A 56,416-nucleotide genomic window follows, 5' to 3' on the forward strand; every position below is an offset into this window, starting at 1 on the left:
TCTTACGTTGATTTGCCCCATGAATGACGCGCACCTGTGCGCCTGCCTGACGCAAACGTATGAGAGTTCCCATGAGTGTTTTTGCCAGCCTGCAAGAAGCCCAGTCTTTTCTTGAACAGCACTCGGACATCGAAATGTTCGAGCTGTTTATCCTCGACAACAACGGCGTGCCACGCGGCAAGTTGCTGCACCGCGATGAGCTGCTGGCGGTGTATGAAAGTGGCCGCCCGTTGCCCAGCACCATCCTGGGCCTGACGATTAACGGCGATGACGTGGAAAACTCCGGGCTGGTGTGGGAAGTCGGCGATATCGACTGCCGCGCCTACCCGGTCAGCGGCAGCTTGCAGCGTATGCCGTGGCGCCTGATCCCGACAGCCGCCGTGCAAGTCAGCATGCACCCCACCGAAGGCTTGCCGGCCACCGTGGCTGACCCTCGACATTTGCTGGCCAAGGTGATCGACGACCTCAAGGCCGACGGTTATTACCCGGTGATGGCGGCGGAGTTGGAGTTTTACCTGCTCGACCAGAAACCCGACAGCAACGGCCGCCCACAACCGGCACGGGATGTGGACGGCAATCGCCCGCGCTCGACCCAGGTGTACGGCCTGCGTGAGCTGGAGCAAATCGAGCCGTTCCTGGCCGACCTCTACAGCGCTTGCAAGCTGCAAGGCATTCCGGCGCGCACGGCGATTTCCGAGTATGCGCCGGGCCAGGTGGAAATCACCCTGGAACATCGCGCCGATGCCCTGCAAGCCATGGACGAAGCGGTGCGCTACAAGCGTCTGGTCAAGGGCGTGGCGCATAAGCACGCAATGACCGCCTGCTTTATGGCCAAGCCATTCGATGACTTGGCGGGCACCGGCATGCACATGCATGTGAGCCTGGCGGATGCCCAGGGCAATAACCTGTTCGCCAGCGAGGCCGCCGATGGCACGCCGCTGCTGCGCCAGGCGGTGGGCGGCATGCTCAGCACCTTGCTCGATTCGCTGCTGATGTTTTGCCCGAATGCCAACTCTTATCGGCGCTTCCAGACCAACAGCTATGCGCCGCTGGCGGCCACCTGGGGCGTGGATAACCGTACCGTCAGCTTGCGCGTACCGGGCGGGCCGGCTCATTCGCGGCATATCGAACACCGGATTTGCGGGGCCGACGCCAACCCATACCTGGCGGCTGCTGCCATCCTGGCGGGTATTCACCGAGGCATTCGCGAGCAGCGCGACCCCGGTGCGCCGGTGGAAGGTAACGGATACGCCCAGGCCAAGGAGTTGCTGCCCACTGACTGGCTGACCACCTTGCGTGCGCTGGAGGGTTCAAGCTGGGCACGGGAGGCGTTCGGCAGTGAATTCCTCGGCGTCTATTTGGCGGTGAAACGTGAGGAATATCGTCAGTTCATGGGGGAGGTGGGCGAGCAGGATTGGCGCTGGTATCTGCATCAGGCGTGATCCGCTGGCAGCAGATTTGGATACACCGAAGAGCTGCTTTTCTGTGGGCGCTGGCTTGCCTGCGAAGGCATCAACTCGGTGTACCCGATGTACCGAGGTGCCAGCATCGCAGGCAAGCCAGCTCCCACAGTCGAACGTCGGTGTTTTACAGGCGTCACGGTTTCAACCTTTTTTTCACGTTGCAGTGGTTAAGCTGCGGATCAAGGTCGTTCACCACCGTTCCACCCACATGAGCCCGCGATGTCGCCACAACCTCCATCCTCTATCGAGATCGAATTCACCGAGCGCTGTGACCGCGAGCATGCGCAGGTCTGCGGCGACACGCGTCCGCCCGCGCTGCTCAAGCGTCTGGCGGCCTGGCGCGATGAACGGCTGGTGCGCCAAGCGTTGAAAGTGGCCGGTGAGCCTGGGTTGATTCTCGACCTGGCGTGTGGCTCCGGCCGGTTTTGGCCCGTGTTGGCCGAACACGTCAACCGGGTGATCCTGGCATCCGACAACTCCCAGGACATGCTCGACCATGCGCGCACCCATCACCCGGCGGCGTTGCTCAAACGGGTCAAAACGTTCCAGGGTTCGGCGTTTTCCATCGGTCTGTCGGCCAACGCCGTGGACTGTATTTTCTGTTTGGAACTGTTTCGTCATGTGCCCAGCAGCGACGTACGCATGGCGCTGTTGCGCGAATTCCACCGTGTCAGTCGCGACACAGTGATTGTCGCGGTGAGCTCGCGCACACCGGTGGAGGACGAATTCCGCCAGGCCGGTTTCAAGGTCCTCCATCAGCAGGAGTTCCTGCCGGGCTCCAAGCTGTGGCGTGTCTACGTCTTGCGTAAGAGAGGCTAAGTCCCGCCTGTCGGACTATTCTTCCTCTCTTGTCAGAGTTTTCATGATGGTGTGTGCACTGCGGATGCTCGCAAGTCCCTTTCGCGATATATACTGCGCGCCATTCTTCAAGGGAGAGCCGTGTGGCCATCGATATTCACTGGATCTGCGACAACGATAGCCTCGGCCAGCATTGCGCCGAATGGCAGCAGTTGCCATTCGTCGCCCTCGACACCGAATTCATGCGGGTCGACACCTTTTATCCCATTGCCGGGCTGATCCAGATCGGTGATGGCGTTCGCGCTTACCTGATCGACCCCCTGACCATCGATAACTGGCAACCCTTGGCCGCCTTGCTGGAGAACCCGGCGGTGATCAAGGTGGTGCACGCCTGCAGCGAAGACCTGGAAGTGTTGTTGCGCCTGACCGGCAGCCTGCCGGTGCCGTTGTTCGACACTCAATTGGCAGCGGCTTACCTGAACCTCGGTTTCTCCATGGGCTACTCGCGCCTGGTGCAGGCTGTACTCGACATCGAGCTGCCAAAGGGCGAAACCCGCTCGGACTGGCTGCAGCGGCCGTTGTCCGAGACCCAGGTGAGCTACGCCGCCGAAGACGCGGTGCACCTGGCCGAAGTCTATGTGCGCTTGCGCCCGCAGCTGTCGGATGACAAATATGTCTGGGTACTGGAAGACGGCGCCGAACTGGTGGCCAACCTGCGCCGCGAAGTCGACCCGTATGAGGTGTACCGTGACGCCAAGCTGGCGTGGAAACTCTCGCGTGCCCAGCTCGCCGTATTGCGTGAGCTGTGCGCCTGGCGCGAGCAGCAGGCCCGTGCCCGTGACCTGCCGCGCAACCGCATCATTCGCGAACACTCATTGTGGCCCTTGGCCAAATCCCAGCCGGATAACCTCGCTGCGCTGGGCAAGATCGAAGACATGCACCCGCGCACTGTGCGTCAGGACGGCCAGTTTCTGCTGGACCTGATCAAGCGCGCCGGCAGCGTGTCGATGGACCAGTGGCCGCCCGCCGTGGCTGAGCCGCTGCCGGTGGACGCTGCTGTGCTGATCAAGCAACTGCGCGCCCTCGGCCAGGCCGAGGCCGAGCGCCTGGAGATGGCGCCGGAACTGATGCTGCGCAAGAAAACCCTCGAAGCCCTGGTCAAGAGCGGCTACCCCGATGGGCCTTATACATTGCCAGACTCGCTGCGTGGCTGGCGCCGCGAGTTGATGGGCCAGGCGCTGCTCGACAGCCTGGCCACTGCCGGAGAACAGCCTTGAAACGTATTTGCTCCATTTATCGCAGCTTGAAAAAAGACGGGATGTACCTCTACGTGCTCAAAAGCGATGCGCTGGAGCGTGTGCCGGAACCCTTGATGACTGCCTTCGGCAAAGCCCATCTTGCATTCGAGATGATACTCACGCCCGAGCGCAAGTTGTCGCGCGAGGACATTACCGTGGTCCTGGAAAACCTCGACAAGCAGGGCTACCACCTGCAAATGCCACCGGCCGAGGACGAGTACATCGAGCACTTGCCCGAAGAGCTGCTGCGCCGCAACGACCCGATGTAATCGGTCAGTGCCCTGTCCAGGGCACATTCTTTTATGGACTCGTATTCGTTTGGCGGTGGCCGTAAGGAAGCGGGCGGCCGTCTGCACTGTTTTTGAAAGGTTTGAACCATGCGTGTTCTGATTGCTGAACAGGATCACCCGCTCTACGCCCAATTGCTGAGCGAAGCGGCCCCGGACCTTGAGGTGCTGACCAGCGGCGACTCGGCCGAACTGTCGCGCCTGGCCGCCGATTGCCCGGTTTGGCTGGGCCAGCCGGACCTGCTCGCCACCTTGCTGCGCCAGGGCCATAAGCCGCAATGGCTGCAATCGACCTGGGCGGGTATTACGCCACTGCTGGCCGATGGCTTGCCGCGCGACTATCGCCTGACCCGCGCGGTCGGCATCTTTGGCCAGGTCATGGCCGAGTTCGTGCTCACCTATATGCTCGGCCATGAGCGCGAAGTGCTGGCGCGACTGGTCAGCCAGGTCGAGCGCAAGTGGGACAACCGCATGGGCCAAAGCCTGGCGGGACGCAAGGTGCTGGTGGTTGGCACCGGCGATATCGGCCAGAGCGTTGCTGATTTTTTGCTGCCGTTTGGCGTCAAGCTCTACGGGATTGCCAGCAGCGCGCGGGAACAGGCACCGTTTATCGAAGTGGCCGGGTTGGACCAACTGAGCCGGCTGGTGGGCGAGGTGGACTACGTGATCAACCTGCTGCCGAACACGCCTGATACCCATGATCTGTACAACGCGGCGCTGTTCAAGCAATTCAAGCCGACGGGGTTGTTTATCAACGTCGGGCGCGGCGTGGCGGTGGTCGATGCCGATTTGGTCGAGGCGCTTAAAGAGGGGCACTTGGCCGGTGCGGTGATCGACGTGTGCCGTCAGGAGCCTTTGCCGCAACGCCATCCGTTCTGGACTGCCTGGGGCTTGCTGTTGACCGGGCACAGTTCCGCGCCGACGTCGCCGGGGATGATGGTGGAATTGTTTGTGCAGAACCTGCGGGCTTATCAGGCCAAGGATGCACTGCGCGGGGAAGTCAGCTTCGAACGCGGCTATTAAACGTGTGAGCTGGGCTTATGTGGGAGCTGGCTTGCCTGCGATAGCATCACCTCGGTCTACCTGATTCACCGAGGTGCCTTCATCGCAGGCAAGCCAGCTCCCACACAAACCAGCTCCCACACAAGCCCGCACATATTGGATCTATGCAAGGCTTACAGGCTGAAATCACCCTCGGACACCAGTTCGCTCAGCGGCCGACGCGGGCTTGGCGCTTCACGACCTTGCAGGTACTCCGGCAAGCTCGACTTATCCCCCAGCTTGCCCACGGCCACAGCCGCGTGCAGGGCATAACCTTCTGGAATCTTCAGCTCTTTGCGGGTCAGCTCCTGATCGAAACCGGCCATGCCGTGGGTGTACCAGCCGCTGAGGCTGGCTTGCAGCGCCAGGTGGCCCCATGCCGAACCGGTGTCGAAGGTGTGCCACAGCGCCGGGGTTTCTTCGCTGGCGCCGGGGGCGGTAAAGTCGGTTTTTGAAGCGATGATCACCAGGGCTGACGCGTGTTGCGCCCAACCACGGTTGAATTCATTGAGCAACCCCAGGAAACGCTCCCAGTTCGGCGTGTCGCGGCGCGCGTAGAGAAAGCGCCATGGCTGCGAGTTGTAGGCCGACGGCGCCCAGCGTGCGGCTTCGAAGAAGCTCAGCAGCGTCTCCTGCGGGATGCTTTCGCCGGTAAAGGCGCGGGGCGACCAACGTTCGGTGAATTGGGTGTGGATCGGGTAATCGGCAACGCGTGTCATGGGCAGTTCCTGATCGTCAATTCGGCCTTCAAAGCTACTGCGCGCCCACTAGACTGACAAGTGTTGTTACACCGCCAGTCGTAAGCGCTTGGCCCCAGGCGCCTTGGGCACTAGACTGGCGGCCTTTTCACCTTCCGATACTGATGTAGAGCCATGGCCGCCAAAGTCGAACCTTTCTGGATACGCAAAACCCTTGAACACCTCGACCAGGAGGAGTGGGAGTCGTTGTGCGACGGCTGTGGCCTGTGCTGCCTGCAAAAGCTTGAGGATGAAGAAGACAACAGCGTCTATTACACGCGCATCGCCTGCAAATTGCTCGACCTGAAAACCTGTCAGTGCAGCGACTACACCAACCGCCGCGCCTCGGTGCCCGATTGCATCCAGCTCACGCCGGGCCAGGCCGACCAGTTCAAATGGCTGCCGCCGACCTGCGGCTACCGCCTGGTCAGCGAACGCAAGGACTTGCCGCTGTGGCATCACCTGGTGTGTGGCGACCGCGATGCTGTGCACCATGAACGCATTTCCCAGTCCGGGCGCATGCTCGCCGAAGGCAGCGTGCCCGAAGATGACTGGGAGGATTACCTGATCTTCCGCGCAGGCTGAAAAAGGAGTGTGTATGAGGGTGGCAACCCGGCTGGCGGCATCCTTGGTGCTGCTGGCACTGAGCCTGCCTGCGTGGTGCGCGACGAAAGTCGACCTCGATTATCACGTCAAGCTGCTGCCCCAGAGTGATCAGGCCGAGGTCCGCGTGAGCCTGTCCCAGGGTTCGGCTGTGCGCAGCCTGAACTTCGACCTGGGCCGTGACGGCGACTACAGTGACTTCAAGGCCGACGGCCAATGGCAGGTCACCGGCAGCCGTGGCCTGTGGCAACCCAGCGCCGACAAAGCCAGCCTGACTTACCGCGTGCGCCTCGCCCATGCGCGCAAGGCGGGCGTGTATGAGGCGCGGATGACGCCGAGCTGGGCGCTGTTTCGCGGCGAAGAGCTGGTGCCGGTTGCGCGGCTGGACCAGCAGGACGGTACCGAGTTGGTGTCGCGCCTGATGTTTGAATTGCCGGCCGGCTGGAAGAGCGTCGAAACCGCCTGGCCGCGTATCGGCAAGCACAAATTCCGTATCGACAATGTGTCCCGCCTGTTCGACCGGCCTACCGGCTGGATGCTCGCTGGCAGCCTCGGCAGTCGTCGCGTGCGCCTGGGTGAAACTGACGTCACCGTGGCCTCGCCCAAGGGTCAGGCCATGCGCCGGATGGACGTGCTGACGCTGCTGACGTTCGTCTGGCCGCAAGTCGAAGCCGCACTGCCACGCCATCCTGCCAAGCTGTTGATCGTCGGCGCCAGCGACCCGATGCGCCGTGGCGCTTTCTCATCGCGCGATTCGATCTACCTCAACAGCCGCACGCCGCTGATCAGCGAAAACGGCAGCAGCCCGTTGCTGCGCGAAGTGGTGCAAGCCATTGGCCGTTTTAACGACCACGATACCAGTGACTGGATCAGCGAAGGGTTGGGCGAGTATTACGCCATTGAACTGCTGCGGCGTGCCGGCGGCATTACCGATGAGCGGTATGCGGCGATACAGACGCGGTTGGCCAAGGAAGGCAAGGGCGTGATCAGCCTGCGCGGCAATCAAGTCAACGCTGCGACCGTGGCGCGGGCGGTGCTGGTGTTGCAGGAGCTGGACCGCGAGATCCGCGTAAAGACCCACAACAAACGTTCGCTGGATGATCTGGCGCAGGCGGTGATGCGGGCGAACAGTGTTAATACGGCGCAGTTTGTGCAGTTGGCTGAAAGTGTGATCGGCGAGTCGTCGGTGGTGCTGGACAACAAATTATTGCGTTGACCCAAAACAACTGTGGGAGCTCCCACAGTTGATTGGGGTTGGCCGGGCTATTTAGTGGCTTTCTCTGCCGCCACTTCAGCCTTGGTCTTCAAGTTCTTCAACTCTTCGCCCGCGCGTTCGATCTTGGTGCGCACACTGTTCATTTCCTGGCGGCCTTGCTCCAGCTTGTCCTTGAGCGAGCTGTGCCCGGTCACGCCGCGCACCAGCGCCACGCCACCAATCGCCACCTGGATCAGCCCGAAGATGCCGCCACGGCGCAGGCCTTTGCCGACCATCATCACACCGCCGGCCACCGAAAGAATGCGTTCCGACCCGTGTACGTTTTGCTCGCTTTTGGGGGCTGGCTGCAGGTGTTCGATGATAGGTCGCAGGGTTTTGCTGTCGCTCATGGTTTGTCTCCAACAAAGGCAAGTGTAAGTAGCTGACTGTTTGCAGGCGCCGGATGTTCCCAAAATATCAGTACTTGGGGCCTGAGCGGGTGTTGTTGCCCTTGGCCAGACGGTCGTACAGCACCACATTGACGGTGGCGGCAAGGTTCATGCAGCCGGTGGTCGGGATGTACACCACGTCTTCACACCAGTCGCGGATCTCTTTGTCCAGCGAGCCGTCTTCGGGGCCGAAGATGTACAGCGCGCGGTCCGGGTGCGTGTATTCGGGCAGAGGGCGGGCGCCTTCCACCAGCTCCACGGCGACCGGGATACAGCCCAGCGGCAGGATCTTTTTCAGGTCATCGATGCCGATCAACGGAATGTCGTGGTGGACCTTCTTGGTGTCGGTGATGAAGTCCCGGGCGCGCTCGTAACGCACGCCGGTGTAAAACACCGAGGCCACGCCGTAGCAGCCGGCGGCGCGCATCACCGAGCCGACGTTTTCGGGGGATTTGGGGTTATACAGACCGATGCAGCTGTAGCGTTTATTGCCCACGGGGAAGGGTGCCTTGGAGGAAAACCGCGATTATACGGCCTTGGAGGCATGTGTTGCTTGGGCGATCGCTATCGCGGGCAAGCCCGGCTCCCACACTTGGAATGCATTCCCCTGTGGGAGCTGGCTTGCCTGCGATGAGGCCCGCACAGACAAAGAAGGGCTTCAGTCGTCCTTTTTCATCAACCCCGCCAACGCCGCAAACGGGTTGTGCGTCGCCTTGGCAATCGTCGGGCTGCTGGTGGAGCCTTCGCCGAAATACTGCTGGTCGGTGTAGCGCGAGTGTTCGTTGTCGTGGCAGTACAGGCACAGCAACTCCCAGTTGGAACCGTCCTGGGGGTTGTCATCATGATTGTGGTTGCGATGGTGTACGGTCAGTTCGCTCAAGCGTTTGCCGGCAAACTCACGGGCACAGCGGCCGCACACGTGCGGGTACATCTTCAAGGCTTTGTCGCGGTAGCCCATTTCCCGGTCGCGCTGGGCATCGGCGAGGATGCGGTCCAGCTTGGCGGTGTGGGAGGGCGGGTTGGTCGAGCTCATCATGGCTCCTGGCTATTTGGGGGTTCACGGATAGGGTTGATTCTAGCCGCTCGCGAGGCAAATGACCGCTGGCTTTTTCAGCCGCGGTACAGCTGCGCTTGAGCGAACGTTTGTAGTATCGGCATATTCACTTCACAAGGATCTGAAACCTATGCGTGTGTACACATGGACCGCAGCCCTGCTGCTCAGCGCCCTGGCCGCTCAAGCCCAGGCGTTCTCCACACCCAAGCCCGGCCAGGTGATCGAGGTGGCCCTTGAGCAACTGCACCCGACCCAGGCCGTGGTGGGCTTTGACCAGATCTACTACAGCCTGGGGCTGTTCGCCGACAAACCGGCCAAGGTGTTCGACGAATACTGCGAAACCAACGGCCAGGGCGCCGCCGACAACGTGCCGAAGAAAGCCGACCTGCACCAACCCGATAGTTTCACCTGCAAAGACCCGGTGGGCACCCACCCCGACGACATGAAAACCGTGGTGGTCGGCCCCGGTGGCCAGTTGTACCTGACCGACGGTCACCACAGTTTCACTACCTTGTGGGAAGTGCCCGGCGGCGGCCCGCAACTGAAAATGTGGGTCAAGGTAACCGATGACTTCAGCAACAGTGCCGACATGAACACCTTCTGGCAGCGCATGGAAGCGGCCCGCAAGGTCTGGCTCAAGGACAATCAAGGCCAGACCCTGCCGCCGCAACAGCTGCCTGCGCACCTGGGCTTCAAGAACCTGCAGGACGACACGTTTCGCAGCCTGGTGTATTTCACCCGTAAGGCCGCCTACGGCAAGCCGGACGATGGCGCGATTGCGCCGGAATTCCTGGAGTTCTACTGGGGCAACTGGCTGCGTACGCAGATTGATTTGAAGGCGTACAACTTGAACAAAAAGGGCGGCTATAAGGACGCGATTGAGGCGGTTGCCAAGCGCATGGTCAGCCTGGTGCCGGGTTCGCAGGTGGGCAGCAGCGGTTTTACTGCCAGGCAACTGGGCGGTATGACCCAACTGGACCAGGGCGAGCTGGACAAGACCTTTGAGAAAAAAGTGCCGTATGTGATCGACTATCGAAAATCCCGGGGCTGACACGGGACCAAAATGTGGGAGCTGGCTTGCCTGCGATGCTGGCACCTCGGTGATTCAGGTAGACCGCGGTGATGCTATCGCAGGCAAGCCAGCTCCCACACAAGCCAGCTCCCACACAAGCCAGCTCCCACACAAGCCAGCTCCCACACAAGCCAGCTCCCACACCAGCGGGCTCCTACAGGTTTTTTTTTGTGTCAGCGGGACTCAGCCCTTGAGCTTCTCGGCAATCCAGATGGTATGCCGGGTGCCCTTGTTGCCATGGGCGAACACCTGCACTTCCTCGGCCTTGAACCCGGCCTTGCGCAGTTTGTCGCTGAACAGCTTGTCGGCGCTGGCTGACCACACCGCCAGCACGCCTTTAGGCCGCAGCGCTTTGGCACACGCGGCCAGGCCACCGGCCGAATACAGCCAACTGTTGGCTTTTTGCGTCAGGCCTTCGGGGCCGTTGTCCACATCCAGCATGATCGCGTCAAAGCCTTGCGGCTCGGCCTGCAGCACCTTGGCCACGTCTTCCATGCGGATCACCGTGCGTGGGTCCAGCAGCGGGCGGCCGGATTTTTCCCCCAGTGGGCCACGGTTCCATTCCACTACGCCAGGCACCAATTCCGCCACCACCACTTCAGCGCTCTTGCCCAAATGCTTGAGTGCCGAGGCCAGGGTAAAGCCCATGCCCAGGCCGCCGATCAGCACCCGCGAACCCGGCCGACCGGCGACTTTACGGCAAGGAATCTCCGCCAGCGCGTCTTCGGAGCCATGCATGCGCGTGTTCATCAACTGGCCGCCGTCACCGCCCTGGATCTTGATGACAAAATCCTCGCCGTATTCGAACAGGCACAAGGCACCGCCGTTGTCGGGGATTGGGGTGGTGTCGAGCAGAACGAAACGTTTCATGGAAATCTCATTGGGAAGGGCATTCTTGCGCGGTTGGGAGTAGCCTTACGACATTCCGGTCAGGCCATGGAGCCATCGATGAAGTGCAGCATTCTAACGGTCATTGCGTTGAGCGCGCTCACATTGGGTGCGGCGCAGGCGCAAGAGGCGCAAACCGTGCCCGTGGCGCCTACGCCAACCCCCGGTGCGCCGGGCACGCCGACGCCCACCTTGTACCCGCAAGTCACTCCGCCCGTGGCGCCCAAAACCACCGCGAACGGCTCACCGGCGCTGGTGCCGATTGTGTTGCCAACGCCGCCCAAGGATCAGACGGTGCCTGGCCTGCTGCAAAATGACAGCAAGCCGAAGACGCCCGGCGGTTAAAATTGCTGGGACAGTAATTGCCCGTCGGCCATGCGCAGGCGCTTGGACAAGGCAATCGCAATCGCGCGAATGATCTTGGCCGCTACCCTGGGGGCTTCGTTGAGCATTTTTTCCAGCGCATCTTTGCCCAGGTTCAACAGCACGCAATCACTGGCGGCCACGCAACTGGCGGAGCGCCGCTCGCCGTCAAGCACGGCCATCTCGCCAAAAGCCCGGCCACTGCGCAGGGTGGCGATGGTCAGGCGCTGGCCGGTGTGATTGGTTTTTTGCACGGCCACCTGGCCGCTGTGCAGGATGCACATGAAGGTGCCCGCATCGCCCTCGAGGAAAATCACCTCATCGCGGGCAATGCTGCTGATATTGAAGTAGCCGGCGGCCACGTGAAAATCTTCCGGTAACAGCGGGTCGAACAGGCCGCAATCCATGAGCATGTCGCGGATTTCGTTGTTCATCAGAGTCGGTAGTGGCATAGCTGCAATCTTGGTCCATCAATCAAGTCGGGCGGTCTTGTGTTCAGACAGGACCGCCTTGCTAAGTTCCTTAAACGAGCCCCAGGGCCTTGAAGACAAATCCATATTCGAGCGCTACGTCACGTAATCCCTGGTAACGCCCGCTCATCCCGCCATGGCCGGCACCGAGTTCAGTCTTGAGCAGCAACAGGTTGTGGTCGGTTTTGGTGTCGCGCAATTTGGCCACCCACTTGGCCGCTTCCCAATACTGCACGCGGCTGTCGTTGTAGCCGGCAATCACCAGCATGTGCGGGTAAGCCTGGGCCTGGACGTTTTCATAGGGCGCGTAGGCCTTGATGCGTTCATACACCTCGGGCTCTTGCGGGTTGCCCCACTCGTCGTACTCGGTAATGGTCAGCGGCAGTTCCGGGTCGAGCATGGTGTTGAGCACGTCGACGAACGGCACTTCGGCAATCGCCGCCTGGAACAGCTCCGGGCGTTGATTGAGCACCGCGCCGATCAACAGGCCGCCGGCACTGCCGCCGCTGATAGCCAGCTGCTTGGAGGTGGTCAGCCCTTCGGCGATCAAGTGCTCGGCGCAGGCGATAAAGTCGCTGAACGTGTTCTGTTTGTGTTCCTGCTTGCCATTGCGGTACCAGGCTTCACCCAGCTCACCGCCGCCGCGTACATGCGCGATGGCAAATGCCACGCCACGCTCCAGCAAACTCAGGCGCGCATGGGAAAACCAAGGGTCGAGGCTTGAGCCGTAGGCGCCGTAGCCATAGAGGTACAGCGGCGTGGGTTGGCCAAGCTGATCACGCTTGACCACCAGGCTGATCGGCACCTGAGTGCCATCTGCAGAAGTCGCCCACAGCCGTTGGCTGACATAATCGTCGGCGTTGAACACACCGAGTACCGGGGTTTCCTTGAGCACCACCTGCGCGCCGCTGGCCAGTTCAAGCTGGCGCACCTGGGCCGGACGGTTCAGGGCTTCATAACGCAGGCGGATCTTGTCGCTGGCAAATTCCAGGCTGTTCTGCACGTAAAGGCTGTAGGCGGCGTCAGGCAATTCCACGCGGTAGGCGCTCGAACCCTGCGGGTGCACTTCGATCACCGGCAGGCCGCCGATACGCAGACTCAAGGTCATGGCGCCGGCATTGAGGGTCACGCCGTCGAGCATCACGTCATCGCTGTGGGGGACCAGGTTCTGCCATTGATCCTCGCTTGGCACACTGCCAGTGTCGGCGGCGATGAACAGCGCATAGTTGATGCCGTCACGGTTGCTGCGGATAAACCAGGTCCATTGGTCATCCAGCATGCCGTGGTCGACATCGTATTCATGGTCTTCGACCCGTGGCGCCAGGCAGGTGAAAGCCTGCTGTGGCTGGTCGGCGTCCAGCGCCCAGATTTCGCTGGTGGTCTTGCTGCCCAGGGCCAGCAGCAATTGGCGCTCGGAGCTGGAGCGGTAGCAATGCAGGAAGAACCGCCCGTCGGGCTCGTGGAACACTTCCTGCGCTGCCGTGCCATCCAGGCGGTAGCGGTAAAGCTTGTGCGGGCGATGGGTGTCGTCCAGTTCGCCGAAGAACAGCGTCAGGCTGTCGTTGGCCCAGGTCATGCTGCCGTCGCAGTCTTCAAACTCCAGTTCGCTGACCTTGCCGGTGGCCAATTCCTTCACGTACAGGGTGTAAATCTCTTCACCGCTGGTGTCGAGGCTGTAGGCCAGGCGCAGGTGGTCGGGGCTGATGCTGAACGCGCCCAGGGAGAAAAAGCCGCCGTTTGCCAGCACATTCGGGTCCAGCAGCAATTCTTCGCTGCTTTCGTCCACCGTGTTGCTGTCATCCGCCGGGCGACGGCAGCGGTAGTGGCGGGCGTATTCATCACCGGCGGTGGTGCGTGTGTAATACAGGTACGGGCCCCACGGCGAAGGCAACGACAGGTCGGTTTCCAGGATGCGGCCCTTGATTTCTTCGAACAGGCTTTGACGCAGGGCTTGCTGGCCGGCGAGCTGGTCTTCCTGCCAGGCGTTTTCGGCTTTGAGGTAATCGAGGACTTCAGGTGTGTCACGTTCCTGCAGCCAGGCATACGGGTCCGGGCCTTGGGCCTTGCGGGCGATCGGGGCAGTCGATATAGGCATGGATCACTCTCTGTCTGGCGGATGGTGGCAGGCATTGCAGCCGAGACACGCAAAAGCCGTTATCATAGCCGCCTCTTTGCCAGCCTTGCCATGGACACCATGACCGAGAACGACTATCTGACCGCTTGGGGCCTTTACGCCTTCGCCGCTTTGGGCTGCCTGTTGGTGTGGTGGCGCATGACCCGCTGGATCTGGCGCTGGCTGCGTGAGCCGCTGCAATTGTTGATGGCGGTGTTGCTGTTCAGCCCGACCATCGTCGACCCGGTCAAGACCCAGTTTGCGCCAGCCGTGGCCATTACCGCCCTGGACCTGGTGCTGCACGTGGGCAATAACGCCTGGCGGGCCATCTCCGACCTGTTCATGTACACGATGATCGCGTTTGGCGTGTATATCGTGTTCGTGTTGATCCGCTGGCCCATCGAGCGTGCCGCCAACGCCCGCCGTGAGCGCAAGGCCGCCGCCGACGCCGCACTGGCCGCCGAGCCGGTAGACGAAGACGACGAACCTTTCCGTCGCCCGCCGCCTGCCGGCAATCTGCGGGTTGAGCCGCGTCTTTAACGTTGTAAGCCCTGCAGCGAGAGCCCTGGCATGTGTGAATTATTGGGCATGAGTGCCAACGTCCCCACCGATATCGTGTTCAGCTTTACCGGGCTGATGCAGCGGGGCGGGCGTACCGGCCCCCACCGCGACGGTTGGGGTATCGCGTTTTACGAAGGCCGTGGCCTGCGGCTGTTCCAGGACCCGGCCGCGAGCAGCGAGTCGGAAGTCGCCCTGCTGGTGCAGCGTTATCCAATCAAAAGTGAAGTGGTGATTGGCCATATCCGCCAGGCCAATGTGGGCAAGGTGAGCCTGGCCAACACTCACCCGTTCGTGCGTGAACTGTGGGGCCGTAACTGGTGCTTTGCGCATAACGGCCAATTGGCCGACTTCAACCCGCGCGCCACGTTCTACCGGCCGGTGGGCGACACCGACAGCGAAGCGGCGTTCTGCGACCTGCTCAATCGCGTTCGCGAAGCCTTTCCGGAGCCGGTGGAGATCGAGCAGGTGCTGCCGGACCTGATCGCCGCCTGCGCCGAATACCGCAGCAAAGGCGTGTTCAACTGCCTGCTCAGCGACGGCGACTGGCTGTTTTGCTACTGCTCGACCAAACTGGCGCAGATTACCCGGCGCGCACCGTTTGGCCCGGCGCGTTTGAAAGATGTCGACGTGATCGTCGATTTTCAGGCCGAAACCACGCCTGATGACGTAGTCACGGTGATCGCCACCGAGCCCTTGACCGACAATGAAAACTGGACCCGCTACGAACCGGGCCAATGGAGCCTGTGGCGACGCGGTGAATGCGTCAGCCAAGGCGTTACCGAGTAAGGATATCGACCATGTTGCTCAGTTATCTGCGGTTGGTGCTGTTTGCCATTGGCTTGTTGGTCGGCGTGCAAGTGCCGGGGTTTATCAACGACTACGCCAAGCGCGTTGAAGCCCATTTGATCGAAGCCCAGACCGGCCTGCGCGGCTTTGATGCCACGGCGCAGCAGTTCTTCAATGGGGACTTGCAGGCGTTGGTGGCCCATTACCGCGCCAGTGATGACCCGGTGTTTCGCAGCGATGCCAACAGCCTGGGCACTTTGCTCGATCGTCAGGTGGCGTTGGACAAGCAGTTCCAGGCCATGCAAGGCCCGTGGTACATCCGCGCGCTGCAAGTGGCGGTGGCTGCCGACCCGGATATCCGCCTGGAAACTTGGAATGGCTACAGCTACCAAATTTTGCTGACGCCTGAGGCGATGGGCTGGGGTTTGGGCGGGGCGATGCTGTTGTCGTTCGGCATCGAATGCCTGTTTCGCCTGATCGACTGGGTGGTGTTGGGCGGCAAGCGCCTGCGCCAGAGCCGGCCGATTGAAGAGCGCGACCTTAAAGGCCTCTAAAGATGATCGTTCCCACGCTCTGCGTGGGAATGCCTCTTGTGACGCTCTGCGTCAGGCTTTGGGACGCAGAGCGTCCCGGGCTGCGTTCCCACGCGGAGCGTGGGAAAGATCATTGGCTTAGTACCATCCTTTCTTCGCCCACTTCCTCGGCATACCGCGCCACCACCTTCTGGCACAACCCCACAATCTCCTCCACCAACTCCACCCCCACACGCCACGACACCACCACCTGCAAGTTCGGCAAGCGTTGCGCCATTGGCAGCATCACCAACTCCCCACTGGCCAATTCCTCCATCACCAGCACCGGCGGTAACGCGCCAATCCCGAAGCCATCGCGTAGCAAGCGGGTAATCGCCGACACCGAGTTCACACAGTTCATGCGTGGCGAGGCCACCCCGTTGGCCTGCATCAGGCTCAGCACATCCTGGTGTGGGTGGGAATTTTTCGAGTAGGTGATGATGCGCTCCTGGGCCAGTTCGGCGAGGGAGGCGTAGTCACGGTTGTAGATGGAGTGGCTGGCGACTATCCAGGCCATGGGGTGGCTGGCCAGCTCCAGGCTGCGCACTGTTTCCAGGCGCAGCAGGTCGGTTTGCAGGATCAGGTCGAGGAAGCCTTTTTGCAGCTGATCGCTGAGGTTAAGCGCCGTATCGGCGACCAGTTCGATTTCTACCCGCGGGAAGTGATCCATCAATTGCGCCACCAATGGGCTCAGCCAGGTGTGGATCACCGTGTCCATGGCACCGATGCGGATGCGCCCCACCTTGCTGCTGGTGGTCTCCAGGGACTGCTTCAAGCCCTGCATTGTGACCATCATCTGCTCGGCATAATCGAGCACCTTCAAGCCTTCCGGGGTCAGGCTGACGCCGCGTGAATCGCGCAGAAACAGCTTCACACCCAGTTCGCTTTCGAGCACGGCGATGCGGCTGGAAATCGAGGCCTGGGTGGTGAACAGCTTTTCGGCGGTCAGGCGAAAGCTCTTGAGCTTGGCCACCCAGACGAAAGTTTCGAGGAACTTCAAATTCATGGGATCAACTTTTCTTATGCTTGGATCGGTTTTTATTAGTTGGACGCCGCACCCGGCAAACGCCAAAAATCGAGGCATTCCACGATAAGCGCCGTTAGGGTGTCAGGACAAGTTGCGAGTTCTGCGTAAAAAATCCCACACTACAAAAAATACAAAGCCTACAGGAGCAACCACCGTGAGCCGTCTGCTTTTGAATTGCGACATCGGCGAAAGCTTTGGTAACTGGACCTTGGGTCTGGACGCCGAGGTCATGCCGTTCATCGATTGCGCCAACGTGGCCTGTGGGTTTCATGCCGGCGACCCGAGCATCATGCGCCAGACCGTCAGCCTGGCACTCAAGCATGGCGTGCAAATAGGTGCGCACCCGGCCTACCAGGACCTGCAAGGGTTCGGCCGCCGTTCCATGGCCTATACGCCGCAGGAAATCCAGGACCTCATGCACTACCAGATCGGCGCCCTTGAGGGCATCTGCCGTGCGCAGGGTACCCGCGTCAGCTACGTCAAACCCCATGGTGCGCTGTACAACGACATGATGGCCAAACCGGCGCAACTGCGAGCGGTGATGCAGGCTGTGGCCGCGTATGGCGATTTGCCCTTGATGTTGCTGGCCAAAAGCGACAACAGCGAAGCCCAGGCGATGGGCGATGAATTCGGCCTGACACTGTGGTTCGAAGCCTTCGCTGATCGCGCCTATGACCCTAAGGGCCATCTGGTTTCGCGTCAGTTGCCGGGCGCGGTCCATCACGACGCCGACACCATCGTGCAGCAAGCCCTGACCATTTCCCGTGGGCAAGCCCTGACGGCCAGCGACGGCAGCGCTCTGGTGTTGCAGGCCAACACCCTGTGCGTACACGGCGACAACGCCAGCTCGATCGCCGCTGTGCAGCGCATCCGCGAGGCGTTGAAACCAGCATGAAGCCACGCATTGAAGTGGTGGCCATCGACTGCCTGATGGTGCGTCTGTTTGAGGTGATTGCGGAAGCCAACATGCCGTGGATGCTCGCCGCCACCCAACGTCTGCGTGAAGGTTTTGGTGACGCGCTGGTGGATCTGGTGCCGTCCTACACCACCTTGATGGTGCATTACGACCTCACAGCGTTAAGCCCGGCCCAGGCGCGGGAACTGATCGACCGCGCGCTGACTGACTTGCAACCCCAGGCGCAGGGCAGCGGCCAGTGCCACGTGTTGCCGGTGTGGTACGACCTGAGTGTCGGCCCGGAACTGACGTTGCTCAGCCAGCGCAGCGGGTTGTCGATCGAGCAGGTGATCCATCGCCACAGTGCCCACGAATACCAAGTTTTTGCCCTCGGCTTCGCGCCCGGTTTTGCCTTTATGGGCTTGGTCGACGAAATCCTCGCCACACCACGCCTCAACACGCCGCGTAAACGCGTGGCGGCCGGCAGTGTCGGCATTGCCGAGCGGCAAACCGCCGCCTACCCGGTGGTGTCGCCGGGCGGCTGGAACCTGATCGGTCGCACCCCGGCCAAACTGTTCGACCGCGAGCGTGACGGCTACAGCCTGATGCAGCCGGGCGATACCGTGCGTTTCGAAGCGGTCGGCCACGCCGAATTCATCCATTTGGGTGGCGATGACACGCCGTTGGAGGCGCAGGCATGAGCCGCTTGTTGATCGAGGCCAGCACGCCGCTGTGCCTGTTACAGGACGCCGGACGCTTTGGCGTGCGCCACCTGGGCGTGACCCAGGGCGGTGCGCTGGACTGGGTGTCGATGTCTTGGGCCAATTGGCTGCTGGGTAATACGCTGGATGCGCCGGTGGTGGAAATCACCCTGGGCGGGTTTACCGTGCAGGCCGAAGACTATTGTTTGCTGGCATTGGCCGGGGCGGATTTGGGCGCCTATATCGACGAACGCGCCATCAGTCCCGGGCGCAGTTTTATCCTGCAAAAGGGTCAGCGTCTGCGCTTTACCCAGCCATTCAGTGGTGCGCGGGCTTACCTGGCGGCGCCCGGCGGGTTTGATGCGCCGGCTGTGCTGGGCAGTTGTTCCACGGTGGTACGTGAGGCATTAGGTGGGCTGGACGGTTTCGGCAAGGCCTTGGCCGAAGGCGGGCGGTTGGTTTATTCCGGTACGGGCGGCGCGATGAACGTGCTGAGCACGCCTGATCTGCCGGCAAAAGCGCCGCTGGACGTGATTGTCGGCGCGCAGATCGGCCAGTTCAGTGGGCAGAGCCTGTTCGATGCATTCAATACCGACTGGTCGCTGGACAGCCGCGCCGACCGCATGGGCATGCGCCTGCTGGGCACGCCGTTGCAGTACCAGGGGCCGTCGTTGATCTCTGAAGGCATCCCGTTGGGCGCGATCCAGGTGCCGCCGGATGGGCAGCCGATTGTGTTGCTCAATGATCGGCAGACCATTGGCGGCTATCCGCGTTTGGGCGCACTGACGCCGTTGGCATTGGCGCGGCTGGCGCAGTGTTTGCCGGGGGAGAAGGTGAGGCTGGCGCCAGTGGTGCAGGAGACTGCGCATCGGCAGCACATCGAGTTTTTGCAGCGGTTTTTGAATCGCTAAAAGCATCGCAGGCAAGCCAGCTCCCACAGGGGAATGCATTTCAACTTTGGAATGCACTCCCCTGTGGGAGCTGGCTTGCCTGCGATAGCGTCAGTGAATACACCACCTACTTAGACAGAAAACGCATGCCTTCTTCCAGCCCACGCAACGTCAGCGGATACATCTGATCCTCCACCAACTCGCGCACAATCCCCGTCGACGCCGTATAGCCCCAAGTGTCTTTCGGGTACGGGTTAATCCAGATCAGCTTCTTGTACTTGGCCATGAAGCGCTGCATCCACACATACCCAGGCTCCTCGTTCCAGTGCTCGACACTGCCGCCGGCCTGGGTGATTTCATACGGCGCCATCGACGCATCGCCGATAAAGATCACTTTGTAGTCGGCGCCGTACTTGTGCAGCAGGTCCTGGGTAGAGGTGCGCTCCGAAGTGCGGCGCTGGTTGTTCTTCCACACCGACTCGTACACGAAGTTGTGGAAGTAGAAGTACTCCAGGTGCTTGAACTCGGTTTTGCACGCCGAAAACAGCTCTTCGCAGATCTTCACGTGAGCGTCCATCGAGCCGCCGATATCGAACAGCAGCAACAGCTTGATGGTGTTGCGCCGCTCCGGGCGCATCTGGATATTCAGCAAGCCGGCATCCCGCGCCGTGTGGTCGATGGTGCCGTCGATATCCAGCTCTTCAGCCGCACCCTGACGCGCAAACTTGCGCAGGCGGCGCAGGGCGATCTTGATATTGCGCGTGCCCAGCTCGACCTGATCGTCGAGATTCTTGTATTCGCGCTGGTCCCAGACCTTTACGGCTTTGCCCTGGCGTTTGCCGGCATCACCAACCCGGATACCTTCCGGGTTATAGCCGCCGGAGCCAAACGGGCTGGTGCCGCCGGTGCCGATCCACTTGTTGCCGCCGGCGTGGCGTTCTTTCTGTTCTTCCAGGCGTTTCTTGAATTCTTCGATCAACTTGTCCAGGCCGCCAAGGGACTGGATCTGCGCGCGTTCCTCATCGGTCAGCGAGCGTTCGAATTCCTTGCGCAGCCATTCTTCAGGGATCAACGCCTGCAGGTGGTCGTCGAGCTTTTCCAGCCCATTGAAATAGGCGCCGAACGCACGGTCGAATTTGTCGAAGTGCCGTTCGTCCTTGACCAGGATCGCCCGGGCCAAGTAATAAAACTCGTCCATGTCAGCGAAGACCACGCGCTGTTTAAGCGCGTTGATCAGGTCGAGCAGCTCGCGCACCGACACCGGCACCTTGGCGGCGCGCATCTCGTTGAACAGGTTGAGCAGCATCAGCGATTACCGCGACGGCTCATGAACGCCAGACGCTCCAGCAACTGCACGTCTTGCTCGTTCTTGACCAGGGCACCGGCCAGCGGCGGAATAGCCTTGGTCGGGTCGCGCTCGCGCAGCACCGCTTCGCCGATGTTGTCGGCCATCAGCAGCTTGAGCCAGTCGACCAGTTCGGAGGTGGACGGCTTTTTCTTCAGGCCCGGCACTTTGCGCACGTCGAAGAATACGTCCAGCGCTTCGCTGACCAAATCCTTCTTGATATCGGGGTAGTGCACGTCGACGATCTTTTGCAGGGTGCTGCGGTCGGGGAACGCAATGTAATGGAAGAAGCAGCGGCGCAGGAACGCGTCGGGCAGCTCTTTTTCGTTGTTGGAGGTAATGATGATGATCGGGCGTTTCTTGGCCTTGATGGTCTCGTCGATTTCGTAGACGTAGAACTCCATCTTGTCGAGTTCTTGCAGCAGGTCGTTGGGGAACTCGATGTCGGCCTTGTCGATTTCATCGATTAGCAGGATCACGCGCTCCTCGGACTCGAAGGCTTCCCAGAGCTTGCCCTTTTTCAGGTAATTGCGCACATCGTGGACTTTCTCGTTGCCCAGTTGCGAGTCGCGCAGGCGGCTGACCGCATCGTACTCATACAGGCCCTGATGCGCCTTGGTGGTCGACTTGATGTGCCAGGTGATGAGCTTGGCACCAAAGGACTCGGCCAATTGCTCGGCGAGCATGGTCTTGCCGGTGCCCGGTTCGCCCTTGACCAGCAGCGGCCGCTCCAGGGTGATGGCGGCGTTGACGGCCAGTTTCAGGTCATCGGTAGCCACATAGGCCTGGGTGCCTTCGAACTTCATCGGTCATTCCTCGAATTCATCAATGCCCGGACTATACCGCGCAGCCCCGGCGACTGTGAACGCAGACGGGTTATTCAGTCTCTGAATGGCCGGTCACATCGCAGGCCAACGGGCGGGGGTTATGCTGATGCTTGTGTGGAAGCTGGCTTGCCTGCGATGCGAGCACCTCGGTGATTCAGGCAGACTGAGTTGATGCTATCGCAGGCAAGCCAGCTCCCACACAAGCCAGCTCCCAGGGTTAGTTGGCGGAAGGCTTGGGTTGTTCGTAGCGCGCATTGAACGCCTGGATGAAGCCATTACGCAAAATCGCCAAAAATGCGGAGAACGCGCTGATATCTTGCTGATGCACGCTGCCACTGAGTTCCACGCGGGTCGCAAACTGGTTTTTGTTCTGGTTCTTGAGCACGGTTTCGCTGGTGCCTACCACGGCTTCCCAGATCGAGCGGAAGATGTTTTTGTCCTTGTTCTCCACGTCCTGTTTCCAGTCAAACACTTCTACATCGCGCAGCAGCGGCTTGATATAGCCAGTGAGCTGGCCATTTTCCGCTTGGGCTTCAATCACCACGTCGCCGGTGCCAGCCTTGAAGTCGAATTTGCCATAGGCCGAGGCGAAGTCGTTCATGCGTTTAAGTTGCAAGTCGCGGGCGCGGAAGCGGAATTCGAAGTCTTCAAAATTATTTAAAGGATCAAAGGTTGCGTTGGCCTCCATAGGGGCCTGGCCCTGCAGCAGGGCCTTGCCTTCGAATCGCGCGTCGCGTTTGCCTTTGAGGTCTACCACGTTGGTCAGGTTGTACAGACTGGCATTGACCTCGGTGGCCTTGATGTTCACCTGGGGCTTGGAGCTGAAATTATGAAAGGCGATCTTGCCATCTTCAATGCGCACTTCATTCAGCGTGATCGGCAGCAGTTTTTTCAACTGTTGCTGCCAGTCGGTGCCTTTACCGGTTTGGGACGCCTGTTTGTTGGCACCGCCGTCGACGAAGTTGATTTCAGGCTTTACGAAATGGCCCTCGGCGACGACGGCATGGTCGTACCACAGCGAGTGCCAGCTGACGGCAAATTCAATCAGCGGCGCGTTGACGAACGGCACAGGTACTTTACCGTCGACCTTGACGATTTTCAGGCCATTAATGCGGTAGGCGCCACGCCACAAGGCCAGGTCCACGTCAGTGACCTGGCCACGGTAATCGCCCATGTCGGCCAGCTTGTCGTTCAGGTAATTGCGCACCAGATAGGGCAGGGCCAGGTCCAGGGCGATCAGTGCTACCACCAGTACGGCGACGATCCATAGCAGCCCACTGTAGCGACGTTTCATGTCAATGCTCTCCAACGGTATAGGCGATGGACCGCACGCGCGGGCGCAACGTTCCTCTGACTGGACGCCCAAAGGCCTGAGGCATACCCTTGGGGCCTTCTTGAAATTGCCTTAAGGACCCGTCATGAGCCGTATCTTTGCCGACAACGCGCACTCCATCGGTAACACGCCCCTGGTGCAGATCAACCGCATTGCGCCGCGTGGCGTGACCATCCTGGCCAAGATCGAGGGGCGTAACCCGGGTTACTCGGTGAAGTGCCGCATTGGCGCCAACATGATCTGGGACGCCGAAAGCACCGGCAAACTCAAGCCGGGCATGACCATTGTCGAACCGACCTCCGGCAACACCGGCATCGGCCTGGCATTTGTCGCCGCCGCCCGTGGCTACAAGCTGCTGCTGACCATGCCGGCCTCCATGAGCATCGAGCGACGCAAAGTGCTCAAGGCCCTGGGCGCCGAGTTGGTGCTGACTGAGCCGGCCAAGGGCATGAAAGGCGCTATCGACAAGGCTGGCGAGATTGTCGCCAGCGACCCGGCCACCTACTTTATGCCGGCCCAGTTCGAAAACCCGGCCAACCCGGCTATTCACGAGAAAACCACCGGCCCGGAAATCTGGAACGACACCGATGGCGCCGTGGACGTGCTGGTGGCGGGCGTGGGCACTGGCGGCACCATTACTGGCGTTTCGCGCTATATCAAGAACATTGCGGGCAAGCCGATTCTGTCGGTGGCGGTTGAGCCGAGGGTATCGCCGGTGATCACCCAGGCGCTGGCCGGTGAAGAGATCAAGCCGAGCCCGCATAAAATCCAGGGCATCGGCGCCGGGTTTGTGCCGAAGAACCTCGACCTGTCGATGGTTGACCGCGTGGAGCTGGTGACCGACGACGAATCCAAGGCCATGGCCCTGCGCCTGATGCAGGAAGAGGGGATTTTGTGCGGTATCTCCTGCGGCGCCGCCATGGCTGTGGCCGTGCGTCTGGCCGAGAAGCCGGAAATGCAGGGCAAGACCATCGTGGTGATCCTGCCGGACTCCGGCGAGCGCTACCTGTCGAGCATGTTGTTCAGCGATCTGTTTACCGATCAAGAAACCCAGGCGTGATGATCTCCTGTGGCGAGCAGGCTTGCCCTGCGCTGGGCTGCGAAGCAGCCCTAAACCCGACGAATCGGTCTATCAGGTACACCGCGTAGTCTGAATTGGGAGTGCTTCGCACTCCAACGCAGGGCAAGCCTGCTCGCCACAACAAGCCTGCTTGCCACAACGGCTCCGCTCATCATCGGAGTTGATGTATATCAGCCGGTCGGCCTGGGCCTTCTGCATAATGGCCCAAGTGTTTATCATGGCCGGCTGCTACGTCTGGTTTCCCGTTGACGGGAGGTTGCTGGCCAGGCGCTTATTTTCAGGAGTTGCTGCATGACCTTTTCTTTGGCCGCCAAACTGTCGGTGCTGGCGTTGTTTATCGGCAGCATTCTGTATGTGCACTTGCGCGGCAAGGCGCGTTTGCCGGTGTTGCGCCAGTTCGTCAACCATTCGGCGTTGTTCGCCCCGTATAACGCCTTGATGTACCTGTTCTCGGCCGTGCCGTCCAAGCCATACCTGGATCGCAGCAAGTTCCCGGAACTGGATGTGCTCAAGGATAACTGGGAAGTGATCCGCGAAGAGGCCATGCACCTGTTCGACGAGGGTTATATCCGCGCCGCCGAAAAGAACAACGACGCCGGTTTCGGCTCGTTCTTCAAGAAGGGCTGGAAGCGTTTCTACCTCAAGTGGTACGACAAACCCCTGCCATCGGCGGAGGCGCTGTGCCCGAAAACCGTGGCTTTGGTGAGCAGCATCCCGAACGTCAAGGGCGCGATGTTCGCGCTGCTGCCGGGTGGCAGCCACCTCAACCCGCACCGTGACCCGTTTGCAGGCTCCTTGCGTTATCACTTGGGCCTGTCCACGCCGAACTCCGACGACTGCCGCATCTTCGTCGACGGCCAGGTCTACGCGTGGCGCGACGGTGAAGACGTGATGTTCGATGAAACCTACGTGCATTGGGTGAAGAACGAAACTGAAAAGACCCGTGTGATTCTGTTCTGCGATATCGAACGCCCGCTGAGCAACCGCCTCATGACCGGCATCAACCGCTGGGTCAGCAAGCAGCTGGGTCGCGCGACTGCGCCGCAGAACCTGGATGACGAGCGTGTGGGCGGGATCAACCAGGCGTATGCCTGGAGCAAGACGTTCAGTGACAAGTTCAGTGGTGTGGTCAAGCAGTGGAAACGCAAGCATCCCAAGGCCTACCGCATTGCGCGGCCGGTGCTGGCTGTGGTTGTGCTGGTGCTGCTGTGGAAGTGGCTGTTCGGCTGATCTGAACACGGTCAAAACTGTGGGAGCAGGCAAGCCAGCTCCCACATTTGATCTCCCGTGTTGCTTAGGACGCGATCAACTGGCGCAGCACATAGTGCAAGATGCCACCGGCCTTGAAGTATTCCACCTCATTAAGCGTATCAATCCGGCACAGCACCTCAACCTTCTCGCTGCTGCCGTCTTCGCGGGTAATCACCAGTGTCAGGTTCATCCGTGGTTCGATCTCGGCATCGGTAAGCCCAAGAATGTCGATCTTCTCCTTGCCGGTCAGCTTGAGCGCCTTGCGGTTCTGATCCAGCTTGAACTGCAACGGCAACACACCCATGCCCACCAGGTTGGAGCGGTGAATCCGTTCGAAACTCTCGGCAATCACCGCCTTGACCCCCAGCAGGTTAGTGCCCTTGGCCGCCCAGTCGCGGCTTGAGCCGGTGCCATATTCCTGGCCTGCAATCACCACCAGCGGCGTGCCCGAGGCCTGGTACTTCATGGCGGCGTCATAGATCGGCATTTTCTCGCCGGTGGGGATGTACAGCGTGTTGCCGCCTTCTTCGCCGCCGAGCATTTCGTTGCGGATACGGATGTTGGCAAAGGTGCCGCGCATCATCACTTCATGGTTGCCCCGGCGTGAGCCGTAGGAGTTGAAGTCGCGTGGCTCCACGCCTTGCTCGCGCAGGTAGCGCCCGGCGGGGCTGTCGGTTTTGATATTGCCGGCGGGGGAGATGTGGTCGGTGGTCACTGAATCGCCCAGCAGGGCCAGCACGTTGGCGCCCTTGACGTCTTCGATCACCGGCAGTGGCCCGGAAATATCGTCAAAGAACGGCGGATGCTGGATGTAGGTGGAGTCCTCCTGCCATACATAGGTCGCGGCCTGCGGCACTTCAATCGCCTGCCATTGCTCGTCACCGGCAAACACTTCGGCATATTCCTTGTGAAACATACCGGTGCTGACCTGCGCCACCGCATCGGCAATCTCTTTGCTGCTCGGCCAGATGTCTTTGAGGTACACCGGCTTGCCGTCCTTGCCTTCGCCCAGCGGCTCGCTGCTGATGTCGATACGCACGGTGCCCGCCAAGGCATAGGCGACCACCAACGGCGGCGAAGCCAGCCAGTTGGTTTTCACCAGTGGGTGCACGCGGCCTTCGAAGTTGCGGTTGCCCGACAGCACCGAAGCCACCGCCAGGTCGGCCTTCTGGATGGCTTTTTCGATCGGCTCAGGCAATGGCCCGGAGTTGCCGATGCAGGTGGTGCAACCGTAGCCGACCAGATCAAAGCCCAGCTTGTCGAGGTATTGGGTAAGGCCGGCCGCCTTGTAGTAATCGGTCACCACCTTGGAGCCGGGCGCCAGGGAGGTTTTCACCCACGGCTTGCTGGTCAGGCCTTTTTCCACGGCCTTTTTCGCCACCAGGCCTGCGGCCATCATCACGCTGGGGTTGGAAGTGTTGGTGCAGGAGGTAATCGCGGCGATCACCACCGCGCCGTTTTTGAGGCGATAGGTGTGGCCGTCGTACTCGTAATCGGTCTCGCCGACCAAATCCGCATTGCCCACGGCAACCCCGCCGCCGCCTTCACTTTCCAGGCGGCCTTCTTCTTTGCTGGCGGGTTTGAACTGCAGGTCGAGAAAGTCCGTGAACGCCTGGCCTACATTGGGCAGTGACACACGGTCCTGCGGGCGTTTCGGCCCAGCCAGGCTGGCTTCGACACTGCCCATGTCCAGCGCCAGGGTGTCGGTGAACACCGGTTCCTGGCCGGCGTTACGCCACAGGCCCTGGGCCTTGGTGTAGGCCTCCACCAACTTGACGGTTTCTGCCGGGCGGCCGGACAGGCGCAGGTAGTCCAGCGTCACCTCGTCCACCGGGAAAAAGCCACATGTGGCGCCGTATTCCGGGGCCATGTTGGCGATGGTAGCGCGGTCGGCCAGGGGCAGGTCGGCCAAGCCGTCGCCGTAGAACTCGACGAATTTGCCCACTACGCCTTTTTTACGCAGCATCTGGGTGACAGTCAGCACCAGGTCAGTGGCAGTAATACCTTCTTTCAATTTGCCGGTCAGCTTGAAGCCGATCACTTCCGGAATCAGCATCGACACCGGCTGGCCGAGCATCGCCGCTTCCGCTTCGATACCGCCCACGCCCCAGCCCAGTACACCCAGGCCGTTGATCATGGTGGTGTGGGAGTCGGTGCCCACCAACGTGTCGGGGAAGGCGTAAGTGCGGCCGTCTTCGTCCTTGGTCCACACCGTGCGCCCCAGGTACTCAAGGTTGACCTGGTGGCAGATGCCGGTGCCCGGTGGCACCACGCTGAAGTTGTCGAACGCACTTTGGCCCCAGCGCAGGAAGGCGTAGCGTTCGCCGTTGCGCTGCATCTCGATGTCGACGTTCTGTTCAAAGGCGCTGGTGCTGCCGAACTTGTCGACCATCACCGAGTGGTCAATCACCAGGTCCACGGGGGAGAGCGGGTTGATGCGCTGCGGGTCGCCACCGGCCTTGGCCACGGCGGCGCGCATGGCGGCCAGGTCGACCACGGCGGGTACGCCGGTAAAGTCTTGCATCAATACGCGGGCCGGGCGGTACTGGATCTCGCGGTCGGACTGGCGCTCTTTGAGCCAGGCGGCGATGGCCTTGAGGTCGGCGCCGGTGACGGTCTTGTTGTCTTCCCAGCGCAGCAGGTTTTCCAGCAGCACCTTGAGGGACATCGGCAGCTTGTCCAGGTCACCCAGGCTCTTGGTGGCTTCGGGCAAGCTGAAGTAGTGGTAAGTCTTGTCGTCGATTTGCAGGGTTTTAAGGGTTCTCAGGCTATCTAGCGATGACATTACATGACTCCTTATGGTCCGCACGGCTACGGACCTGACGGGACGAACAGAGCTTTCAACTTAGCCCTGTTTTCATTAGCAGGCTAATAACTGGACTCTATCGTTAAGTCCAAGGTTCCGAACTCGGCTATCATGCGCGCGTTTTCATGACAGGTATTGCGATAGCGCAAGGCCGGTTGAGTCACCAGGAGAGTTGATGAACACCCTTTTTATGCACTGCCGCCCGGGTTTTGAAGGCGAAGTCTGTTCCGAGATCGCGGAACACGCCGCGCGCCTGAACGTTTCCGGCTACGCCAAGGCCAAGACCGGCAGCGCCTGCGCCGAATTTGTCTGCACCGAAGAAGACGGCGCCCAGCGCCTCATGCACGGCCAGCGCTTTGCCGAGCTGATCTTCCCAAGGCAGTGGGCGCGCGGGGTATTCATCGACCTGCCGGAAACCGACCGCATCAGCGTGATCCTCGCCCACCTGCGCGAATTCCCGGTGTGCGGCAGCCTGTGGCTGGAGATGGTCGACACCAACGACGGCAAAGAGCTGTCGAACTTCTGCAAGAAATTTGAAGTGCACCTGCGCAAAGCCTTGCTCAACGCCGGCAAGCTGGTGGACGACCCGAGCAAGCCGCGCCTGCTGTTGACCTTCAAAAGCGGTCGCGAAGTGTTCATGGGCCTGGCCGAGTCGAACAACTCGGCGATGTGGCCGATGGGCATCCCACGCCTCAAGTTCCCGCGTGACGCGCCAAGCCGTTCGACCTTGAAGCTTGAAGAGGCCTGGCACCACTTCATCCCCCGCGATCAGTGGGACGAGCGCCTGCATGGCGACATGACCGGCGTCGACCTCGGCGCCGCGCCGGGCGGCTGGACCTGGCAACTGGTCAACCGTGGCATGCTGGTGACCGCCATCGACAACGGCCCCATGGCCGAAAGCCTGATGGACACCGGCCTGGTGCAGCATTTGATGGCCGACGGTTTTACCTTCGTGCCCAAGCAGCCCGTGGACTGGATGGTCTGCGATATCGTCGAGAAACCGGCACGTAACGCCGCGCTGCTGGAAACCTGGATTGGCGAAGGGCATTGCCGCGAAGCGGTGGTGAACCTCAAACTGCCGATGAAGCAGCGTTATGCTGAGGTAAAGCGTTTGCTTGAGCGCATCGAAGACGGCTTCAAGGCTCGTGGTATTCGGGTGGAAATCGGCTGCAAGCAGCTGTATCACGACCGAGAGGAAGTGACTTGCCACCTGCGTCGGCTGGTTGATGCAAAAAAACCTAAAGGTCGCTGAAACCCAATGTGGGAGCTGGCTTGCCTGCGATAGCGGTATAACGGTTGAAATCTATGTTGAATGTGCCCCGGTCATCGCGGGCAAGCCCGCTCCCACACTGGAGCGGGCCAGTTTCAGGAGTGACTATGAGTATTGAATTGCCTGTCGACGGCACCCTCGACGCCACCGGCCTCAACTGCCCGGAACCGGTGATGATGTTGCACCAGCACATCCGCGACCTGCCGCCGGGCGGCTTGCTCAAGGTGATCGCGACCGACCCGTCGACCCGTCGCGATATTCCCAAGTTCTGTGTGTTCCTTGACCACGAACTGGTGGATCAGCAGGAACAGGCCGGCAAATACCTGTACTGGATTCGCAAGAAGTCCGCTTAACCCAGGCGAATCCGCCGGCGCGCGCTGCGTGCCAGGCGGATAACCAGCATCGCTGCGGCGCAGCTCAAGCCCACGATCAGCCCTTGCCACAGCCCACTCGGCCCACTTGCTGCGCCCAGCCAATCGGTCAGCCCCAGGGCATAACCCACCGGCAACCCCACGCCCCAGTAAGCAAACAAGGTCAGCACCATGGTCACCCGTGTGTCCTGGTAGCCACGCAGCGCGCCGGCCGCGGTGACCTGGATCGCGTCGGAGAACTGGAACAGCGCCGCAAACACGATCAGCATCGATGCCACGTGAATCACCCGCGGGTCAGGCGTGTAAATCGTGGCAATCTGTTCGCGAAACAGCAGCATCAGGCTGCAGGACAGGCACGCGTAGGTCAGTGCCGTGCCCATGCCGACCCCGGCGGCAAAGCGTGCTTCACGCGGCTCGCCACGGCCCAATGCCTGGCCGACCCGCACCGTGACCGCCATGCTCAGCGAATAGGGGATCATAAACACCAGCGAGCTGAAGTTCAGCGCGATCTGGTGCCCGGCCACCACGTTGGCGCCCAGGCTGCCGATCAGCAGGGCGATCACCGCAAAGATGCTCGATTCGGCAAACACCGCGATCCCGATCGGCAGGCCGATGCCCAGCACGCGCTTGATCACGGCCCATTGCGGCCAGTCGAAACGCTTGAACAACTCGCTGCTCTGGTACGCCGGTGCCCAGCGGGTCCAGGCGGCGAGGCCGAGCATCATCACCCACATCACAATGGCTGTAGCCCAGCCACAGCCCACGCCGCCCATGGCCGGCACACCGAAGTGGCCATAAATGAACACGTAGTTCAGTGGAATATTCAATGCCAGCCCGCACAGGCCCATGACCATGCTGGGGCGCGTACGGCCCAGGCCATCACTGAAGCAACGCAACACGTAATACAGGGCGATGGCGGGCATGCCGGACGCGATGCCGTGCAGGTAGGCCATGCAGGGTTTGATCAGCTCGGGGTCGACATTCATCGCGTGCAGGATCGGCTCGGCGCTGATCAGCATCAGCAGGGCAGTGATGCCCACCACCACTGCCAGCCACAGGGATTGGCGCACCAGCGGGCCAATCTCGGTGTGGTGACCGGCGCCGAAGCGCTGGGCGACTTTGGGCGTGGTGGCCAGCAGCGTGCCGGTCATCAGCAGGTATACCGGAATCCAGATCGAGTTGCCCAAGGCCACCGCCGCCAGGTCTCGCGGGCTCACGCGCCCGGCCATCACCGCATCGACAAAGCCCATGGCCGTGGTGGCGAGTTGGCCGATCATGATCGGCAGGGCCAGGGTCAGCAGGCTGCGCACCTCGCGACTGACGCGGGCGGGGCGGGAGAGGGTGGCGGTGTTCACGTGCGGTTGTCCAGTAAAAGAGTTGCAAAGGACGGCGAAGTCTACGCGTTGACGCTGTGGTCAGGAAAAAACCTGTGTTGCTGATTTGTAATGCGCTTTCCCGGTAGAGGATAAACCCCTGTGGGAACTGGCCCATGTGGGAGCTGGCCAGCTCCCACACTCGAACTACGCATCCCTGTACACTGCTGGTCCGCGAAAGGAGCCTGCCATGCTGATTATTGCCGACGAAAATATCCCGCTGCTCGATGCCTTTTTTGAAGGGTTTGGCGAAATTCGCCGCGTACCCGGGCGTTCCATCGACCGCGCCATGGTCGAGCAGGCCGATGTGCTGCTGGTGCGCTCGGTAACCAACGTCAATCGTGCCTTGTTGGACGGCACTCAAGTGCGCTTTGTGGGCACCTGCACCATTGGCACCGATCACCTGGACCTGGATTACTTCAAACAGGCCGGTATCACCTGGTCCAGCGCCCCGGGCTGCAATGCCCGAGGCGTGGTGGACTATGTGCTGGGCAGCTTGCAGACCCTGGCCGAGATCGAAGGCGCCGACCTGAACCAGCGCACTTATGGCATCGTCGGTGCCGGTGAAGTGGGCGGGCGCCTGGTCAAGGTGCTTAAAGGTCTGGGTTGGAACGTGCTGGTGTGCGACCCGCCGCGCCAGATTGCCGAAGACGGTGATTACGTCAGCCTGCAGCAGATTATCGAGCAGTGCGATGTGATCAGCCTGCACACGCCGCTGACCAAGTCTGGTAACGGCTCCACCTGGCACCTGTTTGATCGTGAACGCCTTGGTCGCCTCAAGCCCGGCACCTGGCTGATCAACGCCAGTCGCGGCCCTGTCGTCGATAACGCGGCCTTACGCGAAGTACTGCTGGAGCGCGAAGACCTGCAAGCCGTGCTGGACGTGTGGGAAGGCGAGCCCGAAGTGGACGTCGACCTGGCCGACCTGTGCGTGCTGGCCACACCGCATATCGCCGGCTACAGCCTCGACGGCAAACAGCGTGGCACCGCGCAGATCTACCAGGCTTTGTGCGCCCATATGGGCCAGGAACCCAGTATCCAGTTGAGTGATTTGTTGCCGCAGCCAGGGCTGGCCGAGGTGCACTTGAATGCATCGACAGACCCGGCCTGGGCGCTGGCGACCTTGTGCCGCAGTGTGTACGACCCGCGCCGCGATGATGCGGATTTGCGCCGCAGCCTTGTGGGAACCGTGGAAGAGCAACGCAAGGCGTTCGACCTGCTGCGCAAGCATTACCCGGAGCGTCGCGAGATAGATGGCTTGAAGGTGCGGATCAATGGCGAGTCGGCAGTGTTGTCGAACATCGTCACTGCATTGGGCGCCATGCCTTTATAGGACTGTTACGCCTGTGGCGAGGGAGCTTGCTCCCGTTCGACTGCGCAGCAGTCGCAGGCTTTCAGGGGCGCTGCGCACTGGAGCGCCAGCCCGGCCCAGCGGGAGCAAGCTCCCTCGCCACAAAAGGCGGACCACAAAAAACAGGCATAAAAAACCCGGCCATCAAGGCCGGGTCTGAAAGAGCGTGGGCGCGTCAGCCTTGCTTGGCAGGTTTGACCAGTCGCTGTTCCAGGTCGCTGCACGCTTGCTGGATCATTTCTTCGGTAATCTGCACTTCGCGGCCCTTGGCGTCGATATACGAGCAAGGCAGGTGCTGCGGCTGGCGAATCACTTCAATTTTGGCGTCACTGCTGTTTTGCAAGGTCATGGCCTGTCTCCTCATCAGGTTGTGTGCCTAATCTAATACCTGCGCGTGACCGCGCTATTACAACTGCTTACACGATCACCGCTTCGAACGCCCAGTCCAGCAGAAACCGATACAAATTTCCACCCAGGCGTTAGACCGATAGCCTCTAGGCATCAACATCGGCGGGCATAATTAACCTGACGCATTGTTATTTAGCTAAGTTCCCCCAATGTTGGTGTACAGGTTCCTCATCGGTATGCCCGCCATGTTCTCAGTCCGTCAACGCCGTGCCATTCGCCTGGCCAGCCGCTTTATCGCGCCGTACCGCTGGCAGGCACTGGGTGCTTTGTTGGCACTCATCGTCACTGCGGGCATCACCTTGTCCATGGGGCAGGGCATTCGCCTGCTGGTGGACCAGGGGTTCATGACCCAGTCGCCGCACCTGCTCAACCAGTCCATTGGCCTGTTCATGGTGCTGGTGCTGGGCCTGGCCGTGGGTACGTTTGCGCGGTTTTACCTGGTGTCGTGGATCGGCGAACGGGTGGTGGCGGACATTCGTCGGCAAGTCTTCAATCATCTGATCTACCTGCACCCAGGCTTTTACGAGAACAACCGCAGTTCGGAAATCCAGTCGCGGCTGACCACCGACACCACGTTGCTGCAATCGGTGATCGGCTCGTCGCTGTCGCTGTTCCTGCGCAACGCCTTGATGGTGATCGGCGGCATCGTGCTGTTGTTTGTCACCAACCCCAAGCTCACCAGCATCGTGGTGGTGGCGCTGCCGCTGGTGCTTGCGCCGATCCTGATCTTCGGTCGCCGCGTGCGCAGCCTGTCGCGGCTGAGCCAGGACCGTATTGCCGATGTGGGCAGTTACGTGTCGGAGACGCTTGGCCAGATCAAGACCGTGCAGGCCTATAACCACCAGGTGCAGGACGAACAGCGCTTTGCCATCACCGTGGAAGAGGCGTTTGCCACGGCGCGTAAACGCATCGCGCAGCGCGCCTGGCTGATTACACTGGTGATCATGCTGGTGCTCGGCGCCGTGGGGGTGATGCTGTGGGTGGGCGGTATGGATGTGATCAGTGGGCGGATTTCCGGCGGTGAACTGGCGGCGTTCGTGTTTTACAGCCTGATCGTCGGCAGTGCGGTTGGCACTCTGAGCGAAGTGCTCGGTGAGCTGCAACGTGCCGCCGGTGCCGCTGAGCGGATTGGCGAACTGTTGCAGTCGAGCAATGACATCCAGGCACCCGCCGAAGGCAGCGTGCAGTTGCCGGAGCGGGTCAGCGGTCGTATGGAACTGCAAGACTTGCGTTTTTCCTACCCGTCGCGGCCGGACAGCTACGCCATCGACGGTTTGAGCCTGAGCATCAACCCCGGTGAAACCCTGGCGTTGGTCGGCCCATCCGGCGCGGGTAAATCGACGATCTTTGATTTGCTGCTGCGCTTTTACGATCCGCAGCAAGGCCGCATCCTGCTTGAGGGCCACCCGCTGACCGAACTCGAGCCAATGGACCTGCGCCGTCATTTCGCGCTGGTTTCCCAGAGCCCGGCGCTGTTCTTCGGCAGCGTTGAAGAAAACATCCGTTATGGCAACCCGTCCGCCACCCGCGAACAGGTCGAAGCCGCGGCACGCATCGCCCACGCCCATGACTTCATCCTGCAAATGCCCGATGGCTACCAGACCCATCTGGGCGACGGCGGTATGGGCCTGTCCGGCGGCCAACGCCAACGCCTGGCCATCGCCCGCGCGTTGCTGGTGGATGCGCCGATCCTGCTGCTGGACGAAGCCACCAGCGCCCTGGATGCGCAGAGTGAGCATTTGATACAGCAAGCCTTGCCGCAACTGATGCAGGGCCGCACCACGCTGGTGATTGCGCATCGGTTGGCCACAGTGAAGAACGCCGACCGGATTGCGGTGATGGACCAGGGCAAGCTGGTGGCAGTGGGTACGCATCAACAGTTGATTGCGAGTAATCCGTTGTATGCACGGTTAGCGGCGTTGCAGTTCAGTGATGGCGGTGAGGTTGTGAAAAACGAAGGCTAGCGCGATCTATGTGGCGAGCGGGCTAGTGTGGCAGGCAGGCTAGTAGGGTGAGCAGGCTAGTAGGCTGAGCAGGTTTGTTGTGGAGAGCGGGCTTGATGTGGCGAGCGGGCTTGCCCCGCGTTGGGCTGCGTAGCAGCCCCAAAACTTGCCGACTCGGTCTATCAGTTACACCGTGGCGGGGCTGAATAGGGAGCGCTTCGCACTCCAGCGCAGGGCAAGCCTGCTCGCCACAACAAGGCTGCTCGCCACAACAAGCCTGGTGGCCAAATGAAACCTGTTGGCCACAGCAAGCCTGCTGATCGGACTTCAGTCAGTCTTACTGATCATCAAAATACCGCTCATGCCAATCCACCAGCGGCTGCGGTGAATTGAGTTTCTGCCCGTAGATCACCGAGTAAGACAGCACGTTCTGCACATACTGGCGGGTTTCGTCGAACGGGATGCTTTCCACCCACACATCGAAACTCAGGTGGTCGGCACCGCGCAGCCACTGGCGCACACGGCCGGGGCCGGCGTTGTAGGCGGCAGAGGCGAGTACGCGGTTGCCGTTGAATTGGCTGTGTACCTGGCTCAGGTAGGCGGCGCCGAGCTGGATGTTTTTGTCCGGGTCCAGCACCTGGGCCGGGGAGGCCAGTGGGATGCTGAATTTACGTGCGGTTTCTTTGGCAGTGCCGGGCATCAGTTGCATCAGGCCACTGGCGCCGACGCCGGAGCGCGCGTCGTCCATGAAGGCACTTTCCTGGCGGGTGATGGCGAACACCCAGCTTGAATGCAGGCCACGCACCTTGGCTTCGCGTACCAGCGTGTCGCGGTGTGCCATCGGGAAACGAATATCCAGGTCATCCCAGTACTGCGCCTGGCTGATGGTGCGGATCGCCGGGAAGTACCACTTCATGTCGTAGGCCAGCTTGGCCTGGGCGACCATTTCATCGCGGTTGAAGTGACGGCTGACGTGGTACCACTCGCGGCGGCCATCGACAATCTGGCCGCGTGCATAGAACTCCATCGCGCGGCGCACACCGGGGGTGTTGCGCACTTTGTTGATCAACGCCTGGCTCATCACCAACGGTTTGTTTTTCAACTGGTAGGGCGCTTTGGAGCGATCAGCCGCGAGGAACCCGTAGAAATCACGTTCCTGCGCAAGGTTCTTGTACAGCACCAGCGGCTGCGGGTTCTTCGGCTCGGCCAGTTCCAGGCTACGCGCCTGCCAGTAGCGCCAGCGGTTGGTGGTGGCCAGGTCTTGCGGGAGTTTGCGGGTCAACTGGTAGGCATCTTCCCAGCGAGCCAGGCGCAACAGCAGGCGCAGGCGCCATTCGGAGACGGTGTTGTCACGCAGTTCGGGGTCGTACTTGGTCATCACGTCCAGGGCGCGTGGGTCGTAGCGGCGCGCGAGGGTCAGGCCGATTTCGCGGGCGATCGACACTTTTTCGTCACGGGAGAAGTGCATGCTGCTGGCATAGCCGTCGAGCAGGGCCATGGCCTTGTCCGGGTCCTGGCGTGCCAGGCGGCGCAGGCCCAGGCCCACAGCGTCAGACATGGCCTCGTTGGCCGGCAGGAAGCGCGACGGGTCGCTGAGCATGTCGGGCTTTTGCGCCACGTCGATCATCAAGCGGCCTTGGGCGCCAAGGGTTGGCAGGGTTTTCACCAGGCTGTTGGCCAATGCGTAGTTGCGGGCTTCGGCGGCGAGCTTGGCGCGGTCCCAGATTTTCTGTTCGGTGAGTTGGCCATCGGCGGCCCACTGGCCAAAGGTGGCGTCACAGGCGGCCGGCTGGGATTTGCCGGTCATCCAGAGTTTTTCGGTGGTCTTGTAGCCTTCGGCTTTGAGGTTGTGCGTCAGCTGGTACTGGCCATGCAGGCAGTCCAGTTCGACGAAATTGAGCTTGGCGTCGTAGTACTTTTCGAAGGTTTGCCAGTCACCACGGTCGGCCAGCCAGCGCAACCAACGCAGTTTCATCCAGTTGGCCTGGGGCAGGTCGCCGTTTTTGGCGAGGAACTGTTCGATTTCCTCGTTGCTCGCGGTTTTGAGGCGCGCGGTCAGCTCGTCGTAGGCCAGGTACGGCGTGAGCGGGTAGTCGGCCAGGGCCTGGCTGTATTGCATATACGGGCCGCTGTCGCCTTTGGCGAGGGCGCGTTTGGCTTCATCGTAATACTGACGTTGGGTGGTGAGGTCCACGGCCTGGGCGGATTGAACGGCGGTGGCGGAAAGAAGCAGACAAGATAAAAAGTTGAAAAGGCGACTGCGCATGAGACGTCCGTGCAGAGAAATCACGACTAGCACCGGCACCGCCGACACTGATTGCCCCTAGCTTAGCCTTTTGCCAGCGGCTGGCGAAAGCTTTGCCGGCCGGCTGGCAGCAGTTCACCGTAAATGTCCTACAGAACGTGTCTGTGGCAAAAATGCCGGCCGCATCCCACCCTCAAGTCAGGTAGAATGCGCGCCCAGTTTTTGGAGAAGCGTATGACCCTGCTCAAATTCAGCGATGTGTCCCTTGCTTTCGGCGCTATGCCGTTGTTGGACAAGGTGTCCTGGCAGATCGCCCGTGGTGAGCGGGTGTGCATCATCGGCCGCAACGGCACCGGCAAGTCCAGCATGATGAAGCTGGTAAAAGGCGACCAGAAGCCCGATGACGGCTCTGTATGGCGCGCGCCGGGCCTCAAGATCGGCGAATTGCCGCAGGAATTGCCGGTGGCCGACGGACGGACAGTGTTCGACGTGGTTGCCGAAGGCCTCGACGGCGTTGGCGAGTTGCTCGCGCAGTACCATCACCTGGCGCAGAACTGCGTCACCGAAGCCGACCTGGACAAGCTCATGCACGTCCAGCAAGACCTCGAAGCCCGTGACGGCTGGCGCTTGCAGCAACTGGTCGACAGCACCCTGAGCCGCCTGCAACTGCCCGCCGACAAGACCCTCGCCGAGTTGTCCGGTGGCTGGCGCCGTCGCGTGTTGCTGGCCCAGGCGCTGGTGTCCGAGCCCGACCTGCTGCTGCTCGACGAACCAACCAACCACCTGGACATCGGCGCTATCGCCTGGCTCGAAGAAGCCCTCAAGGATTTCCAGGGCGCCGTGCTGTTCATCACGCACGACCGCTCCTTCCTGCAAAACCTGGCCACGCGCATCCTCGAACTGGACCGTGGCGGCCTGATCGACTGGAACGGCGACTACGCCAGCTTCCTGGTACACAAAGAAGCCTCGCTGGCCGCTGAAGAAACCGCCAACGCGCTGTTCGACAAGAAGCTGGCCCAGGAAGAAGTCTGGATCCGCCAGGGCATCAAGGCCCGTCGCACCCGTAACGAAGGCCGTGTACGCGCCCTCAAAGCCCTGCGTGTTGAGCGCAGTGAGCGCCGCGAGCGCACCGGCAAGGCCAATATCCAGCTGGACACCGCCGACAAGTCGGGCAAGCAGGTGATGGTGCTGGAGAATGTCAGCTTCCACCACCCGGATGGCCCGTTCCTGATCAAGGACTTCTCGATGGTCCTGCAGCGCGGCGACCGTATCGGCCTGCTGGGCGCCAACGGCACCGGCAAGACCACCTTGCTCAAACTGATGCTCAATGGCCTGCAACCGACCAGCGGCACCGTGGAAGAAGGCACGCGCATCGACGTGGCCTACTTCGACCAGTTGCGCCATCAGTTGGACCTGGAAAAGACCGTGATCGACAACGTTGCCGAAGGCCGCGACTTTATCGACATCGACGGTCAGAGCCGCCACGTGCTGAGCTACCTGGGCGACTTCCTGTTCAGCCCGCAGCGTGCGCGTACGCCAGTCAAAGCCCTGTCCGGTGGTGAGCGTGCGCGCCTGCTGCTGGCCAAGCTGTTCAGCAAGCCGTCCAACCTGCTGGTACTCGACGAACCGACCAACGACCTCGACGTGGAAACCCTCGAGCTGCTGGAAGAGGTTTTGCTGACCTTCAACGGCACCGTGCTGATGGTCAGCCACGACCGGGCATTCCTCGACAACGTGGTGACCAGCACCCTGGTCTTCGAAGGTGAAGGCAAGGTGCGTGAATACGTCGGTGGTTACCAGGACTGGATCCGTCAGGGCGGCTCGCCGCGCCTGCTGGGCGTGACCGAGAGCAAGTCCGGCAAGGCCGACCTGACCTCGGCAGTCGTGGCGCCTGTGGCCGCTGCTGCTGCACCGGTTGCGGAAGCTGCACCGGCGGCCAAGAAGAAGCTCAGCTACAAGCTGCAACGCGAGCTGGAAGCCTTGCCGGGTGATATCGACGCCAAGGAACAGCAGATCGCTGCGGTAGAAGCAGACATGGCTGACGCGGGTTTCTACCTGCGCCCGGCGGCGGAAACCGCCAAGGTGATTGCTTCCCTGGAAACGTTGAACCAGGAGCTGGAAGTGCTGATGGAGCGTTGGGCTGAGCTGGATGCCTGATTGATTCGCACGCCATAAAAAAGCCCGGCGCTCATCGGTATGATCGCCGGGCTTTTTATATGAAATGCGATTCGAAATGTGGGAGCTGGCTTGCCTGCGATAGCCTCACCTCGGTCTGCCTGAAGCACCGAGGTGCCTGCATCGCAGGCAAGCCAGCTCCCACATTAGATCTTCATCGGCCTTACGCGCTTTTGACCAGCTTGACCGCCAGCACATCACACGGCGCGCCGTGCAGCACGTCATTGGCGGTAGAACCCAGCAACAACGCCAGGCCATGACGACCATGGCTGCCGACCACGATCAGGTCGCAGTTCTGCTCTTTGGCCAGGTGATGGATTTCCTGGCGCGGTTGGCCGTAGGTGAGGTGGCAGTCTTCCTTTTTCAAGTGCGGGTACTTGAGAATCAAACGGTCCAGGCGCTCTTTGGCCTGGTCAAACTGCTGTTGCTGCAACTGGGAAAGGTCCATGGGTACGTCGCCACCAAAGGCCATGGCCATGGGCTCGACGATATGCACGAGTGACAGCTTGGCGCCGTTGGCGATTGCTGAAGCCTGAGCGCGCTTGATAACCGGGTCGCACTCTTCGGTCAGATCGACCGCGACCAGGATATGTTTGTAGGAATATTCGTTGGGCATGGCGCGTTCCTCCAGGAGACTGCAATAAGTTCAGTATGGCTGGTTTCAAGCGGATGGGGTTGCGTCAGCTCAAATCCGCGCATCTAGAAATTCGGGAGTACACATATGACGGTCTGGATAGTGGTGTCAATCCTTCTGGTGGTTCTTAGCCCCCTGGCCTGGCTGCGCCCGTCGCGCCATCAGAGCGGGCGCATGGCCCTGCGCATGGAGGCGCGCCGCATCGGTTTGGCCATGCAATTGGCGCCACAGGAGTGGCCGCACTGGCTTGCGCAAGAGCCGCCGAGCCCCTGCGCGCAGTACTGCAGGCCACGGCGCGGCAGCACGCCGGCCCTGTGGAGTTATTGGCAAATGTCGCCAGGCGTATGGGTCAATCAATGGCGTGAAGTGTGTGAGGATGAAAAGTTGTTGCCGCATTTTGCGACGTTGCCGGCCAACGTCTACAAGGTCGAGGCCGACAAGCAAATGATCGCCCTGTATTGGGGCGAGAAGGGTGAGGCCAGTGTGCTGAAGGACATCGATACGCTGCTCAAGGCCCTGGCATGACGCCATTAGCGTTAAAAGACAGGCATTAAAAAGCCCGACATCATCATCGGGCTGGAGTTGGCCAGGCAGGCCGGTAATTCTGTGTTCCTCGCGCCGGGTGTTCATCACGGGGCGCTTTGCGGTTGTCGCAAGCCTAGCGGCATATCCGATTCTGTACAGCCTTTTCCCACATCTTTTTTATTATTGATTCTGTGAATATTTGAATATTGACAGGGCGCAGGCGTGGGCGTGGAGTTCTGAACTGACTGGAAAGTCGCGTTTTTCCTGGCCTTTCGAGCGATTGACAATTGCCCTGAATTGGATGAAGGTGACGTACCCAAATCAAACGGGCGTATGAATTGAGCGTTTGTCTGTCAGACGACTCATACAGAACCCCGACTAGCGCATTGGCGGGTGTGCCTGGCGGATTGGCATGAGCATTGAGGCAACTATCAATGTCCAACCAATAGGCCAGCGTCCAGTGTGTACTGTTCAGCTTCCATATCGTGGAGATCAGTTGATGATTTACGAAGGTAAAGCCATCACGGTTAAGGCTCTTGAAAGTGGCATCGTCGAACTGAAATTCGACCTCAAGGGTGAGTCCGTCAACAAGTTCAACCGTCTAACCCTGAACGAACTGCGTCAGGCCGTAGACACCATCAAAGCAGATGCTTCGGTCAAGGGCGTGATCGTCTCCAGCGGCAAGGACGTGTTTATCGTCGGCGCTGACATCACCGAATTCGTCGACAACTTCAAGCTGCCCGATGCAGAGCTTGTGGCCGGCAACCTCGAAGCCAACAAGATTTTCAGCGATTTCGAAGACCTCAACGTGCCAACCGTGGCTGCCATCAATGGCATCGCGTTGGGCGGCGGCCTGGAAATGTGCCTGGCTGCAGACTTCCGCGTCATGTCGGCCACCGCCAAAATCGGCCTGCCTGAAGTCAAACTGGGCATCTACCCAGGTTTCGGCGGCACTGTGCGTCTGCCGCGCCTGATCGGCGCTGACAACGCGATCGAGTGGATCGCCGCCGGTAAAGAAAACCGTGCCGAAGACGCGCTGAAAGTCGGTGCAGTCGATGCCATGGTTGCCCCGGACAAACTGGCTGAAGCCGCCCTGAACCTGATCAAAGGCGCCATCAGCGGCGAATTTGACTACAAGGCCAAGCGTCAGCCGAAGCTGGAAAAACTCAAGCTCAACGCCATCGAACAAATGATGTCGTTCGAAACCGCCAAAGGTTTTGTGGCCGGCCAGGCCGGCCCGAACTACCCGGCGCCGGTTGAAGCGATCAAGACCATCCAGAAAGCTGCGAACTTCGGTCGCGACAAAGCCCTGGAAGTGGAAGCGGCAGGTTTCGTCAAACTGGCGAAAACCTCGGCAGCACAAAGCTTGATCGGCCTGTTCCTGAACGATCAGGAACTGAAGAAAAAGGCCAAGGCCTACGACGAAATCGCCCGCGACGTGAAACAGGCTGCCGTACTGGGCGCCGGTATCATGGGCGGCGGTATCGCCTATCAGTCGGCGTCCAAAGGCACGCCGATCCTGATGAAAGACATCAACGAGCACGGCATCGAGCAAGGCCTGGCAGAAGCCGCCAAGCTGCTGGTGGGCCGCGTTGATAAAGGTCGCATGACCGCCGCGAAGATGGCTGAAGTGCTTAACGGCATTCGTCCTACGCTGTCCTACGGCGATTTCGGTCACGTCGACCTGGTGGTCGAAGCCGTAGTCGAAAACCCGAAGGTCAAGCAAGCCGTACTGGCTGAAGTGGAAGCCCAGGTTAAAGACGACACTATCCTGGCCTCGAACACTTCGACCATTTCCATCTCGCTGCTGGCCAAAGCCCTCAAGCGTCCGGAAAACTTCGTCGGCATGCACTTCTTCAACCCGGTACACATGATGCCGCTGGTGGAAGTGATCCGTGGCGAGAAGTCCAGCGAGTTGGCGGTTGCCACCACCGTTGCCTACGCCAAGAAAATGGGCAAGAACCCGATCGTGGTCAATGACTGCCCCGGCTTCCTGGTCAACCGCGTACTGTTCCCGTACTTCGGCGGTTTCGCCAAGCTGGTCAGCGCCGGTGTGGACTTCGTGCGCATCGACAAGGTTATGGAAAAATTTGGCTGGCCAATGGGCCCGGCGTACTTGATGGACGTGGTCGGTATCGACACGGGCCACCACGGTCGTGACGTGATGGCTGAAGGCTTCCCGGACCGCATGAAAGACGACCGCCGCTCGGCGATCGACGCGCTCTACGAGGCCAAGCGCCTGGGCCAGAAAAACGGCAAAGGCTTCTACGCCTACGAGGCTGACAAGAAGGGCAAGCAGAAGAAAGTGGCCGACCCGTCGGTTCACGAAGTACTCGCGCCAGTCATCTACGAGCAGCGTGAGGTGTCCGATGAGGACATCATCAACTGGATGATGATCGCCCTGTGCCTGGAAACCGTGCGTTGCCTGGAAGACGGCATCGTTGAAACCGCCGCCGAGGCCGATATGGGCCTGGTGTACGGTATTGGTTTCCCTCCATTCCGTGGTGGTGCGCTGCGTTACATCGACTCGATCGGTGTGGCTGAGTTCGTTGCCCTGGCTGACAAATACGCTGATTTGGGCCCGCTGTACCACCCGACCGCGAAGCTGCGTGAAATGGCCAAAAACGGCCAGAGCTTCTTCGGTTAAGCGCCCAGACGACTAGAGCGAGAATATTTATGAGCTTGAATCCAAGAGACGTGGTGATTGTCGACTTCGGTCGCACGCCAATGGGCCGCTCCAAGGGCGGCATGCACCGCAACACCCGCGCCGAAGATATGTCGGCGCACCTGATCAGCAAATTGCTGGAGCGTAACGTCAAGGTCGACCCTAACGAAGTCGAAGACGTGATCTGGGGCTGCGTCAACCAGACCCTGGAGCAGGGCTGGAACATCGCGCGCATGGCGTCGTTGATGACCCAGATCCCGCACACCGCAGCTGGCCAGACCGTCAGCCGCCTGTGTGGTTCGTCGATGAGCGCGCTGCACACTGCTGCGCAAGCGATCATGACCGGCAACGGCGATGTGTTCGTGGTCGGCGGCGTGGAGCACATGGGCCACGTCAGCATGATGCACGGCGTCGACCCTAACCCGCACATGTCGCTGTACGCGGCAAAAGCCTCGGGCATGATGGGCCTCACCGCAGAAATGCTCGGCAAAATGCACGGCATTACCCGCGAAGCCCAGGACGCATTCGGCGTGCGCTCCCACCAGTTGGCCCACAAGGCGACCGTGGAAGGCAAGTTCAAGGATGAAATCATCCCGATGAACGGTTACGACGAGAACGGTTTCCTCAAACTGTTCGACTACGACGAAACCATTCGTCCGGATACCACTCTGGAAAGCCTGGCGGCCTTGAAACCCGCCTTCAATCCAAAGGGCGGCACCGTGACAGCCGGTACGTCGTCGCAAATCACCGACGGTGCTTCGTGCATGATCGTGATGTCGGCGCAACGTGCCCAGGACCTGGGCATTCAGCCGATGGCGGTGATCCGTTCGATGGCAGTGGCAGGTGTGGACCCGGCAATCATGGGCTATGGTCCAGTACCGGCCACACAAAAAGCCTTGAAGCGCGCGGGCCTGACCATCTCCGATATCGACTTCTTCGAGCTCAACGAAGCTTTCGCCGCACAGGCCCTGCCAGTGCTGAAAGATTTGAAAGTACTCGACAAGATGAACGAGAAGGTTAACCTGCACGGCGGCGCGATTGCCCTGGGCCACCCATTCGGTTGCTCCGGTGCACGTATCTCCGGCACTTTGCTTAACGTGATGAAGCAAAATGGCGGCAACCTTGGGGTTGCAACCATGTGCATTGGTCTCGGCCAAGGCATTTCCACCGTCTTCGAACGTATCTAAACGTTTCGCTGACGGAAGCCGGGGCCCAGTGCCCCGGTTTTTGTTTTTTGGAATTTTTAATATTTTTTTTCAACAAATTTTGCACGAGGGCCAAAGCATGAAAGTCGAACCAGGGCTCTACCAACATTATAAGGGCCCGCAGTACCGCGTTTTTAATGTGGCGCGGCACTCCGAGACCGAAGAAGAAGTGGTGTTTTACCAAGCACTGTATGGCGATTACGGCTTTTGGGTGCGCCCATTGAGCATGTTCCTGGAGACCGTCGAAGTTGACGGCGAGCAGGTCCCGCGCTTTGCTTTGGTGCAGGTCGAACCCAGTCTTTTTTCAGGGCAATAACGGCAGGCCGCGCAGAATGCTGCGCTTGACCTCACCTTGTTGCCACTATATATAGCGTTGCCGCGACAGGCGCCAACTGCCTTTCACTTCTCGAATTCAGGAATTTTCCGATCCATGGGCAAATCGCTGGTCATTGTGGAATCCCCGGCTAAGGCCAAGACCATCAACAAGTACTTGGGCAACGAGTACGTGGTGAAGTCGAGTATCGGCCATATCCGAGACCTGCCCACCAGCGGTTCGGCTAGCGCCAGCAAGGAGCCTGCCGCCAAGCGCGGCAAGGCCGCTGCGGGCGAAGGTCCGGTGCTCAGCCCTAAAGAGAAAGCGCGCAAGCAGCTGGTCTCACGCATGGGTGTGGACCCGGATCACGGCTGGAAGGCCAAGTACGAAATCCTTCCAGGCAAGGAAAAGGTCATCGAAGAGCTGCGCCGGCTCGCCAAAGATGCCGACACCATCTATCTCGCGACGGACTTGGACCGCGAAGGGGAAGCCATTGCCTGGCACCTGCGCGAAGCCATCGGCGGTGATGACAGCCGCTACAAGCGTGTGGTGTTCAACGAAATCACCAAGAAAGCCATCCAGGAAGCCTTCTCCAAGCCGGGTGAGCTGGATATCGACCGTGTTAACGCCCAGCAGGCGCGTCGTTTCCTCGACCGCGTGGTGGGTTACATGGTCTCGCCACTGCTGTGGGCGAAAATCGCCCGTGGCCTGTCCGCCGGCCGTGTGCAATCGGTAGCGGTCAAGCTGGTGGTGGAGCGTGAGCGTGAGATCCGTGCGTTCAACCCCGAAGAATACTGGGAAGTCCACGCCGACCTGGGCACTGCCAAGGGCGCCAACGTGCGCTTTGAAGTGGCCCGTGAGAAAGGCGAGGCCTTCAAGCCGCTGAACGAAGCCCAGGCCATGGCCGCGCTGGAGAAGCTCAAGGCTTCCAGCTACAGCATCGTCAAGCGCGAAGACAAGCCAACCAGCAGCAAGCCGTCGGCGCCGTTCATCACGTCCACCTTGCAACAGGCCGCGAGCAACCGCCTGGGCTTTGGCGTGAAGAAGACCATGATGATGGCCCAGCGCTTGTATGAAGCCGGCTACATCACGTATATGCGTACCGACTCCACCAACCTGTCGCAAGACGCGGTGGCGATGGCGCGCACTTATATTGAAAGCGAGTTCGGCAAGAAGTACCTGCCGGAAAAGCCGAACCTCTACAGCAGCAAGGAAGGCGCACAAGAGGCTCACGAAGCGATTCGTCCTTCCGACGCCAACACCGAGCCAAGCAAGCTGAGCGGCATGGAGCGTGATGCTGAGCGCCTCTACGAGCTGATCTGGCGCCAGTTCCTTGCCTGCCAGATGCTGCCGGCGCAATACCTGTCCACCACCGTCAGCGTGGGCGCAGGCGACTTCGAGCTGCGTGCCAAGGGCCGTATCCTCAAGTTCGACGGCTATACCCGCGTGATGCCGCAAATCGCCAAGCCAGGCGATGACGACGTGCTGCCGGACATGGCCCAGGGCGACACGTTGAAGCTGATCAAGCTCGACCCGTCCCAGCACTTCACCAAGCCGCCGGCGCGTTACTCCGAAGCCAGCCTGGTAAAAGAGATGGAAAAACGCGGTATTGGTCGTCCTTCGACCTATGCGGCAATCATCTCGACCATCCAGGACCGTGGCTACGTAGCGCTGCACAACCGTCGTTTCTACTCGGAAAAGATGGGCGACATCGTCACCGAACGCCTGTCCGAGAGCTTCTCCAACCTCATGGATTACGGCTTCACCGCCGGCATGGAAGAGAACCTCGATGACGTGGCGCAGGGCGAACGCGACTGGAAAAACGTGCTGGATGAGTTCTACGGCGACTTCAAAAAGAAACTCGAAGTAGCCGAAAGCCCTGAAAGCGGCATGCGCGCCAACCAACCGGTGATGACCGACATCCCGTGCCTGACGTGCGGCCGCCCGATGCAGATTCGTACCGCATCCACCGGTGTGTTCCTCGGTTGCTCGGGCTACAGCCTGCCGCCGAAAGAGCGCTGCAAGGCCACCGTTAACCTGGTGCCAGGCGATGAGATTGCCGCCGACGACGAGGGTGAATCCGAGTCGCTGGTACTGCGCGGCAAGCACCGTTGCCCGATCTGCAGCACGGCGATGGACGCCTACCTGCTCGACGAGAAGCATAAGTTGCACATCTGCGGTAACAACCCGGATTGCAATGGCTACGAGATCGAAGAGGGCACCTACCGCATCAAAGGCTACGAAGGTCCGAGCCTGGAATGCGACAAGTGCGGCAGCGAGATGCAGCTCAAGACCGGTCGTTTCGGCAAGTTCTTCGGCTGCACCAACCCGACTTGCAAGAACACGCGCAAACTGCTCAAAAGCGGTGACGCGGCGCCGCCGAAGATGGACCCGGTGAAGATGCCTGAACTCAAGTGCGAGAAGGTCAACGACACCTACATCCTGCGTGACGGCGCTTCGGGTCTGTTCCTGGCGGCCAGCCAGTTCCCGAAAAACCGCGAGACCCGTGCACCCTTGGTGATGGAGATCGTGCCGCACAAGGACGAGATCGATCCGAAGTACCACTTCCTGTGTGAAGCGCCGAAGAAGGATCCCGACGGTCGCCCGTCCGTGATCCGCTACAGCCGCAAAACCAAGGAGCAGTACGTGCAGACCGAAGTGGACGGCAAGCCTACCGGCTGGAAAGCCTTCTACGACGGCGGCAAGTGGAAGGTCGAGGACAAGCGCCAGGGCGCTTGATCGGCTGATCTGCCAGCTACAAAGGCCGCCTGAAAAGGCGGCCTTTTTTTACGCTTGCAGGAAACTTGGCTGATCCGTGACACTGTTCAGCCAGCATCACGCTTATTTCGTTGTGGAGATTGCCGTTATGGCCAACGAACTCTATACCCGTACCAATCAGAAAATTTACTTCGCGGGTTTGTCCCTGGAAGCCCTTGGCCGCGCCGAGGAAGGGAAGGAGATGAATGCCATCGCGCTGGTCCAGGCCGGGCGTGAGGCGGCGTTGTTCCACCTCTATGGCGCTTTGCTGGGCCTGTGCCATGAAATTGCCGGGTTCTACCGCTTGCCCCAGGCGGGCGCACCACGCGCAGAAATGCTCATGAACCGCGAAGTGCTGGACAGCATGGCGATTCCTGAACTGGCCGAACTGGTGGAAATGGCGCAGAGCCCCGACAGTTGGGTTGCTCGATTGCTCAAAGCGCATGCGGATATGTTCCAGCCGCCGCGTGTTCCCCATGTGCCCAAGGGTGATGTGACACAGCCGCTGATCGTGGCCGTTGCGCTGGGAGAGGATGAGCCCAAGCCCTTGAGCCGCGAAGAGCTGGAAAGCTGGCGCCAGGAGCTGAAGAAGATGGCGTTGCGGTTTCGTGAAGGCTTGAACGAGTGTTAAGAGGTTTGCGCTGAACAAAGGTGGGAGCTGGCTTGCCTGCGATAGGCTGGGTCAGCTTGCCGGCCATTTGCTGATGCACCGTAATCGCAGGCAAGCCAGCTCCCACATTGAGAGCAGTCTTGCCGAAGAGCACCATTCATCAAGCCGTTAAGAAACCTGTTCAGATCCTCAGCGAGGCTGGGTGGATGACTGATATAATCCCGGCCTTTCGTGGAGAACAGACTTATATGCCAACGTCCTTTCTGGAAATTGTAGAGTTGCCTGACGGCCGAATCGAGCTGCGCAGGGCCGAGGACGAGGGTTCTCTGGTTATTTTGGATTTTTCCGAAGATGCAAAAGTGTTCCTGCAGGGCCAACATGTAGAAGTGGCAAAAGCCATGTTGAGCGTTGGTGTGCAGATGGCTGGTCGCCTGGCCGAAGGCGAGCCGGAGAAGGAAGATGGGCCGCGGGTGCTTCACTGAGTAGCAATGACGCGCTGTCGGAAGTGTTCTGACGACCGGGCTTCTGTGGCGAGGGAGCTTGCTCCCGCTGGGCTGCGAAGCGGCCCTGAATAGATTTAATGCGCTGTATCAGGTATTCCACGGTGCCTGGTTTTGGGGCTGCTGCGCAGCCCAGCGCGAGCAAGCTCGCTCGCCACAACAAGCTCACCTGCCACAACAGGCTCGCCTGCCATAACAAGCCCATCCATACGGCTGGCCTGCAGCAGATCCCATTACCCCAATCGAATATTCAAACTCTGCGCATCGCCCGTGCGCGCGGCGCTGATCAGCTGCTGCTTGGCTGTTGCATTCAGCGGGTTCAACCAGCTCACCACCGTGTGGCTGCGCCCCAGGCGCAAGGCTTCGCACGTCAGTTGCTGAGCACTTTGCGCACCGCGCGGTTGCAGCAGCAGGATGCGCTCACGGTTGAGGCCGGCGTCCCGCAGCCAGGCCTGGGTCAGGCTGGCGGGTGGGGCAATCAGCGTCAGCCAGCGTGCGTCCAGCTCCTCGCTCAATTCTCGAAGGATCGGCGCCAGCAGGCTCAGGCAGCTCCCGGCAGCACCGCGCAACGACAGTTCACTGAACGCCTCAGGTTCGGAGCCCCAAGGGGCCTCGACCGCTTCCTTGAGAATGGGCGCAAGGGGTTGGGCCATAAAGGCCTCGAACAGCGACAGTTGTGTGTGTTGTGGGGTGTGCACGAGTTGCATGGTGCCTCCTTTAGCGGCGAATAACGCCGACGCTCAAGCCTTCGATCACCAGGTCCTGATCTTTCAGGTTCACTTCAATCGGGGCGAACTCAGGGTTCTCGGCCATAAGCCAGACCTTGCTGCCTTCGCGCTTGAAGCGTTTGACGGTGACTTCGTCGCCGATACGGGCGACGACGATCTGACCATTACGGGCTTCGCGAGTGGTGTGGACGGCCAGCAGATCACCGTCGAAAATGCCCACGTCCTTCATGCTCATGCCGTGTACGCGCAACAGGTAGTCGGCACGCGGATGGAAGAACGTCGGGTTGATGTTGCAGGACTCTTCGACGTGCTGCTGCGCCAGGATCGGCGCACCGGCGGCGACGCGACCGATGATCGGCAGGGTCGACTCGTCGGCCTTGGCTTCAAAGCCAGGGATGCGAATACCGCGTGAAGCACCTGGGGTCATCTCGATCGCGCCTTTGCGGGCGAGGGCCTTGAGGTGTTCTTCGGCGGCGTTGGGGGACTTGAACCCCAGTTCCAGCGCAATTTCCGCTCGCGTCGGCGGGTAGCCGTTGTCGTCGAGGCAGCGCTTGATAAAAGCCAGAATCTCAGCTTGGCGTGGCGTCAGTTTTAGCATGTTGATCGCTCTGTCTTTTTATACAGTGACTGGGATTATATACAGTGAACTGCGCTTGGCAATCATCCTTTTTTGGCACTCCGCTGGACGGTCGTCTGTCACTCTTCCTGCAAGGCATAGACAGCGCTGCCTACAGGGCGCGAAGGATGTGATTAAATAGCGATGAAATAGATGACTGCCCGGCCGGAAAACGGCCTCGCAGGCTTGACAAGACACACCCTGAAACGTATGTTTCAAACAAGTGTTTGTCAGGCGGAGTAGCCATGGCCCAGTCGGAAACCGTTGAACGCATTCTCGATGCTGCCGAGCAATTGTTCGCGGAAAAAGGATTTGCTGAAACTTCATTGCGGCTGATTACCAGCAAGGCTGGGGTTAACCTCGCCGCTGTGAACTATCATTTCGGCTCGAAAAAAGCCCTGATCCAGGCGGTGTTCTCGCGCTTCCTGGGGCCGTTCTGCGCCAGCCTCGACCGTGAGCTGGAGCGTCGCCAGACCAAGCCCGAAAACAAGCCAAGCCTGGAAGACCTGCTGGAAATCCTGGTTGAGCAAGCCTTGGTGGTTCAACCGCGCAGCGGCAATGACCTGTCAATCTTCATGCGCCTGTTAGGGCTGGCCTTCAGCCAGAGCCAGGGCCACTTGCGCCGTTACCTGGAAGACATGTACGGCAAGGTGTTCCGTCGCTACATGCTGCTGGTCAACGAAGCTGCTCCGCGTATTCCGCCGATCGAACTGTTCTGGCGTGTGCACTTCATGCTCGGCGCCGCCGCGTTCAGCATGTCCGGCATCAAGGCGTTGCGCGCAATTGCCGAGACCGATTTCGGCGTCAATACTTCCATCGAGCAAGTGATGCGCCTGATGGTGCCGTTCCTTGCCGCCGGCATGCGCGCCGAAACCGGCGTGACCGACCCGGTCATGGCCGCCGCCCAGTTGCGTGCGCGCAGCAAATCTACGCCGGCCGTCGCCAAGGCGTGATTGCCCCAGGTGTGCGCGGCGGCTAAGCTAGCCGCCATGCCGATTTCAGCTATTTATTCGCAACCCGTTGTGCTCGCTGCGCTTATTACGCCAGGTGAGGGCAACGGGTTGTGTGCGTTATTTAAGGAAAGTTTATGACTGCTGCCCTGCAAGGTTCGTTAATGGTCGATGTGGCCGGTACTTGGCTGACGGCCGAGGATCGCCAGTTGTTGCGCCAGCCTGAAGTGGGCGGGTTGATCATTTTTGCGCGCAATATCGAGCACCCGCGGCAAGTGCGCGAATTGAGCGCGGCCATTCGCGCGGTGCGCCCAGACCTGCTGCTGGCGGTCGATCAGGAAGGCGGGCGTGTGCAGCGCCTGCGCCAGGGCTTTGTGCGCCTGCCGGCCATGCGCCTGCTGGCGGATAAACCCAACGCCGAATACCTGGCCGAGCAGTGCGGCTGGATCATGGCCACTGAAGTGCTGGCGGTCGGCCTCGACCTGAGCTTCGCCCCGGTGCTTGACCTCGACTACCAACGCAGCGCCGTTGTTGGCACCCGTTCCTTCGAAGGCGATCCGGAGCGCGCTGCCGTGCTCGCGGGTGCATTCATTCGCGGCATGAACAGCGCCGGCATGGCGGCCACCGGCAAACACTTCCCGGGCCATGGCTGGGCCGAGGCGGATTCCCACGTCGCGATTCCAAACGACGAGCGCAGCCTGGAACAGATTCGCGCAAATGACCTGGTGCCTTTCGCACGCCTGAGCAAGCAATTGGCTGCAGTGATGCCGGCCCACGTCATTTATCCGCAAGTGGACGCCCAACCCGCCGGCTTCTCGCGTCGCTGGTTGCAGGACATTCTGCGCGGCGAGCTGCAATTTGATGGGGTGATTTTCAGCGATGACCTGTCCATGGCCGGCGCTCATGTGGTCGGTGATGCGGCCAGTCGAATTGAGGCGGCGCTGACGGCCGGTTGTGATATGGGGTTGGTGTGTAATGACCGTGCTGCTGCGGAGCTGGCACTGACTGCGGCGCAGCGCATGAAGGTCACGCCGTCGGCGCGGATTGCGCGGATGCGTGGGCAGGCGATTGCCTCTACGGAGTACAAGCAGGATCCGCGTTGGCTGGTGGCGCTTACCGCGTTACGCGATGCTCAGTTGATCGACTGAACACCGCGTCGCTGCCATCGCAGGCAAGCCAGCTCCCACTCTCGATTTGTGAATACATTCAAGGGTGGGAGCTGGCTTGCCTGCGATAGCGATCTAACCGTCAGCGCTTCTCTTGCTTGTTGGGCAACGGCGCAAACAACGCCTCGATATCCTCATTACCCAACTGCCAATCCCCGGTCGTGCGCCCATCCAGCACGCCTGCTGCCAGATCAGACTTTTCCTTCTGCAGGTGCTGGATCTTCTCCTCCACCGTGCCCCGCGCGATCATTTTATAGACGAACACCGGCTTCTCCTGGCCGATGCGGTACGCACGGTCGGTCGCCTGGTTTTCCGTCGCCGGGTTCCACCACGGGTCATAGTGGATCACCGTATCCGCCTCGGTCAGGTTCAAACCGACGCCGCCGGCCTTCAGGCTGATCAGAAAAATCTGCAGCTTGCCGCTCTGGAAATCCTTCACCGGCGTGCGCCGGTCGCGGGTCTGGCCGGTGAGTAATGCGTAGGGCACGCCGCGTTTTTTCAGCTCGGCTTCGATCAGGCTCAGCATCGAGGTGAACTGCGAGAACAACAATATTCGGCGCCCTTCGGCAAACAGCTCTTCGAGCATCTCCAACAGGCTGTCGAGTTTGCCTGAGCTGCTGCCACGGGCGGGCAGGGTGGCGTCGTTGACCAGGCGCAGGTCGCAACACACCTGGCGCAACTTGAGCAGCGCTTCAAGAATGATGATCTGGCTGCGCGCCACGCCCTTGCGGGTGATTTCGTCGCGCACCTTCTTGTCCATGGCCAGGCGCATGGTTTCGTACACGTCGCGCTGGGCCTCATTGAGGTCGACCCAATGGATGATCTCGGTCTTGGGCGGCAACTCGGTGGCCACCTGCTCTTTGGTGCGGCGCAGCAGGAAAGGTTTTATCCGACCGTTGAGGTGTTGCAAGCGCACCTCACTGGCGCGCTTTTCGATGGGCACGCGGTAATCGCGGTTGAAGCTTTTTACGTCACCCAGCCAGCCCGGCAGCAGGAAGTGGAACAGCGACCACAGCTCGCCCAAGTGGTTTTCCAGCGGCGTGCCGCTCAGGCACAGGCGCTGGCGAGCAGTGAGCTCGCGCGCGGCCTGGGCAGCCTTGCTGTTGGGGTTCTTGATGTACTGGGCTTCATCGAGGATCAGCACATGCAAGGGCAGGGCGGCGAGCGTGTCGATGTCCTTGGGCAGCAGCGCGTAGGTGGTCAGCAGCAGGTCATAGTCCTGCAAATGGGGGAAATGTTTCTTACGACCTGCGCCGTATAGCGCCTGCACCCGCAGTTGCGGTGTGAAGTGCGCCGCCTCATCCAGCCAGTTGGGAATCAGGCTGGTGGGCATCACCACCATGCACGGTCGGTCGAGGCGTCCGGCGGCCTTTTCGCTGAGAATATGCGCCAGGGTCTGCAGGGTTTTGCCCAGGCCCATGTCATCGGCAAGGATCCCGCCGACATCGAGCTGACGCAGCGACTGCATCCAGCTCAAGCCTTCCAGCTGATACGGGCGCAAGGTCGCGTTCAAGCCCTCGGGCGCCACGCAGGTGAAGTCCTTGATGTCGCGCAGGCGCTGGGCGAAATTGCGGATCTTCTCACCGCCTTCCCATTGCAGCGGCAGGTCTTCCAGCGGGTTCAGGCGAATGGCGTCGGCTTTGGCCAGACGCAAGCTGGTGGTGCCGGTTTCCTGTAGGTAAAACTCGCCAAGGGTTGCCAGCACCGGCTTGAGTCTGCCGTACGGCAACGCCACTTGCAGCGGGCCGTGGCCGTTGGGCAGGCCGGGAATATTCACCAGGATCAGCTCGTCGTCACGGCGCCGGGCAAGTTTTTCCGGGTTGAGGATTTCGGTATGCGAACGCATCAAGTTGAGCAAAATCGGCAACAGGCTCAGGCGCTCGCCATTGACGATAATCCCCAGCTCCAGGTCGAACCAGTCGCGTTCCGGGCCTTCGTCGACGGTGGCGTACCAGTCATCGACGGTGCTCAAGTCGAAACCGAAATCCTCATCGATCTGCAACTCCCAACCCTCGGCGCGCAAGGTCGGCGAGGCGTTGAGGGTGAAGTTCAACCAGGCGCTGTCATTGACCATTTCGAACAATTCACCGGCACTCTCCGGCAAGGCCTTGCTCTGGCGTGTAGCGATCTTGAAGCCCAGCAGGCGCAGTTGTTCGCGATAGGGTTGCTCCAGTTCCGGATGGCGCTTGATGCGCAGGCTCTGGGTTTCCTGGCGCACGATGATGTCGGCGTTTTTTTGCCCGCTGACATAGTTGCCCAGGTAATTGAACGACAGCGCCGCACGGTGCTGGATATAGCGCTGCATCTTGCCATTACGCGGTTCAAACGCGCTGAACTCCACGCTGGCCAGCCACAGGCGCGGCACTGGCCGCACATCTTCCATGACCACTTGTGGCAGCACCACGCGGTTATCCAGCACGGCCTGGAGTTTTTCCAACAACTCGGCATCTTGCGCGGCGGCCGGGTAGGCCAGGGTTTCCTGGACCTTGAGCAGCACGGCCGCGATGTGTTTGCAGTTGGTGTGTACCGGGCAGGTGCAGCGGCTGTCCACCAGGATCAGTGTGCCCTTGGCCGATTCGCGCAGCGAGATGGTTTGTCGGTAAACATTGCCGCCCGAGCCTTCGCAGCTGGCGATGATGGTGCTGTCGCCGGACTCGACGATGCGCACGCGGTTTTCCAGGGCGTAGCGCCGCCCGCGCTCAAGGCTTTGCTCTTTAAAGCGATTGGCCCACGAAGGGGCCAGGGGTTTGGTCAACGACGACGTCAGGGGCATGGCGCTGGATCAGTCCTGAATGTCGGGCGGTGGCGCACTGGGTGGTTTGGCGGTCAGCGAAGTGATCTTGATCAGCAGCGCCAAGTGGCCGCCATCCAGGTAATTGAGTTGGTTGTTCTTGGTGCGCACGTCTTGCTGGCTCAAGTGTTCGCTGGCAATCACGCTGCCATTGGCGTCGAACCGGTTGATCCAGAAATCCGCGTCGATATCGGTAAAACGCCCCAGTTGCAGGTTCAGCGTGCCTTCGATGGGGAACTGGCCGAACTGCTCCTGGCCGTCGGTAATGGCCAGCTTCACGGGTTGCTCGCCCAGGTTCTGATCCCAGGCGCGGTGCAGCAATACGGTGTAACTATTGTCCGCACTGAGCTTGTCGACGATGTTGCCCAGCCGCGGTGGGCTCAGCTTGTCGGTCGGCAACCGCGCAGCGCCGGCATCCCAGTTTTCCGGCGCGGCGCGGCTGTTGATCACCGGTTCGGCGTTCTGGCGCACCAGGATCATTTCAACCAGGTACGGGCTGTCGGCAAACGCCGAAGGTGCGACCACCACCAACACTAAGCTCAGAATGCGGAACAGGCGCATGGGGGCGTCCTTCAAGCAGATTTCGGGATGAGGCGCTCAAACAGCGCCTCCAGGGTATTGAAGCGTTCTTCGGCACGCTCCATCGGCACCATGAATTTGAACAGCGTAGCCCCTTCGAACTTGTAGCGGTTGGGTTGGCCCTGAATCAGTTTGATCAGCACCAATGGGTCCACCGGCGTTTGCGCCTCGAACTCGATGCGCCCACCCTGCGGCCCGGCGTCGACTTTCTTGATGCCCAGCTGTTCGGCCTGCAATTTCAGCAGCGTCAGGCGCACCAGGTTCTTGGTTGGCTCGGGCAGCAGGCCGAAGCGGTCGATCATCTCGACTTGCAAGTCCTTGAGGCCTTCTTCGTCGGTGGCCGAGGCGATGCGCTTGTACAGAATCAGCCGCGCGTGCACGTCGGGCAGGTAGTCCTCGGGAATCAGCGCTGGCAAACGCAGGTTGATTTCCGGGCCGCCGCCCAAGGGTTGGTCGAGGTTCGGTTGTTCGCCCTTGCGGATGGCTTTCACTGCGCGCTCGAGCATCTCCATATACAAGGTGAAACCCACGGCCTGGATCTGTCCGCTCTGGCCGTCGCCGAGCAGTTCGCCGGCGCCACGGATTTCCAGGTCGTTGGTGGCCAGTACAAAACCGGCACCGAGGTCCTGGGTATTGGCGATCGCTTCCAGGCGCTTTTCGGCATCGGAGGTGATCTGTTGGCGCGGCGGAGTCAGCAGGTAGGCATAGGCCTGGTGGTGACTACGGCCCACACGGCCACGCAGCTGGTGCAATTGCGCCAGGCCAAACTTGTCGGCGCGCTCGATGATGATGGTGTTGGCGCTTGGCACGTCGATGCCGGTCTCGATGATGGTCGAGGCAATCAGCACATTGAAGCGCTTGTGATAGAAGTCGCTCATGACTTGTTCGAGTTCGCGCTCGCGCATCTGCCCGTGGCCGATGGCAATACGGGCTTCCGGCACCAGTTCGGCGAGGTCGGCGGCGCATTTCTCGATGGTCTTCACGTCGTTGTGCAGGTAATACACCTGGCCGCCACGCAGCAATTCGCGCAGCAGTGCTTCCTTGACCGTGCTTTTGTTCTGCTCCATCACAAAGGTGCGCACCGACAACCGGCGCGCCGGCGGCGTGGCAATGATCGACAAGTCGCGCATGCCCGACACGGCCATGTTCAGCGTGCGTGGGATCGGCGTCGCAGTGAGCGTAAGAATGTCGACTTCGCTGCGCAGGGCCTTGAGCTGTTCTTTTTGACGCACACCAAAGCGGTGCTCTTCGTCGATGATCACCAGGCCCAGGTTCTTGATCTTCACATCGTCCGACAGCAGCTTGTGCGTGCCGATCACGATATCGATCTTGCCC

Annotated in this window: 52 protein-coding genes (1 of these 52 only partly in view); 31 read left to right on the plus strand and 21 right to left on the minus strand. The window is 60.6% G+C overall.

Translation table 11 applies throughout. The features are described from left to right. Positions 1-71 precede the first annotated feature (71 nt). The 5 genes from HBO41_RS06640 to HBO41_RS06660 all read left to right on the plus strand — a co-directional run bounded on the left by HBO41_RS06640 (position 72) and on the right by HBO41_RS06660 (position 4,869). Positions 72-1,442: a glutamine synthetase family protein gene (locus HBO41_RS06640; protein WP_169985532.1), complete on the plus strand. Its 1,371-nt coding sequence runs from the start codon at positions 72-74 to the stop codon at positions 1,440-1,442. 240 nt (positions 1,443-1,682) lie between these two features. Beyond that, positions 1,683-2,282 (plus strand): class I SAM-dependent methyltransferase, encoded by a 600-nt coding sequence (locus HBO41_RS06645; protein WP_017137381.1) that lies wholly within the window; start codon positions 1,683-1,685, stop codon positions 2,280-2,282. Positions 2,283-2,404: 122 nt separating this feature from the next. Beyond that, a complete protein-coding gene (gene rnd, locus HBO41_RS06650; RefSeq protein WP_169985534.1) occupies positions 2,405-3,538 on the plus strand; it encodes a ribonuclease D in 1,134 nt (377 codons plus the stop codon). Beyond that, positions 3,535-3,828, plus strand: a complete 294-nt coding sequence (locus HBO41_RS06655) for a YcgL domain-containing protein (protein WP_017137383.1) — start codon at positions 3,535-3,537, stop codon at positions 3,826-3,828. The genes rnd and HBO41_RS06655 overlap by 4 nt, the downstream gene beginning before the upstream one ends. A 108-nt stretch (positions 3,829-3,936) precedes the next feature. Then, positions 3,937-4,869, plus strand: coding sequence for a D-2-hydroxyacid dehydrogenase (locus HBO41_RS06660; protein ID WP_017137384.1), 933 nt, complete (start codon positions 3,937-3,939; stop codon positions 4,867-4,869). Positions 4,870-5,021: 152 nt separating this feature from the next. Here HBO41_RS06660 and HBO41_RS06665 read toward each other — a convergent pair whose 3' ends face one another. Further along, positions 5,022-5,606, minus strand: a complete 585-nt coding sequence (locus HBO41_RS06665; RefSeq protein WP_169985536.1) for a nitroreductase family protein — start codon at positions 5,604-5,606, stop codon at positions 5,022-5,024. Between the two features lie 153 nt (positions 5,607-5,759). On the opposite strand from HBO41_RS06665, the gene HBO41_RS06670 reads away from it, so the two are divergent. Next, positions 5,760-6,209: a YcgN family cysteine cluster protein gene (locus HBO41_RS06670; RefSeq protein ID WP_017137386.1), complete on the plus strand. Its 450-nt coding sequence runs from the start codon at positions 5,760-5,762 to the stop codon at positions 6,207-6,209. A 13-nt stretch (positions 6,210-6,222) separates the two neighbouring features. Beyond that, on the plus strand, positions 6,223-7,443 hold the full coding sequence (locus tag HBO41_RS06675; RefSeq protein WP_169985539.1) for a hypothetical protein: 1,221 nt from the start codon (positions 6,223-6,225) through the stop codon (positions 7,441-7,443). Between the two features lie 47 nt (positions 7,444-7,490). On the opposite strand, the gene HBO41_RS06680 is transcribed toward HBO41_RS06675, so the two are convergent. The 3 genes from HBO41_RS06680 to HBO41_RS06690 all read right to left on the minus strand — a co-directional run bounded on the left by HBO41_RS06680 (position 7,491) and on the right by HBO41_RS06690 (position 8,904). Then, a complete protein-coding gene (locus HBO41_RS06680; protein ID WP_017137388.1) occupies positions 7,491-7,832 on the minus strand; it encodes a DUF2892 domain-containing protein in 342 nt (113 codons plus the stop codon). 67 nt (positions 7,833-7,899) lie between these two features. After that, positions 7,900-8,367 (minus strand): RNA methyltransferase, encoded by a 468-nt coding sequence (locus HBO41_RS06685; protein ID WP_003189607.1) that lies wholly within the window; start codon positions 8,365-8,367, stop codon positions 7,900-7,902. 162 nt (positions 8,368-8,529) lie between these two features. Next, complete coding sequence (locus HBO41_RS06690) at positions 8,530-8,904, minus strand: YajD family HNH nuclease (RefSeq protein WP_003210675.1); 375 nt, start codon at positions 8,902-8,904, stop codon at positions 8,530-8,532. 151 nt (positions 8,905-9,055) lie between these two features. Between HBO41_RS06690 and HBO41_RS06695 the strand changes: the two genes are divergently transcribed. Next, positions 9,056-9,976: a ParB/Srx family N-terminal domain-containing protein gene (locus HBO41_RS06695; protein ID WP_169985541.1), complete on the plus strand. Its 921-nt coding sequence runs from the start codon at positions 9,056-9,058 to the stop codon at positions 9,974-9,976. A gap of 204 nt (positions 9,977-10,180) precedes the next feature. Here the strand turns inward: HBO41_RS06695 and HBO41_RS06700 are convergent, their stop codons facing one another. Continuing rightward, positions 10,181-10,867 (minus strand): spermidine synthase, encoded by a 687-nt coding sequence (locus tag HBO41_RS06700; RefSeq protein ID WP_065929156.1) that lies wholly within the window; start codon positions 10,865-10,867, stop codon positions 10,181-10,183. Between the two features lie 78 nt (positions 10,868-10,945). Between HBO41_RS06700 and HBO41_RS06705 the strand changes: the two genes are divergently transcribed. Continuing rightward, positions 10,946-11,230 carry a hypothetical protein gene (locus HBO41_RS06705; RefSeq protein ID WP_026013726.1) on the plus strand — a complete coding sequence of 95 codons (285 nt, stop codon included), beginning with the start codon at positions 10,946-10,948 and terminating at the stop codon, positions 11,228-11,230. Here HBO41_RS06705 and HBO41_RS06710 read toward each other — a convergent pair. Beyond that, positions 11,227-11,700: a cyclic nucleotide-binding domain-containing protein gene (locus tag HBO41_RS06710; RefSeq protein WP_017137392.1), complete on the minus strand. Its 474-nt coding sequence runs from the start codon at positions 11,698-11,700 to the stop codon at positions 11,227-11,229. The two genes, HBO41_RS06705 and HBO41_RS06710, sit on opposite strands and share 4 nt — an antisense overlap. A gap of 70 nt (positions 11,701-11,770) precedes the next feature. Beyond that, positions 11,771-13,813, minus strand: a complete 2,043-nt coding sequence (locus HBO41_RS06715) for a S9 family peptidase (RefSeq protein WP_169985543.1) — start codon at positions 13,811-13,813, stop codon at positions 11,771-11,773. Between the two features lie 21 nt (positions 13,814-13,834). Here HBO41_RS06715 and HBO41_RS06720 point away from each other — a divergent pair, with 21 nt between their 5' ends. Genes HBO41_RS06720 through HBO41_RS06730 form a run of 3 tightly spaced genes read left to right on the plus strand, consistent with a single transcriptional unit; the run spans position 13,835 to position 15,732 of the window. Continuing rightward, entirely contained in the window at positions 13,835-14,371 is a 537-nt protein-coding gene (locus HBO41_RS06720; protein ID WP_017137394.1) for a hypothetical protein, read from the plus strand. Between the two features lie 30 nt (positions 14,372-14,401). After that, positions 14,402-15,178 (plus strand): class II glutamine amidotransferase, encoded by a 777-nt coding sequence (locus tag HBO41_RS06725; RefSeq protein ID WP_017137395.1) that lies wholly within the window; start codon positions 14,402-14,404, stop codon positions 15,176-15,178. 11 nt (positions 15,179-15,189) lie between these two features. Next, on the plus strand, positions 15,190-15,732 hold the full coding sequence (locus HBO41_RS06730; protein ID WP_099548664.1) for a DUF2937 family protein: 543 nt from the start codon (positions 15,190-15,192) through the stop codon (positions 15,730-15,732). 109 nt (positions 15,733-15,841) lie between these two features. Here the strand turns inward: HBO41_RS06730 and HBO41_RS06735 are convergent, their stop codons facing one another. Continuing rightward, positions 15,842-16,756 carry a LysR family transcriptional regulator gene (locus HBO41_RS06735; protein WP_017137397.1) on the minus strand — a complete coding sequence of 305 codons (915 nt, stop codon included), beginning with the start codon at positions 16,754-16,756 and terminating at the stop codon, positions 15,842-15,844. A 175-nt stretch (positions 16,757-16,931) separates the two neighbouring features. On the opposite strand from HBO41_RS06735, the gene HBO41_RS06740 reads away from it, so the two are divergent. The 3 genes from HBO41_RS06740 to HBO41_RS06750 are packed head-to-tail and all read left to right on the plus strand — an operon-like array spanning position 16,932 to position 19,284. After that, positions 16,932-17,672 (plus strand): 5-oxoprolinase subunit PxpA, encoded by a 741-nt coding sequence (locus tag HBO41_RS06740; RefSeq protein WP_017137398.1) that lies wholly within the window; start codon positions 16,932-16,934, stop codon positions 17,670-17,672. Further along, positions 17,669-18,373, plus strand: coding sequence for a 5-oxoprolinase subunit PxpB (gene pxpB, locus HBO41_RS06745; RefSeq protein WP_169985545.1), 705 nt, complete (start codon positions 17,669-17,671; stop codon positions 18,371-18,373). The genes HBO41_RS06740 and pxpB overlap by 4 nt, the downstream gene beginning before the upstream one ends. Next, positions 18,370-19,284 (plus strand): biotin-dependent carboxyltransferase family protein, encoded by a 915-nt coding sequence (locus HBO41_RS06750; RefSeq protein WP_169985547.1) that lies wholly within the window; start codon positions 18,370-18,372, stop codon positions 19,282-19,284. The genes pxpB and HBO41_RS06750 overlap by 4 nt, the downstream gene beginning before the upstream one ends. Positions 19,285-19,390: 106 nt before the next feature. Here the strand turns inward: HBO41_RS06750 and HBO41_RS06755 are convergent, their stop codons facing one another. From HBO41_RS06755 to HBO41_RS06765, 3 genes are all read right to left on the minus strand, one after another. After that, the gene (locus tag HBO41_RS06755) at positions 19,391-20,569 is read right to left on the minus strand and encodes a VWA domain-containing protein (RefSeq protein ID WP_138816246.1); all 1,179 of its coding nucleotides are present in this window, start codon (positions 20,567-20,569) and stop codon (positions 19,391-19,393) included. Further along, the gene (locus tag HBO41_RS06760; RefSeq protein WP_017137402.1) at positions 20,569-21,414 is read right to left on the minus strand and encodes a MoxR family ATPase; all 846 of its coding nucleotides are present in this window, start codon (positions 21,412-21,414) and stop codon (positions 20,569-20,571) included. Before HBO41_RS06760 ends, HBO41_RS06755 begins: the two co-directional genes overlap by 1 nt. A 238-nt stretch (positions 21,415-21,652) precedes the next feature. After that, positions 21,653-22,729 carry a DUF748 domain-containing protein gene (locus HBO41_RS06765; protein ID WP_169985549.1) on the minus strand — a complete coding sequence of 359 codons (1,077 nt, stop codon included), beginning with the start codon at positions 22,727-22,729 and terminating at the stop codon, positions 21,653-21,655. Positions 22,730-22,853: 124 nt separating this feature from the next. Here HBO41_RS06765 and cysK point away from each other — a divergent pair, with 124 nt between their 5' ends. After that, the gene (cysK, locus tag HBO41_RS06770) at positions 22,854-23,828 is read left to right on the plus strand and encodes a cysteine synthase A (RefSeq protein ID WP_099548669.1); all 975 of its coding nucleotides are present in this window, start codon (positions 22,854-22,856) and stop codon (positions 23,826-23,828) included. A gap of 312 nt (positions 23,829-24,140) precedes the next feature. Then, entirely contained in the window at positions 24,141-25,079 is a 939-nt protein-coding gene (locus HBO41_RS06775; RefSeq protein ID WP_017137405.1) for an aspartyl/asparaginyl beta-hydroxylase domain-containing protein, read from the plus strand. A gap of 64 nt (positions 25,080-25,143) precedes the next feature. Here the strand turns inward: HBO41_RS06775 and acnA are convergent, their stop codons facing one another. Beyond that, positions 25,144-27,885: an aconitate hydratase AcnA gene (acnA, locus tag HBO41_RS06780; protein WP_169985551.1), complete on the minus strand. Its 2,742-nt coding sequence runs from the start codon at positions 27,883-27,885 to the stop codon at positions 25,144-25,146. 196 nt (positions 27,886-28,081) lie between these two features. On the opposite strand from acnA, the gene rlmM reads away from it, so the two are divergent. Beyond that, positions 28,082-29,158, plus strand: a complete 1,077-nt coding sequence (gene rlmM, locus HBO41_RS06785) for a 23S rRNA (cytidine(2498)-2'-O)-methyltransferase RlmM (protein ID WP_017137407.1) — start codon at positions 28,082-28,084, stop codon at positions 29,156-29,158. A 125-nt stretch (positions 29,159-29,283) separates the two neighbouring features. Continuing rightward, the gene (gene tusA / locus HBO41_RS06790) at positions 29,284-29,529 is read left to right on the plus strand and encodes a sulfurtransferase TusA (RefSeq protein WP_058419610.1); all 246 of its coding nucleotides are present in this window, start codon (positions 29,284-29,286) and stop codon (positions 29,527-29,529) included. On the opposite strand, the gene HBO41_RS06795 is transcribed toward tusA, so the two are convergent. Beyond that, complete coding sequence (locus HBO41_RS06795) at positions 29,526-30,902, minus strand: MATE family efflux transporter (protein WP_169985553.1); 1,377 nt, start codon at positions 30,900-30,902, stop codon at positions 29,526-29,528. The two genes, tusA and HBO41_RS06795, sit on opposite strands and share 4 nt — an antisense overlap. Before the next feature lie 208 nt (positions 30,903-31,110). Here HBO41_RS06795 and pdxB point away from each other — a divergent pair, with 208 nt between their 5' ends. Next, entirely contained in the window at positions 31,111-32,253 is a 1,143-nt protein-coding gene (gene pdxB, locus HBO41_RS06800) for a 4-phosphoerythronate dehydrogenase PdxB (protein ID WP_169985555.1), read from the plus strand. A gap of 193 nt (positions 32,254-32,446) precedes the next feature. Here pdxB and HBO41_RS06805 read toward each other — a convergent pair whose 3' ends face one another. Next, positions 32,447-32,620: a PA1571 family protein gene (locus HBO41_RS06805; protein ID WP_017137411.1), complete on the minus strand. Its 174-nt coding sequence runs from the start codon at positions 32,618-32,620 to the stop codon at positions 32,447-32,449. 235 nt (positions 32,621-32,855) lie between these two features. Between HBO41_RS06805 and HBO41_RS06810 the strand changes: the two genes are divergently transcribed. Continuing rightward, positions 32,856-34,643: an ABC transporter transmembrane domain-containing protein gene (locus HBO41_RS06810; protein WP_169985558.1), complete on the plus strand. Its 1,788-nt coding sequence runs from the start codon at positions 32,856-32,858 to the stop codon at positions 34,641-34,643. A 316-nt stretch (positions 34,644-34,959) separates the two neighbouring features. Here HBO41_RS06810 and HBO41_RS06815 read toward each other — a convergent pair whose 3' ends face one another. Next, on the minus strand, positions 34,960-36,888 hold the full coding sequence (locus tag HBO41_RS06815) for a transglycosylase SLT domain-containing protein (protein ID WP_017137413.1): 1,929 nt from the start codon (positions 36,886-36,888) through the stop codon (positions 34,960-34,962). 213 nt (positions 36,889-37,101) lie between these two features. On the opposite strand from HBO41_RS06815, the gene HBO41_RS06820 reads away from it, so the two are divergent. Continuing rightward, a complete protein-coding gene (locus HBO41_RS06820; RefSeq protein WP_017137414.1) occupies positions 37,102-39,024 on the plus strand; it encodes an ATP-binding cassette domain-containing protein in 1,923 nt (640 codons plus the stop codon). A gap of 181 nt (positions 39,025-39,205) precedes the next feature. Here HBO41_RS06820 and HBO41_RS06825 read toward each other — a convergent pair whose 3' ends face one another. Next, positions 39,206-39,658, minus strand: a complete 453-nt coding sequence (locus tag HBO41_RS06825; protein ID WP_099548673.1) for a universal stress protein — start codon at positions 39,656-39,658, stop codon at positions 39,206-39,208. A 105-nt stretch (positions 39,659-39,763) separates the two neighbouring features. Between HBO41_RS06825 and HBO41_RS06830 the strand changes: the two genes are divergently transcribed. From HBO41_RS06830 to HBO41_RS06860, 7 genes are all read left to right on the plus strand, one after another. After that, a complete protein-coding gene (locus HBO41_RS06830) occupies positions 39,764-40,201 on the plus strand; it encodes a hypothetical protein (protein ID WP_017137416.1) in 438 nt (145 codons plus the stop codon). A 499-nt stretch (positions 40,202-40,700) separates the two neighbouring features. Then, positions 40,701-42,848, plus strand: a complete 2,148-nt coding sequence (gene fadB / locus HBO41_RS06835) for a fatty acid oxidation complex subunit alpha FadB (protein ID WP_169985560.1) — start codon at positions 40,701-40,703, stop codon at positions 42,846-42,848. A 29-nt stretch (positions 42,849-42,877) separates the two neighbouring features. Then, positions 42,878-44,053, plus strand: a complete 1,176-nt coding sequence (gene fadA, locus HBO41_RS06840) for an acetyl-CoA C-acyltransferase FadA (protein WP_017137418.1) — start codon at positions 42,878-42,880, stop codon at positions 44,051-44,053. A gap of 97 nt (positions 44,054-44,150) precedes the next feature. Continuing rightward, a complete protein-coding gene (locus tag HBO41_RS06845; RefSeq protein ID WP_017137419.1) occupies positions 44,151-44,387 on the plus strand; it encodes a DUF1653 domain-containing protein in 237 nt (78 codons plus the stop codon). 114 nt (positions 44,388-44,501) lie between these two features. Next, positions 44,502-47,123, plus strand: coding sequence for a type I DNA topoisomerase (topA, locus tag HBO41_RS06850; RefSeq protein ID WP_169985562.1), 2,622 nt, complete (start codon positions 44,502-44,504; stop codon positions 47,121-47,123). Positions 47,124-47,250: 127 nt separating this feature from the next. After that, complete coding sequence (locus HBO41_RS06855; RefSeq protein ID WP_026013729.1) at positions 47,251-47,772, plus strand: DUF6586 family protein; 522 nt, start codon at positions 47,251-47,253, stop codon at positions 47,770-47,772. A gap of 227 nt (positions 47,773-47,999) precedes the next feature. Beyond that, positions 48,000-48,233, plus strand: a complete 234-nt coding sequence (locus tag HBO41_RS06860) for a hypothetical protein (protein WP_010212068.1) — start codon at positions 48,000-48,002, stop codon at positions 48,231-48,233. 251 nt (positions 48,234-48,484) lie between these two features. Here HBO41_RS06860 and sulA read toward each other — a convergent pair whose 3' ends face one another. Next, the gene (sulA, locus tag HBO41_RS06865; RefSeq protein ID WP_017137422.1) at positions 48,485-48,958 is read right to left on the minus strand and encodes an SOS-induced cell division inhibitor SulA; all 474 of its coding nucleotides are present in this window, start codon (positions 48,956-48,958) and stop codon (positions 48,485-48,487) included. Positions 48,959-48,968: 10 nt separating this feature from the next. Continuing rightward, positions 48,969-49,577, minus strand: a complete 609-nt coding sequence (lexA, locus tag HBO41_RS06870) for a transcriptional repressor LexA (protein ID WP_017137423.1) — start codon at positions 49,575-49,577, stop codon at positions 48,969-48,971. 263 nt (positions 49,578-49,840) lie between these two features. On the opposite strand from lexA, the gene HBO41_RS06875 reads away from it, so the two are divergent. Both HBO41_RS06875 and nagZ read left to right on the plus strand, forming a co-directional pair. Next, a complete protein-coding gene (locus tag HBO41_RS06875; protein WP_017137424.1) occupies positions 49,841-50,548 on the plus strand; it encodes a TetR/AcrR family transcriptional regulator in 708 nt (235 codons plus the stop codon). Between the two features lie 134 nt (positions 50,549-50,682). Continuing rightward, positions 50,683-51,693, plus strand: coding sequence for a beta-N-acetylhexosaminidase (gene nagZ / locus HBO41_RS06880; RefSeq protein ID WP_017137425.1), 1,011 nt, complete (start codon positions 50,683-50,685; stop codon positions 51,691-51,693). A 100-nt stretch (positions 51,694-51,793) separates the two neighbouring features. Here the strand turns inward: nagZ and HBO41_RS06885 are convergent, their stop codons facing one another. The 3 genes in view from HBO41_RS06885 to mfd are tightly spaced (at most 11 nt apart) and all read right to left on the minus strand, a layout consistent with a single transcriptional unit that may run on beyond the window. After that, positions 51,794-54,484, minus strand: coding sequence for a DEAD/DEAH box helicase (locus tag HBO41_RS06885; RefSeq protein WP_099548677.1), 2,691 nt, complete (start codon positions 54,482-54,484; stop codon positions 51,794-51,796). Positions 54,485-54,493: 9 nt separating this feature from the next. Beyond that, positions 54,494-55,063 (minus strand): CsiV family protein, encoded by a 570-nt coding sequence (locus HBO41_RS06890; RefSeq protein WP_058419621.1) that lies wholly within the window; start codon positions 55,061-55,063, stop codon positions 54,494-54,496. An 11-nt stretch (positions 55,064-55,074) separates the two neighbouring features. Continuing rightward, on the minus strand, positions 55,075-56,416 hold the final stretch of the coding sequence (gene mfd, locus HBO41_RS06895) for a transcription-repair coupling factor (protein ID WP_017137428.1). It continues 2,108 nt past the right edge of the window; 1,342 of the gene's 3,450 nt are visible here — the last part of the coding sequence; its start codon lies beyond the right edge, outside the window; it ends in the stop codon at positions 55,075-55,077.

The sequence above is a fragment of the Pseudomonas sp. WS 5146 genome (assembly GCF_012985495.1).
Lineage (GTDB): Bacteria > Pseudomonadota > Gammaproteobacteria > Pseudomonadales > Pseudomonadaceae > Aquipseudomonas > Aquipseudomonas edaphica.

Bases quoted from the DNA above. Each gene is read 5' to 3' on its own strand.
- HBO41_RS06640 (WP_169985532.1), top strand. From the start codon at position 72: ATGAGTGTTTTTGCCAGCCTGCAAGAAGCCCAGTCTTTTCTTGAACAG.
- HBO41_RS06645 (WP_017137381.1), top strand. From the start codon at position 1,683: ATGTCGCCACAACCTCCATCCTCTATCGAGATCGAATTCACCGAGCGC.
- HBO41_RS06660 (WP_017137384.1), top strand. From the start codon at position 3,937: ATGCGTGTTCTGATTGCTGAACAGGATCACCCGCTCTACGCCCAATTG.
- HBO41_RS06665 (WP_169985536.1), bottom strand. From the start codon at position 5,606: ATGACACGCGTTGCCGATTACCCGATCCACACCCAATTCACCGAACGT.
- HBO41_RS06670 (WP_017137386.1), top strand. From the start codon at position 5,760: ATGGCCGCCAAAGTCGAACCTTTCTGGATACGCAAAACCCTTGAACAC.
- HBO41_RS06675 (WP_169985539.1), top strand. From the start codon at position 6,223: ATGAGGGTGGCAACCCGGCTGGCGGCATCCTTGGTGCTGCTGGCACTG.
- HBO41_RS06680 (WP_017137388.1), bottom strand. From the start codon at position 7,832: ATGAGCGACAGCAAAACCCTGCGACCTATCATCGAACACCTGCAGCCA.
- HBO41_RS06690 (WP_003210675.1), bottom strand. From the start codon at position 8,904: ATGAGCTCGACCAACCCGCCCTCCCACACCGCCAAGCTGGACCGCATC.
- HBO41_RS06695 (WP_169985541.1), top strand. From the start codon at position 9,056: ATGCGTGTGTACACATGGACCGCAGCCCTGCTGCTCAGCGCCCTGGCC.
- HBO41_RS06700 (WP_065929156.1), bottom strand. From the start codon at position 10,867: ATGAAACGTTTCGTTCTGCTCGACACCACCCCAATCCCCGACAACGGC.
- HBO41_RS06705 (WP_026013726.1), top strand. From the start codon at position 10,946: ATGAAGTGCAGCATTCTAACGGTCATTGCGTTGAGCGCGCTCACATTG.
- HBO41_RS06710 (WP_017137392.1), bottom strand. From the start codon at position 11,700: ATGCCACTACCGACTCTGATGAACAACGAAATCCGCGACATGCTCATG.
- HBO41_RS06715 (WP_169985543.1), bottom strand. From the start codon at position 13,813: ATGCCTATATCGACTGCCCCGATCGCCCGCAAGGCCCAAGGCCCGGAC.
- HBO41_RS06720 (WP_017137394.1), top strand. From the start codon at position 13,835: ATGGTGGCAGGCATTGCAGCCGAGACACGCAAAAGCCGTTATCATAGC.
- HBO41_RS06725 (WP_017137395.1), top strand. From the start codon at position 14,402: ATGTGTGAATTATTGGGCATGAGTGCCAACGTCCCCACCGATATCGTG.
- HBO41_RS06730 (WP_099548664.1), top strand. From the start codon at position 15,190: ATGTTGCTCAGTTATCTGCGGTTGGTGCTGTTTGCCATTGGCTTGTTG.
- HBO41_RS06735 (WP_017137397.1), bottom strand. From the start codon at position 16,756: ATGAATTTGAAGTTCCTCGAAACTTTCGTCTGGGTGGCCAAGCTCAAG.
- pxpB (WP_169985545.1), top strand. From the start codon at position 17,669: ATGAAGCCACGCATTGAAGTGGTGGCCATCGACTGCCTGATGGTGCGT.
- HBO41_RS06750 (WP_169985547.1), top strand. From the start codon at position 18,370: ATGAGCCGCTTGTTGATCGAGGCCAGCACGCCGCTGTGCCTGTTACAG.
- HBO41_RS06755 (WP_138816246.1), bottom strand. From the start codon at position 20,569: ATGCTGCTCAACCTGTTCAACGAGATGCGCGCCGCCAAGGTGCCGGTG.
- HBO41_RS06760 (WP_017137402.1), bottom strand. From the start codon at position 21,414: ATGAAGTTCGAAGGCACCCAGGCCTATGTGGCTACCGATGACCTGAAA.
- HBO41_RS06765 (WP_169985549.1), bottom strand. From the start codon at position 22,729: ATGAAACGTCGCTACAGTGGGCTGCTATGGATCGTCGCCGTACTGGTG.
- cysK (WP_099548669.1), top strand. From the start codon at position 22,854: ATGAGCCGTATCTTTGCCGACAACGCGCACTCCATCGGTAACACGCCC.
- HBO41_RS06775 (WP_017137405.1), top strand. From the start codon at position 24,141: ATGACCTTTTCTTTGGCCGCCAAACTGTCGGTGCTGGCGTTGTTTATC.
- acnA (WP_169985551.1), bottom strand. From the start codon at position 27,885: ATGTCATCGCTAGATAGCCTGAGAACCCTTAAAACCCTGCAAATCGAC.
- rlmM (WP_017137407.1), top strand. From the start codon at position 28,082: ATGAACACCCTTTTTATGCACTGCCGCCCGGGTTTTGAAGGCGAAGTC.
- tusA (WP_058419610.1), top strand. From the start codon at position 29,284: ATGAGTATTGAATTGCCTGTCGACGGCACCCTCGACGCCACCGGCCTC.
- pdxB (WP_169985555.1), top strand. From the start codon at position 31,111: ATGCTGATTATTGCCGACGAAAATATCCCGCTGCTCGATGCCTTTTTT.
- HBO41_RS06805 (WP_017137411.1), bottom strand. From the start codon at position 32,620: ATGACCTTGCAAAACAGCAGTGACGCCAAAATTGAAGTGATTCGCCAG.
- HBO41_RS06810 (WP_169985558.1), top strand. From the start codon at position 32,856: ATGCCCGCCATGTTCTCAGTCCGTCAACGCCGTGCCATTCGCCTGGCC.
- HBO41_RS06815 (WP_017137413.1), bottom strand. From the start codon at position 36,888: ATGCGCAGTCGCCTTTTCAACTTTTTATCTTGTCTGCTTCTTTCCGCC.
- HBO41_RS06820 (WP_017137414.1), top strand. From the start codon at position 37,102: ATGACCCTGCTCAAATTCAGCGATGTGTCCCTTGCTTTCGGCGCTATG.
- HBO41_RS06825 (WP_099548673.1), bottom strand. From the start codon at position 39,658: ATGCCCAACGAATATTCCTACAAACATATCCTGGTCGCGGTCGATCTG.
- HBO41_RS06830 (WP_017137416.1), top strand. From the start codon at position 39,764: ATGACGGTCTGGATAGTGGTGTCAATCCTTCTGGTGGTTCTTAGCCCC.
- fadB (WP_169985560.1), top strand. From the start codon at position 40,701: ATGATTTACGAAGGTAAAGCCATCACGGTTAAGGCTCTTGAAAGTGGC.
- fadA (WP_017137418.1), top strand. From the start codon at position 42,878: ATGAGCTTGAATCCAAGAGACGTGGTGATTGTCGACTTCGGTCGCACG.
- HBO41_RS06845 (WP_017137419.1), top strand. From the start codon at position 44,151: ATGAAAGTCGAACCAGGGCTCTACCAACATTATAAGGGCCCGCAGTAC.
- topA (WP_169985562.1), top strand. From the start codon at position 44,502: ATGGGCAAATCGCTGGTCATTGTGGAATCCCCGGCTAAGGCCAAGACC.
- HBO41_RS06855 (WP_026013729.1), top strand. From the start codon at position 47,251: ATGGCCAACGAACTCTATACCCGTACCAATCAGAAAATTTACTTCGCG.
- HBO41_RS06860 (WP_010212068.1), top strand. From the start codon at position 48,000: ATGCCAACGTCCTTTCTGGAAATTGTAGAGTTGCCTGACGGCCGAATC.
- sulA (WP_017137422.1), bottom strand. From the start codon at position 48,958: ATGCAACTCGTGCACACCCCACAACACACACAACTGTCGCTGTTCGAG.
- lexA (WP_017137423.1), bottom strand. From the start codon at position 49,577: ATGCTAAAACTGACGCCACGCCAAGCTGAGATTCTGGCTTTTATCAAG.
- HBO41_RS06875 (WP_017137424.1), top strand. From the start codon at position 49,841: ATGGCCCAGTCGGAAACCGTTGAACGCATTCTCGATGCTGCCGAGCAA.
- nagZ (WP_017137425.1), top strand. From the start codon at position 50,683: ATGACTGCTGCCCTGCAAGGTTCGTTAATGGTCGATGTGGCCGGTACT.
- HBO41_RS06885 (WP_099548677.1), bottom strand. From the start codon at position 54,484: ATGCCCCTGACGTCGTCGTTGACCAAACCCCTGGCCCCTTCGTGGGCC.
- HBO41_RS06890 (WP_058419621.1), bottom strand. From the start codon at position 55,063: ATGCGCCTGTTCCGCATTCTGAGCTTAGTGTTGGTGGTGGTCGCACCT.